Raw genomic sequence first — 56289 nt, 5'->3', positions numbered from 1 at the left:
GCATGATCGCCACCAGACCCACCTGCAGGCCCAGCACGCCCGGCAGCACGCCGCGCGGCCCGCGGGCCATGCTGTGCGTCATCGTGAGCAGGGCGCCCGAACCCGGTGAGATCGAGATCAAAAGGGTGGCCACCAGGTAGGCTGTCCAGACATGCAGTTCCATGGGGCCACTGTAACGGCTGCACACGGCGGGCGCGGGTGCCGGACAATAGCGGCTGCACCGCCCTGCCCTTTCTGCCGCATCCCGCAGTTCTCCAGTTCAGTTCTCCCGCCGTGACCGCTCCCCGCTTCGTGCCCATCGCCACTGGCGCCAGCCCCGCTCCTGACACGGGCCAGCTGCGTGCGGGCCAGCACCTGCGCGTGCTCTCGCTCATCCCGCCGATGACGCAGCTGAACACGCCCTACCCGTCCACGGCCTACCTGACCGGATTCCTGCGTTCGCGCGGCGTGCAGGCGTTCCAGGAAGACCTGGCCCTGGCGCTGGTGCTGCGCCTGCTCTCACGCCAAGGCCTGTGCGAGCTGCTGGAGTGCGCCACCGCCGTGCCCGAGGCCCAGCGCAGCGACACGCTGCACATCTTCATCGAAGAGCACGCGCGCTACGTGGCCACCATCAACCGCGTGATCGCCTTTCTGCAAGGGCGCGACTCCACGCTGGCCCACCGCATCAACACGCGCGCCTACCTGCCCGAAGGCCCGCGCTTCGCCACGCTGGACGCCTACCCCGACGACGACAGCGGCGACCCACTGGCCTGGGCCTTCGGCAGCCTGGGCCTGCAGGACCGAGCCCGGCACCTGGCCACGCTGTACCTCAACGACCTGGCCGACGTGCTGCGCCAGGCTGTGGACGGCCGCTTCGAGTTCGTGCGCTATGCCGAGTCCATCGCCGCCAGCCAGCACAGCTTCGACCCGCTGGCCGAGGCATTGGCCGCACCACCCAACCTGATCGACCAGACCCTGGCCGACCTCACGCGGGATGCCGTGCTTCGCCACCAACCCGACGTGGTACTGCTGTCCGTGCCCTTCCCGGGCAGCGTGTACGCGGCCCTGCGCATCGGCCAGACCATCAAGGCCGAGTACCCGCAGGTGCGCGTGGTGCTGGGGGGCGGCTTCGTCAACACCGAGTTGCGCGAGCTGGCCGAGCCACGCGTGTTCGATGTCGTCGATTTCGTGACGCTGGACGCGGGCGAGCGCCCGCTGCTGGCCCTGCTGGAGCACCTGGGCGGCCACCGCTCTCGCGACGAGCTGGTGCGCACCTTCGTGCGTGATGGCAACGACAACGGCAGCGGCACCGTGCGCTGTGTGCGGCACCCCGAGCCCGACGTGCCCTTCGAGCACGTGGGCACACCCACCTGGGACGGCCTGCCCCTGCACGATTACCTGTCGCTGCTGGACATGCTCAACCCCATGAACCGGCTCTGGTCCGACGGGCGCTGGAACAAGCTGACCATCGCGCATGGCTGCTACTGGAAGAAATGCAGCTTCTGCGATGTGAGCCTGGACTACATCTCACGCTATGAGGCGGCCTCGGCCACGGTGCTGGCCGATCGCATCGAGGCCATCGTGAAAGAGACAGGCCAGACAGGCTTTCACTTCGTGGACGAGGCCGCGCCCCCCAAGGTGCTCAAGGCCCTGGCGCACGAGCTGATCCAGCGCCAGCTGGGCATCTCGTGGTGGGGCAATGTGCGCTTCGAAAAATCATTCACGCCCGAGCTGTGCCAACTGCTGGCCGACAGCGGCTGCATCGCCATCAGCGGCGGGCTGGAGGTGGCCAGCGACCGCCTGCTGCAGTTGATGAAGAAGGGCGTGTCGGTGGAGCAGGTGGCGCGTGTGACCCGTGCCTTCACCGACGCCGGCATCCTGGTGCACGCCTACCTGATGTATGGCTTTCCCACGCAGACGGCGCAGGACACGGTCGATGCGCTCGAGTACGTGCGCCAGCTGTTCGAGAACGGCTGCATCCAGTCGGGGTTCTTCCACCGCTTCGCATGCACGGTGCATTCGCCCGTGGGGATGGATCCTGACGCCTATGGCGTGACGCTGCAGCCTCTGCCCGATGGCGGCTTCGCGCGCAACGACGTGGCCTTCATCGATCCGACCGGCACCGACCATGAGCGCCTGGGCCAGGGCCTGAAGAAGGCCATCTACAACTTCATGCACGGTATCGGGGTGGATTCCGATGTGCGCGGGTGGTTCGATGTGCGCGTGCCCAAGCCCACGGTGGGGCGCAACAAGATCGCAAAGGCCCTGGCGCAGCCCTGATGCCCTGGGCTCAGGCCGATGCGGCTTCGCAGATGCGGCCTGGCGTGGTCCACCACACATCCTGCTGCCCGGCCTGCACGATGTGCGTGAGCGCGCGGCGCAGGTGGCGCAGCCGGTGCGGCTGGCCCACCAGGTAAGGGTGCAGCGCGATGCCCATCACCAAGGGCTGCTGGGTTGACTGTTCCAGCATCTCGTCGAACTGGTCCACGATCATGTCGGCGAAATCCGGCCCCGTCATCTGGCGCGCCACGATCATCGGGATGTCGTTGAGCTCTTGCGGGTAAGGCACGGCGCACAGGTCGCCATGCGCGGTGCGCATCACCGTGGGCTGGTCGTCGTGGCACCAGTTGAGCGTGTAGCGGTAGCCGGCGCGGGCCAACAGATCGGGCGTGGCGGCGCTTTCGGCGATCCAGGGGGATAGCCACCCTGTGGGGCGCTGGCCGGACTCGAGCTCGATGCGGCGTGTGCAGGATTCGATCAGCGCGAACTCATCCTCCGGCGGCATGCCGCCTTGCGATTCGGCGTTGGTGTGGCCATGGCCGATCAGCTCATCGCCACGCTTGGCGAAGGCGGCGACCAGCTCCGGGCAATGGTCGTACAGCGCGGTGTTGAGGATCACGCCGGCGGGCAGCTTGAGCTGCTCGAACAGCTCCAGGCAACGCCAGGCGCCCACGCGGTTGCCGTACTCGCGCCAGGCGTAGTTCAGCACGTCCGGGCCGCCTTGCGCGGCCGGCGCCAGGCGCGCACCCAGGCCCTCGCCAAAAGCGAAGTGCTCCAGGTTGAAGCCCAGGTAGACGGCCAGGCGCCTGCCGCCGGGCCAGGCCTTCAGGGCGCGCTGGTGGATGGGGTCGTAGTCGAAGCGCTGGTGCGAGACGAGGGGGCGGTGCGCGGGCACGGTGTCAATCCTTATCGAACGTAGGCTTGCGTCAGGTAGGCCGGCGCGGTCTGCCGCCCCACCAGCCCACCCACGGCCAGCAGGGCCAGCAGGTAGGGCAGCATGATCAGCAAGGCGCTGGGCACGTGGATGCCAAAGGCCGGCAACTGGAACTGCAGCGCCGTGGCCGCGCCGAACAGCAGGCAGGCGCCCAGCATGCGGCCGATGCGCCAGTTGCCGAAGATCACGGCGGCGATGGCCAGGTAGCCCGCGCCATTGGTCATGCCTTCGGTGAAGGTGTGGATGTCGCCGATGGACAGGAAGCAGCCGGCCAGCGCCGACATCACCCCCGTGAGCATGACCGCACCGTAGCGGATGGCCGTGACCGACAGGCCCGATTTGTCGACCGCCTTGGGTGCGGCGCCGGCCGCGTGCAGGGCCAGGCCCACCGCGGTATGGCGCATCATCCAGGCGATCAAGGCCACGATGACCAGGCCTGCGTACAGCAGCCAGGTCTGGTGGAACACATGCTCGCCCAGCAAGGGGATGTCGGCCAGACCGGGCGGTGCCCATTTGGCCAGGCCCGGGATCTCGGTGCGCGAGCGGCCGCCGAAGATCTCGCGGTAGGCCAGCGTGGTCGCGCCGAGCACCAGGATGTTGATGCCCACGCCCGTGACGATCTGGTTGGCGCGCAAGGTGATGCTCAGCACCGCCTGCAGCAGCGCCACGGGCAGCACGGCCAGCACGCCGATCAGCAGGCCCATCGCGGGCGATCCGGTCGCCCATGAGCCCACCGCGCCCGCGAAGGCGCCCGTGAGCATCATCCCCTCCACGCTCATGTTGAGCACGCCGGCACGTTCGCTGACCAGCTCCCCCGTGGCCGACAGCAGCAGCGGCGCCGCCAGCCGGACCGTGGAGCCGGCGAACACGGCGGCCATCTCCCAGCCCATTCCCGATGCCATGCCGTCGATCATCGTTCGGTCTCCTTGTGGCGGTCCATGGCCAGGGCCGCGCCGGCCAGCACCACGATGATCAGCCCCTGGATCACGACGACCAGGGCCGTGGGCACGCCGGCCACCATCTCCATGTTGATGCCGCCCGAGCGCAGGAAGCCGAACAGCAGAGAGCCCGCGATCACCCCGGTGACCGAGCCGCGCGCCAGCAGCCCCACCACCAGGCCATCGAAGCCAAAGCCCGATGAGAAGCCGGCCTTGAGCGAGTACTGCTCACCCTGCAGCATGCAGGCGCCGGCCAGGCCGCCGAACACGCCGGCCGCGAACAGCGCGCCCACCACCGTGCTGCCCACCGCGATGCCGGCACGGCGCGCGGCCACAGGGTTCAGGCCCACGGCCCGCAGGTGCAGGCCCAGCACCGTCTTGTTCAGCACCAGGGCCACCACCACGGCCAGCACCAGTCCGATGGGCAGGCCCAGGTGCAAGGGCATGCTGTAGTCGCCCGTGAGCAATGGCAGCCTGGTCGCCTCGGGGACCTCCAGCGATTCGGGCAGGGTGTTGGAGTGCGTCATGGGCTGGCGCAGCAGCGCTTCGGATTGCACGCTGCCATAGACCATCCACACCGCGATGAAGGACAGCAGCAAGGTGGCGATCACCTCGTTGGTGCCCGCCTTGGCCTTGAGCACGCCGGCCAATGCGCCCCACAGGCCACCGGCCAGCGCGGCGGCCAGCATGGGCAGCACGAAACCCAGGCCCATCGGCAGATCCTGCACATGGCCGTACAGCGCCACGGCCGTGGCCGCGATGCCGCCCACCGCGATCTGCCCCTCGCCACCCACATTGGTCAGGTTGGCGCGCTGGGCCAGCACGAAGCCGATGCCTACCAGCGCGAACACCAGGCTGCGGTTGACGGAGGCCGCGAAGGCATAGGGGGAGCCCCAGGCGCCATCGGCAAAAGCCAGGGCAGCATCCACGACCGGCACGCCCAGCAGGCGCACCAGCAGCAGGCCCACCAGCAAGGAGCCGATCACGGCCGCCAGCGACACCCACAGCGCAGGCCGGGCGGTCAGCGCCTGCAGCCACCTTGGCTGGCTTGATGGAAGCGTCAATGTGTTCATGCCTCGTGTCCCGCCATCCAGGCACCGATGCGGTCGCGCTGCGCGGGCTCGGCCGGGCATTCGCCCATCACGCGGCCCCGGTACAGCACCACCACGCGGTCGGCCACGCGGATGAGTTCGTCCAGTTCTGAAGAAATCAGCAGCACGCCCACGCCTTTGTCGCAGGCTTGCTGGATGTGACCGTAGACGGCTTGCACCGCGCCCACATCGAGCCCGCGCGTCGGTTGTGCGGCGAGCAGAAAGCGCAGACCATCGAGCGTGAGCTCACGCGCCAGCACGGCCTTCTGCTGGTTGCCGCCGGACAAGCCGCCAAAGCCCACGTCGGGGCTGGCGGCGCGAACGTCGAAGCGTTGCATCAGTTCGAGCGCCTGCTCGCGCATGGCGCGGCGGTCCAGCAGGCCCCACCGCCTGAAGCGCTGCAGGCGGTCCAGGAACAGGTTCTCGGCCACGGGCAGGCCCGTGATGCAGCCCACGGCATGGCGGTCTTCGGGCACGATGCCGGCGCCAGCGCGCGTGATCTCGCGCGGGGCGCGGCCCGTCATCTCCTGGCCGTTGATGAAGAAGCGGCCCTCGGTGGCCGGGCGCATGCCCGACAGCACCGCCGCCAGCTCGCTCTGACCGTTGCCCTCGACGCCAGCCACGGCCACGGTTTCGCCAGGGCGCACGATGAGGGTGAAGCGGTCCAGGCGCTTGACCCCATCCGCATCGACCACGCTCAGGCCATCGGCCATCAGCGCGGGTTCGGGCACGCGGCCGGTGCGGATGGCATCGACGCCGGGCACGCTGGCCATGGGCCTGGCGCTCGCAGCTCGGCTTTCAGGCGTGGCGGACGTGTCGGCCAGATCTCGCTGGATCATCGCGCGCACCAGTTCGTCCAGCTCCTGCCCCGGTTGCTCGGACCTCGCGGCCACACGGCCACCGCGCAGCACCGTGGCCCGCTCGGCCACCTGGCGGATCTCGGCCAGCTTGTGCGTCACCAGCATCACGCCGCAGCCTTCATCCGCCACACGGCGGCACACGCCCAGCAGCGCAGCGATCTCGTCGGGCAGCAGCACGGCGGTGGGCTCGTCCAGCACCAGCAGGCGCGGATCGCGCATCAGGCACTTGACGATCTCCACCCGCTGGCGTTCGCCCACCGACAAATCCTGGATGCGCGCACGCGGATCCAGCGCCAGCCCGAAGCGGCGCGACAGATCCGCGATGCGATCTGCGCACTCGCCGCGCTTGAGCACCCCACGCGACTGGCCCAGCAGCAGGTTGTCCACCACGCTCAGGTCGGGCACCAGGCTGAAGTGCTGGTGCACCATGGCCACGTGGCGTGCCAGCGCATCGGCCGGGCCCGTGGGCTTGTAGGGCTGACCATCGAACGTCATCACGCCTTCGTCAGGCTGGTAGACGCCGAAGATCAGGTTGCACAGCGTGGACTTGCCCGCCCCGTTTTCGCCCAGCAGGCAGTGGATCTCACCGGGCGCGATGGCCAGCGAGACATCGCCCAGCGCCCGGAAGGCGCCGAAGCGCTTGCCCATGCCTTGCAGGCAGAGCAGCGCCCCTGCGCTGGCCGGCGCAGACGAAGGCGTCGCGCTGTCAGGCTCGACGGCGGCAGGCCACACGCTCATGCCGATCAACCTTCCAGCACTTTGATCTTGCCGCTGAGGATGTCCTTCTTGATCTCTTCGAGCTTGGTCTTCTGGGCCGCGGTGCCGCCGCAGATCAGCATGTCCGAAGCCTTGGCGCCCATGGCCAGGCCGAAGGGCTTGTAGCCGGCCTTCCAGCTGCCGCTCACCACTTCCTTGATGGCGTATTCCACCTGGTAGCCCACGCCGGTGATGCTGTAGGCCACGTACAGTGGGTCGCTACCGCAGCGGTCGGTGTAGCTGCCGATGATCTTGGTGCCCTTCTCCTTGGCCGCCTGCTCCATGCCACGCAGGCCCAGGTTCAGGATGTGATAGTGCACATCGGCGCCCTGCGCGATGGCGGCCAGCGTGGCCTCCTTCGACTTGGCCACGTCGTCGAAATCACCCGTGTAGTTCTCGACGTACTTGATCTTGGGGTTGATGTAGGCCGCACCCTTGCCGAACTCCTTGCCGGCGTTGACGATGGAAGGGATCTCCATGCCGCCCACGTAGCTCACCGCGCCGTTCTTGCTGAGCATCGCGGCGGCGGCGCCGGCCACGAAGGCGATCTCGGCCTGCTTGACGTCGTAGCCGGCCACGTTGGGCAGGCTGTCGCCCTTGTTGCCACCCACGATGGAGAACTTGGTCTTGGGAAAGCGCTTGGCGATCTTCATCACCGCGGCCTGCGTCTGCCCGCCCACGCCGATCACCAGCTGGTTCTTGCTGGCCAGGTTGGTCAGCGCCTGTTCCATGTCGGCGTAGTTGATGTTCTCGATCATCTGCACCTTGATCTTGTCGCCGTGCGCCTTCTGCGCGGCCACCAGGCCGTCGTAGCCAGATTCCATCCAGCCCTTGTCCGACTTGGAGCCGGGGATCAGGATGCCGATGCGCGTGGCATCGGCGGCCTGGGCTGGGGTGGCCAGCAGGGTGGCTGCAGAAGACAGCGCGGCGACCACGGCGCAAACCGCGAACGTCCGGCGAGTGAGGGAAGAAGACATTGGCATTCCTTTCGCTTAGATCTGTTCGCCGCGATGTAATTAATCAGTTACTACATTCGGCGACGTCACCGGTTGCAATAACGATGCCACACGCTGTTTCACCCTCGTATCGCCCGCCAGGCCCCATGAAAAGCCGCTTCCCGGCCGATGGTCCCGCTGCGCACCGCGCGATCCGCCGCACCGCCCGATCTGGTGCGGCGCGACCCACGATGAAGCACCAGGCACCGCGAACGTGCACCCGGCCCCGAGTTCTGGTGATGACAGGAGAAGTGCGATGACCGCTGTTCCCAACCCCGAAACGCCCGAAGGCGGCGCCCTGGGCGTGTCCCGGCAATACCACTGGCGCGCCACGCCGGGCACCGTGGACATGGCCATGCCCCCGCCGCCGCCACGCCCCTTGCCACTGCAGGCCGCGCCGCAGAACCTGGTGGTCGACCTGGAGCGCACGGCCATCATCGTGATCGACATGCAGAACGATTTCTGCACGAAGGACGGCTGGGTGGACCACATCGGCGGCGACTACCAGAGCGACCGCACGCCCATCGAGCCCTTGCGCAAGCTCTTGCCGGCGTTGCGCGATGCGAAGGTGCCCGTGATCTGGGTGAACTGGGGCAACCGGCCCGACCTGGCCAACATGCCGCCCAACCAGATCCACCTGTACAAGCCGCAGGGCCATGGCACAGGCCTGGGCGACCCCTTGCCCGGCGGGCGCGGCAATGTGCTCGAGAAGGACTCGTGGGCCGCTGCCGTGGTCGACGAACTCAAGCCCCTGCCCGGCGACATCAGCGTCGACAAGTACCGCATCAGCGGCTTCTGGGACACGCCGCTGGACAGCATCCTGCGCAACCTGGGTGTGCGCACGATCCTGTTCGCGGGCGTGAACACCGACCAGTGCGTGCTGCATTCGCTGACGGACGCCAATTTCCTGGGCTATGGCTGCGTGATGCTGGAGGACTGCTGCGCGACATCGTCACCCGCCTTCTGCACCGAGGCGACGATCTGGAACGTCAAGAAGTGCTTTGGCTTCGTGACCGGCTCAGGCCAGGTGCTGCAAGCCCTGAAGGCAGGCGCATGACCCACAGCGATGCCCTGGGCGCCTTCGTACCCGGCCCGCGCCGGGAGCACCCGCCCACCGGCCGTGGCGTGCTCGATGGCCTGCGCCTGGCCGTGAAGGACCTGATCGATGTGCGGGGCGAGATCACCCGGGGCGGCAATCCTGACTGGGCCGCCGCCCAGACGCCGGCGCTGAGCCACAGCCCGGCCGTGGCCGCCTGCCTGGCCGCGGGTGCCACGCTGGTGGGCAAGACCATCACCGATGAACTGGCCTTCAGCCTGGAAGGCGAGAACGCGCACCACGGCACACCGCTGAACCCGCGTGCGCCCGATCGGCTGCCGGGTGGCTCGTCCAGCGGCTCGGCCTCGGCCGTGGCGGGCGGCCTCGCCGACATCGCGCTGGGCACGGACACCGGCGGATCGGTGCGCATCCCCGCATCCTTCTGCGGCCTGTTCGGCATGCGGCCCACCCATGGGCGCGTGTCACTGGCGGGTGTCGTGCCCTTCGCGCCCTCGTTCGACACGGTGGGATGGCTCACGCGCGACGCGGACACGCTGCGCCGGGCTGGCCAGGTGCTGCTGGGCGGCACGAACGCCTGCGCGCCAGATGCCGCGCCGCTGGTGATGCTCGATGAAGCCTGGGCGCTGGCAGATGCCGAGGTGCGCGACACCTTGCAGCCCATCGCCCGGCGCCTGGGAGCCACGGCACATGCCGATGTCTTCGGGGCCCCGATGGCCGACTGGCTGCGCGCCTACCAGGTGCTGCAGGCCGCAGAGATCCGCACGCACCTGGGGCCCTGGATCAAGACCGCGCAGCCCCGCTTCGGATCGGCCATCGCACCACGCTTTGACAGCATCTTTTCCCTGGGCGATGACGAGATCGCCCGCTGGACCGCCTGGCGCACGCAGCAAGGCCACCGCCTGCACGCCCTGATGGCGCGCACACCGCAGGTGTGGGTGCTGCCGACCTCGCCCATGGCCCCGCTGCGGCGCGGTGCCAGTGATGCACACCGCGGCGATTTCTACCAACGCACCCTGGCGCTGTGCGCCCTGGCCGGGCATGCCGGCCTGCCGCAGATCACCCTGCCCCTGGGCACGCTGGATGACGGAACGCCCCTCGGCCTGTCGCTGATCGGGGCGCCCGGCACCGACCTGCCACTGCTGGACCTGGCATTGCGCCTGACCTCCTCATGAGAAGAACCCGCTGACCATGCCTGCCAAGACAACCAAGCCCGCGCCCAAGCGCCCCGCCAAGCGGGATCCCGAAAAGACCCAGGCCCGCATCCTCCAAGCCGCCACCGCCGAGTTCGCGGCCAAGGGCTTCAGCGGCGCGCGCACCGAGCAGATCGCCAAGCGGGCCAAGTCCAACATCCGCATGCTCTACCACTACCACGGGGGCAAGGATGCGCTGTACACCCGCGTGCTCGAGGATGTGCTGACCCGCCTGCGCGAGCAAGAGCTGCAACTGGATTTCTCCGATGCCACCCCGCTGGACGGCATCCTGCAGCTCTTCGATTTCATCGATGGCCACTTCTCCAGCCACCCCGAGCTGCTGCAACTGCTGGCCTTCGAGAACCTCAACAAGGCCGCCCACCTGCGCAAGTCCTCGCGCATCCCGCAGCAGGCCTCGCCTGTGCTCGACCTGATCAACGCGCTGCTGCAGCGCGGCCAGGCCGACGGCGTGTTCCGCAACGGCATCGACGCCCTGCACCTGTACGTGACCATGGTCAGCCTGGCCTATTACGGCAAGTCGCACGCCCACACGCTGTCGCGCATCTTCAAGCAGGACCTGCTCGCCCCCGACTGGCAGGCCGCGCACCGCGAGCAGAACCACCAGATGCTGGCCGGCTTCCTGAGCCACGGCTCGGTCAGCGCCTTGGGGCACCCCAAGGACACGAAACCAACCCGACGCACCAAACCATGACCCGAGACTTCTCACAACCAGGCCGCTCGGCCCTTTACACCTCGCAGGCTGCGGTGGCCACCTCGCATCCACTGGCCGCACAGACCGCGCTCGATGTGCTGCGCCGTGGCGGCAATGCCGTGGACGCGGGCATCGCGGCCGTGGCGCTGCTGGGCATCGTCGAGCCGCAGATGACGGGCATCGGCGGTGACTGCTTTGCGCTCTACCTGCCGGCTGGCGCCAGCGAGCCCATCGCACTCAACGGCTCAGGCCGCGCGCCCATGGCCGCATCGCTCGATTGGTACCAATCACGCGGGATGACGCAGATCGATCCGTACAGCGCCCATTCGGTGACCACACCGGGCGCCGTGGCAGCCTGGTGCCGCCTGCTGGCCGACCATGGCACACGCGGCCTGGATGAACTGCTGCAGCCCGCCATCGAGGTAGCGGAGCGCGGCCACCCGGTAGCCCCGCGCGTGGCCTTCGACTGGGCCCGCGACGAACACCTGCTGCGCGATCCGGTGGCTGCAGAGCTGTTCCTGCACCATGGCCGCGCGCCCTCGGCCGGCGTGCTGCACCGCCAGCCCCGCATGGCCGAGACGCTGCGCACCATCGCGCGCCATGGCTGGGCCGGCTTCTACGAAGGCTGGGTGGCCGAAGACATCGTGCAGCGCCTGCGCGCAGGCGGCGGCCTGCACACGCTGGACGACCTGGCCGCCACGCAGCCTGAGGTCGTGCGGCCCATCGCCACCGACTACCGGGACCACCGCGTCTACGAGTGCCCGCCCAACGGCCAGGGCCTGGGCGTGCTGATGATGCTCAACGTGCTGTCGGGCCTGGACCTGGACGAGGGCGCGATCAGCGAGGCCGACCGCATCCACCTGCTGGCCGAGGTGAGCAAGCTGGCCTACGCGCACCGCGACGCACTCTTCGCCGACACCAGCCACGCACACGTTCCTGTCGACGAACTGCTGTCCAACGACTGGGCCGCGATGCAGCGCCGCGCCCTGTGCATGGACAGCACACGTCCACCGGTGATCTGGCCGGAGGTGGCGCACAAGGACACCGTCTACGTGTGTGTGGTCGACCGCGACGGCAACGCCTTGTCGCTGATCAACTCCATCTTCCACTCCTTCGGCAGCACGTTGGTGGCGCCGCGCAGCGGCGTGCTGCTGCAGAATCGCGGCGCCGGCTTCAGCCTGCAGAGCGCGCACCCCAATGCCATCGCCCCGGGCAAGCGCCCGCTGCACACCATCATTCCCGGCATGCTGATGAAGAACGGCCGACTGGCCGCGCCCTTCGGCGTGATGGGCGGCCAGTACCAGGCCACCGGCCACGTGGCCCTGCTGAGCAACGTGCTCGACAGGGGCATGGACCCGCAGGCCGCGCTGGATGCACCGCGCAGCTTCGCCTTCGGCGATGAACTGGATCTGGAATTCAGCCAGCCTGCCTGGCTCGATGCCGAGCTGTCCAGGCGCGGACACCGCATCACGCGCAGCGGCCAGCCCATCGGCGGTGGCCAGATGATCGTGGTGGACCAGGACCGAGGCTTGCTGATCAGCGGATCGGATCCGCGAAAGGATGGCTGCGCGCTGGGCTATTGAACCGTGTCAACGGGCGATGTGGTTCAACTCCGACCACCCGGCCCACATGATCTCGATGCCGATGCACAGCAGGATGAAGGCCATCAGCCGCGCCATCACCAGCATGCCGACCTCGCCCAGGCGGTTGAGCAGGCGGGCCGAATTGCGAAAGATGATGTAGAGCACACCAGCCGTCAACGCGGCACCCGCGACCAGCACACCAGCCTCCACCATGTACAGGAAGGGCGAGCGCGGGATGGACGCACCGAGCGCAATGGCGGCAGAGATGGTGCCCGGACCTGTCGTCAGAGGAAAGGTGATCGGAAAGAAGCTGCGCCGCACGATCTCGGCATCGGTCAGGTCGGAGGCCTTCTCGGCCACGGCGGTCATGGCCTGGTCCGCGTCTGTGCGGTTGAGCATGCGCCAACCCGTGGCCGCGACGATCAGGCCGCCACCGATGCGCACGATGGGCAGTGAGATGCCGAAGAACTCCAGCACGTAGGTGCCCACCAGCATGGACACCGCCATCACGTAGAAGCTGTTGAGCGCCACCTGGCGCGCCAGGCGCCGGGCCACGCTGCGGTTCTGCCCCACCGTGGCCACGAACACGGGCGCGGTGCTGAGTGGGTTGATCACCGGCAGCAGCGTGAAGGGGATCAGGAACAGTGTCTTGATGTGTGGAACCAGCAACTCGATCACTGTCGCCTCCTTCTTGGTCTGCGGATGTCAGCCGGGCTTGCCCTCCGGCACGGGTGTCTTGTCACGCTCAGCATAGCGCTTGGCCATCACCGAGCACACGAAGAGTTGCAGCTGGTGGTAGAACATGATGGGCAGCACCAACACCCCCATCGACGGATTGCCGCTGAACAGCAGCTTGGCCATGGGCACCCCCGAGGCCAGCGTCTTCTTCGAACCGCAGAACACCGCCACGATCTCGTCTTCCACCGGGAAGTTGAATGCCCGCGCCACACGCTTGGTCAGCCACAGCAGCGGGAACAGGAAGAGGCACACGCCCACGGCGGTCATCGCCATCAGGCCCAGGCCATGCTTGCTCCAGAGCCCATCGGCCACCGAATCACTGAACGAGCTCAGCACCAGCAGCAGGATCACGGCCCGGTCGACCTTGGTCGTCCAGGGCTTGATCTTCTGGAACCAGTGGCCCACCAGTGGCCTCAGCAACTGGCCCAGCACGAAGGGCAGCAGCAGCATCTTGGCCACCTTGAGCATGGTGGCGCCCACGTCCATGGCCTGGCCATCGGCCGCACCACTGAACACCAGGCTGGCCAGCAGCGGCGTGAGCACCACGCCCAGCAGCGTCGACAAGGTGGCGTTGAGCACCGCTGCCGCCACGTTGCCACGCGCCATGGCCGTCATGGCCACCGACGATGAGACCGTGGACGGCAGCACCGCCAGGTAGAAAAAGCCCAGCAGCAGGTCGTGCGGGATGAAGCGGCCGACCAGCGCGTTGAGCAGCAGCCACCACAGCGGGAACAGCGCGAAGGTGCTGATCTGCACCACCAGGTGCAGCTTCCAGCGCGAGGCACCGTGCTTGAGGCTGTCGGTGCTCAGGCCCATGCCGTGCAAAAAGAAGATCAGGAAGATGCCGATGTCGCCGACCACATCGAGGTGCAGCAGGCCGCCGGTGCGCCCCAGGTTCGGGGCGATGGAGGCCAGCACCACCGCGCCCACCATGCCGATCAGGAACCAGTCGGCCGCGCCGCCCTGGTGCTTGCGGCCAGCCGCACGCCGGTTCGCCAGCCGCGCCATCGTTGTCATCACCTTCGCCACGTCGTTCTCACCCCAGTCACAATGCAAGGCCGCCAGCCTAACGCGCTGGCGGCGTTCCCGATCGCCCCGTTTGGACAGAGCATGCCGAGAAACGGACAAAACGCGCGCGCCCCCGCCCGGCAACCTCGACAGCGCACCCTGCCCGCCTTGAAGGAAGGGCTGCCGCGCCCGGTGCTGGCCCGCGTGGAATCGCTGCCCGCCGGCTCCTGGACGGCCGAGCACAGCCACCCCTGGGCGCAACTGTCGTACGCCGTGGAGGGCGTGCTGCAGGTGCACACCGCCACGGGGCAGTTCATGGCGCCGCCCGAACGCGCCATCTGGGTGCCGCCTGATCTGCCGCATGAAGTGCTCACCGCTGGCCCGGCCGAGATGCGCAGCCTGTATGTGCGGGCCGATGCGCTGGCGGGCTCACCCCTTGGCCTGGCCTGTGCCTGCCGCGTGCTGGACATCTCCATCCTGGCGCGCGAGCTGATCCTGGCGGTCTGCGCCCTGCCGCCCGATTACGACGAACACGGCGCGCCCGGCCGCCTGGTGAGCGTGCTGCTGGACCAGTTGGACCAGTTGCCCACGGCGGCGCTGGACCTGCCCCTGCCCACCGATGCCCGCCTGCTGCGCCTGTGCGAGGCCTTGCAGGCCGACCCGGCCGATCGGCGCACCCTGGCGCAGTGGGGACAGGAGATCGGTCTGACCGAGCGGTCCATGGTGCGGCTGTTCCAGCAGCAGACGGGCCTGTCGGTGGGCGCGTGGCGCCGCCGACTGCGCCTGCTGGCCGCGCTGGGCCCGCTGGAGGCCGGCGCCAAGGTGTCCGGCGTGGCAGCAGGCTGCGGCTACGCCTCGGCCTCTGCGTTCATCGCGGCCTTCTGCGCAGAGTTCGGCGTGACACCGGCGCAGATGTTCGCGCGGGCCTGAGCGCGACGCCCTCCCGGAATCAAAGCCCCAAAAGAAAAGCGGGCCCGAAGGCCCGCTCTGCGCGAAGGCGGATGGACGGAACGTCGATCAGCCGCGGCGGCGACGGGCAGCCATCAGGCCCACCACGCCCAGACCAGCCAGGGTCAGGGCCACGGAACCGGCTTCGGGCACGGGGGCTGCAGCCAGCTGGTAGTTCACGGAGTACACGCCCGAGAAGTTGGTCGTGCCACCCACGTGGAAGCTGTAGTCGGTACCAGCAGCCAGCGTGTAGACGCCATTGACGGCGGACAACAGCGTGGCGCCGTCATACACGGCCAGCGTCAGGCCCGTGATCGGGTTCTGAACGAAGGGGAACAGCGTGAAGGTCACAGCGTTCGCCTGGGCCGTCGAATCGGCGGCCACATCGAAGTTGATGACGTCGCTGAAGGAACCCGAGCCCAGGACGGCGTAGGTCAGGGATTGCGGGATGCCGGAGACCAGAACGCCGGCCTCGTAGGTTGTGGCCATGGCAGAACCTGCCACAGTCAGGGCGGCGGCGGCCACCAGATGCTTGATGAACTGCATTGCTTGCTCCAATTTCAGGGGATAACGAGGACTACTGAGCCCAATTCTCCGGGTTTGCGTCAAACGGCGCCCCCCGCCGACGGGGGTGTCCAAGGTCATTCCCCCCCCGCGAACAGGGGGAAACCACTCCTTACACGCATTACAGACAGAATTTCCAGACAGGGTTTCCCGCCATTCGAAATGTAAGCAGGTCTACCCACAAAGAAATGACGGCCCCGAAGGGCCGCCATCGATGACCGCAAGGCAGGATCAGGCAGCCAGGCGCTGCTCGATCTTGGCCTTGGTGGCGGGCATTTCAGCCGGCAGGTGGAAGGCCAGTTGCTGGAACAGCTCTTCGTGCAGCTTGAGTTCCTGCGTCCAGGCGGCGGTGTCGATGCCGATGACCGACTGGAACTGCTCCTTCGAGAAGTTCAGGCCATTCCAGTTGATGTCTTCGTAGGTGGGGCTCAGGCCGAAGGCGTTGTCCACGCCCTTGGTGGTGCCGGTGATGCGGCCCAGGATCCATTCCAGAACGCGCATGTTCTCGCCATAGCCGGGCCACACGAACTTGCCGTCGGCGCCCTTGCGGAACCAGTTCACGCAGAAGATCTTGGGCAGCTTGGCGCCCTCGCCCTGCAGCTTGGTGCCCAGGTTCAGCCAGTGCTGGAAGTAGTCGCTCATGTTGTAGCCCATGAAGGGCAGCATGGCGAACGGATCGCGGCGCACCACGCCTTGTGCACCGAAGGCGGCAGCCGTGGTTTCGGAGCCCATGGTGGCAGCCATGTAGACGCCTTCCGTCCAGTCCTTGGCCTCGGTCACCAGCGGCACGGTGGTCGAGCGGCGGCCACCGAAGATGAAGGCGTCGATCGCCACACCGGCGGGGTTGTCCCATTCGCTGTCGAGCGCGGGGTTGTTGGTGGCGGCCACGGTGAAGCGGGCGTTCGGGTGGGCGGCCTTGGCACCGGTTTCCTTGGCGATCTGCGGCGTCCAGTCCTTGCCTTGCCAGTCGATCAGGTGGGCGGGGGCCGTGTCGGTCATGCCTTCCCACCACACGTCGCCATCGTCGGTCAGGGCCACGTTCGTGAAGATCACGTCGCGGTCCAGCGAGTGCATGCAGTTCGGGTTGGTCTGCATGTTGGTGCCGGGGGCCACACCAAAGTAGCCGGCCTCGGGATTGATGGCGTACAGACGGCCATCGGCACCGGGCTTGACCCAGGCGATGTCGTCACCGATGGTGGAGACCTTCCAGCCGTTGTAGCCCTCGGGCGGAATCAGCATGGCGAAATTGGTCTTGCCGCAGGCGCTCGGGAAGGCCGCGGCCACGTGGAACTTCTGGCCCTGGGGGTTGGTCACGCCCAGCAGCAGCATGTGCTCGGCCAGCCAACCCTGGTCGCGGCCCATGGTGGAGGCGATGCGCAGCGCGAAGCACTTCTTGCCCAACAGGGCGTTGCCGCCGTAGCCGGAGCCATAGGACCAGATCTCGCGCGTGGCGGGGTAGTGGACGATGTACTTGACGGTGGGGTTGCAAGGCCAGACCGAATCCTTCTGACCAGCCTCGAGCGGCGCGCCCACGGTGTGCACGCAGGGCACGAACTCGCCATCGGTGCCCAGAACGTCGATCACGCCCTTGCCCATGCGGGTCATGAGCTTCATGTTGACGGCCACGTAGGCACTGTCGGACAGCTCGACACCGATGTGGGCGATGTCGGAGCCCAGCGGGCCCATGCTGAAGGGCACCACATACATGGTGCGGCCCTTCATGGCGCCCTTGAACAGGGCGCCTTCACCGGTCTGCAGCTTGGCGCGCATTTCAGCGGGCTCGCACCAGTTGTTGGTGGGGCCGGCATCTTCCTTGCGATCGGAACAGATGAAGGTGCGGTCTTCGACCCGGGCCACGTCGGACGGGTCGGTCACGGCCAGGTAGCTGTTGGGGCGCAGCTCGGGGTTGAGCTTCTTGAAGCTGCCGGCGTTGACCAGCAGGTTGCACAGGCGGTCGTATTCTTCCTGCGAACCATCGCACCAGACGATGTCCTTGGGCTGCACCAGGGCGGCGATCTCGGCCACCCAGGCAATCAGTTTCGCATTCTTGACGTAGGCGGGGGCATTCACCTGCGTCGCTGTAGCTGTGGTCATGACAGAAGCTCCAAAAGTTGAAATCAAAGTCTCGACAGCGCAAACATCAATGAAATCAAAGACTTGTGCGCTCTCGACACCTTGCTTCGGCTGGCCCGCCCGACGAGGCACGGGGCATACAAGCCCCATGCCAGTCCAACAGGCAGCCACCCCGCCGCGCCATCAGTGTTTCATCAAACAGTCATTGGCGACGGCCCCGGGGTCTGTGAACCGAGCCCGCCATTTTAGTTCAGTCCGCATTTTTCAGGCGTCCCCCTGCTTCGAGGGATTGCACGGGGAGGACAAACACCGTGCCAACTAATTCACATGGTGCACTCCCGCACACGGGTGGGGCGTGAGGGCCGCCACAATACGGCAACGCTATGGCAAAAGATTTCACACCGGTCTGAATGACGTCCATTGAACTCGACGCGCTGGCTTTCAGCGCACGCATCGCCTTCGTCACCGTGCTGATCAGCTTTCCCCTGGCAATGCTGGCGGCGTCCTGGACGGGCCGCAGAGGACTCAAAGGACGTTGGGTGCTCGACGCCTTGCTGCTGCTGCCGCTGGGGGTGTCGCCCGCCGTGATCGGCTGGGGCGTGGTGAGCCTGCTCGGCCCGGAGGGCCCGGCGGGCGATTGGCTGTCCAAGGGCCAGGGCTGGCAGGCCGAAATCACACCTCACGGCCTGGTGCTGGTTGCCTTCTGCCTGGTGCTGCCCTTGATGATCCGCACGATGCGCCCGGCCTTCGAAGCGGTCGACTTGCTGCAACTGCAGACCGCGCGAACGCTCGGGGCCACCCGCTGGAGCGCGTGGTGGAGTGTCACCGTCGCTCAGACTGCGCCAATGCTGCTGTCGGCCGCCGCGCTGGGCTTCGCCGCGGCCTGGGGCGAATCCGGCGCCTCCGTGGTGCTGGCAGCGGCGCTGCAGGCCCGGTGGCCGCAGACAGCCCCGGATGCGGCCACCGTGCCGCTGACCCTGCTGAGTGCCATGCAGACCGAACGCGGCCAGGCCATCGCTTTTCGCTTGAGCATGGTCTCGCTGGGCGTGGCGCTGGCGGCCATGCTGCTCAGTGAATGGGCGCGGCAGCGCTGGCGCCGCCGCGCCCTGCCCCTGGATGCGCGAGGGGTGAGCCGGTGAGCCGGGGCACGCCATCGCCCCCCGCCCCCCTGGCGGTCGAGTTGCGCCTTCGCCGTGCCGGGCTGGACATCCAGGCCCAGTTCCGCGTGGCGCCCGGTCACGTCTGCGCGCTGGTGGGGCGCCCAGGATCGGGCAAAACGGCACTGATGCAGTGTGCCGCTGGCCTGATCCCGGCGCAATCCGGCCGGGTGAGCGTGGGCACCGATGTGCTCTACGACAGCCCGACCGGACTCAACAGCCCCCCCGAATCGCGGCGCTTTGCCTGGGTGGACGGGCGCGGCCTGCTGTTCCCGCACATGAACGTGCGACGCAATCTGGAGTACGGCTACAAGCGCGCCGCCGCACCACGCCATCAGATCGACTACGAATCAGTGCTGGACTGGCTGGACCTGAAGTCGCTGCTGGCCCTGTGGCCCCACCAGCTCGCCCCGGCCCAGCGCCAGCGCGTGGCGCTGGCGCGTGCGCTGCTGTCCATGCCCAGTGCGCTGTTCCTGCGCGATCCATTGGGCCAGGTGCCCACCCATGAACAACCGGCACTGCTGGAGCTGCTCGGCGAGATGCGCACGCGCTTTCGCCTGCCCACGGTATTCATGAGCCCCCGCATCGACGAGGCCATCCGCCTGGCCGATGACGTGGTGATCCTGCACGAAGGCCGCGTGGCCAGTGCCGGCCCGCTGGCGCGGGTGCTGTCGGATGTGTCGCTGTCGACCTTCCTGGAGGGCGTGCACGCGGGTTGCGTGCTGGAAGGCCGCGTCAGCCAGCACGACATCGAGTGGCTGCTCACCGAGGTGGACGTGGCCGGCCAGCGCGTCACCATCCCGGCCCTGCTGCAGGCCGAAGGCAAGCGCGTGCGTTTGAAGATCCGCGCCCGCGACATCAACATCCACCGCGAAGCGCTGCCGGATTCCAGCATCAGCAACCAGCTGCGCGGGCGCATCACCCAGGTCATGCTGGCGGGCAACAACGGGGCCTATGGCGCCGTGGCCGTGGAGCTGCACCGCCTGCTGGACCTGCACGACAGCAACCCTCCCCCCGCCGAAGCGGTGGTATGGAGCCTGCTGACGCGCCGCACGATCGAGCAGATGGGCCTGGCACCCGGCCAGGACTGCCATGTGAGCTTCAAGGCCATGGCCGTGACCGTGGCGCCCCGCGCGTGAGCCGGCACCGGGCCCGGGCTTTGCTATCCTGGATCCCATGACCCTGACCTGCCAGCTCCTGTCCGTCAACGTGGCTCAGGCCCGCCACGTCACCATCGACGGCCGCCAGATCCTCACGGCCATCGACAAGCACCCCATCAGTTCGCTGGAAGACCCGCGCCGCATCACCGTGGGCCCACTGGGGCTGGAAGGCGATGAGCAGGCCGATCCCACCGTGCATGGCGGCCAGGCCAAGGCGGTGTACGCCTACCCGCATGAGCACTACGCCTTCTGGCAGACCGTGCGGGCCCAGGCAGGCAAGGCCGGCTGGGATGACACCGCCAACCCCGGACTGCTGGGCGAGAACCTGACGATCACCGGCCTGCTGGAAACCGATGCGTACATCGGTGACGTGCTGCGGTTTCCGGACTGCTCGCTCGCCGTGAGCGAGCCGCGCCACCCCTGCTACAAGTTCGAGGCCAAGCTGTTCCGCCAGGCGTCCAAGATGATGGTCCAGTCGGCCTTCTGCGGCTTCTACCTGGCCGTGCGCCGGGGCGGCACCATCGCCGCGGGCGAGCACTTCGAGATCGTGCCCGGCCCGCGCGAGGTCAGCATCCGCGACCTCTTCCGCGACCAGATGTCGCGCAAGAAGCTCTGAGGCGTCAAAGGTCCTGAGCCCGGCGGCGCAGCACGCCGCCCAGCACGGCCAGGCCACCCAGCAGCATCGCCAGGCTTTGCGGCTCGGGCACGGCGGCGACCGTCAACTGCCCTTGCAGCAAGCCTGAACGATCGATGTTAAGGCGTTGGTCCGCATCGAGCAGCGCCGGCAGGCCTTGCGTCAACTGCTGGTGGGCCGACAGCGTCAGCACCAGCTCGTCGCCGACCACAGCCTCGAAGCTCAGGTGGATCTGCTGGCTGCCACTGGCCGACCACAGGCTGTCATGGCGGGCCAGGCTGTCCGTGCCGCGCGAGATGTCAAGGCTCAGGCCGACCTCGCCCAGGCCTGGCAGGCCGCCGAACAGGGCATCGGCCGAGCCGGTGAAGTCCACGCGCACGCGGGTGCCCGCGGCCTCGCCGGCATCACCCGCAATCAGCAGGCGCAGGCCGCCCAGGGCCAGGTCCTGCGTGAGGTTGAAGCCGGACACCGTGGTCTGGGTCGTGGCGGCCACGTTCCAGTACTGGGAGGCGGACAGCATCACGTCGGCCGTGTCCGGCGCCGTCTGGGTGTCCACCACGATCAGGTGGCTGTGGCCTTGCTCCATGCTGGCAGAGCCCAGGGACTGAGCCCCGCCAGCCAGGCTGTCCGCCAGCAGCACCTGCCCCGGGCCCGACAGATCCTGCAGTGCGCCGATCACGGCCTGCCCCGCGCCCTCACCGCCGACCTGGCCGGACTGGTCCAGCAGGTCGAAGCCCGCGCCCGGTGACAGCAGCGTCCAGTGCGCGGCCTGGGCCGAGGTCTGCGCGGCCAATGCCAGCCCGAAGGCCAGCACCGCGGTGCGCAGGGTGTGGGCCACAGCGGCCCCTTGGGTGGTCTTCATCATCGTGGGTACTCCAGTGACCTGCCCTGTGCTCAAGGCAGCAGGGTGATGCGGTTGCGCGGGCCGGGCGCCACACCGGCCCGGTTGGCGCGCAGGTAGGCTTCGAAGGCATCGGTGTCGACGGCGCCGCCCAGTCGGTTCGTGCCATTGCGCAAGGCATAGAACTGGTCGCCGCCATCGGCCAGGAAGCTGTTGACCGTGATGCGGTAGCTGGCCGCCGGGTCCACCACCACGCCGTTGATGCGCAAGCTGGCCGGATCGACCTTGCTGCACGCCGGGGCACTGGCGCTGTAGGCATAGCGCAGGCTGTGCGAGATCTGCAGGACGCGGGCAAAGGGCTGGCCGGTGGCCGGTGCATCCGCAGGGTAGCCCTGCGTGCAACCCATGAACTGCTGCTCCAGCGCCAGCTTGAGATCGGCGCCGCTCAAGGTCATCGTGACCATCGCGTTGCCGAAGGGCTGCACGGTGAAGGCCTCGCCATAGGTGACCTGGCCATCGCTCTTGCCCGGAGCGCTGTAGGGCATGTCGGCGCGGATGCCGCCAGCATTCATCAAGGCCACCACGGCCTCACCGAAGCCTGCGTCATCGGTGGCATCGAGCTGCGCATCGGCGATCACGTCACCCAGGCTGGACTCACCGGCGGCCTTGGCATCGCGCGACAGCGTGGCCGTGATGCGGCCGATCACGCGGCTGGCGGGCGCCAGGGCCTCGGCCTTGTAGTGGTCGACGATGGCCTTGAGCGAGGCGCTCTCGGCCACGGCGCTGCTGTTGGGGATGCTGACGTTGTTGGCCGTCACGCTGCGCACATCGTGCGTGCGGGTGTCGATCACCAGGTCGATGTCGCTGACCATGCGGCCGTACTGGCCCGCCGAGGTCACGCGCACCGGCACGTTGGCCTTGTTGGGCAGCGCGCAGTTGTAGGCCTGGTGTGTGTGGCCGCTGACCACCAGGTCCACAGCCGGATCCAGCCGCTTGACGATGTCGACGATGGCACCGGACACACCGGTGCAGCCATTGGCGCCACCGGACACGATGGCACCCCCTTCATGCACCAGCACCACCACGGCCTCGATGCCCTGGGCCTTGAGCTGCGGGATCAGCGCGTTGACGGTGTCGGCCTCGTCCTTGAAGGACAGCCCCGCCACGCCGGCGGGCGAGACGATGGTGGGCGTGCTCTCCAGCGTCATGCCGATGAAGGCCACCTTGTGGCCGAGGAAATCCTTGATGCCGACGCCGGGCAGCAGGGTCTGGCCCGTGGCCTTGTCCTGCACGTTGGCGGCCAGGAAGCCGAACTGCGCGCCCTTGAACTGGCCTTCGGCATTGAGGTCGGCGGCCAGGCCCTTGCCGGAATAGAGGTCGGTGGGGTGGTTGCCGCCGTGCTGCATGCGCAGGATCTCGGCCTTGCCTTCGTCGAACTCGTGGTTGCCGACGGCATTGAAGTCGATGCCGACGCGGTTCATGGCCTCGATGGTGGGCTCGTCGTGGAACAGGGCCGACACCAGCGGGCTGGCGCCGATCATGTCGCCGGCCGACACCACGGCATGCAGCGGATTGGCGGCCTTGAGCTCGGCCACCTTGGTGGCGAAGCGCGCCACGCCGGGGTTGCTGCCCGAGGCTTCGACCGAGCCATGAAAGTCGTTGAAGCCGATCAGCTTGACCTTGAGCGTGCTGCCCACGCCGGAGGCCTGCGCGGCCGACAGCAGCTTCACGCGCTCGACCGCCGTGAGCTTGCCGGCCTTCTGCAGATCGAAGGACACGCGCGAGACGTGCGACACGAAGGCTGCCTGGCTGGCCCAGGGCTGCTCATCGGCAAAAGCATCGTCCAGCGTGGCGCAGTCAGCGCCGACCACGCGGTTGGCCAGGCCGGTGTCGTGCGTGCCGAAGGTGACCTGGCTGCTGGCGCCGATGGTGCAGGCCGGGGTGGCCGCATGGGCCGAATGCCAGCCCAGGGCGCCGATGAGGGCGCAGGTCAGGGCCATGGCGGTGGAGTGGTGCTTCTTGTCGATCATGGTCGGGGAAATCCTGGTGTAGTGATGGTCGCAACGACGAGGTCAGCGCGACAAGCGACGGCGGCCCATGAAGCCCAGCAGGCCCAGGCCGGCCAGCACCATCGCGGCGGCATCGGGTTCGGGCACGGGGGTGACAGTGAAAGCCGTGGTGCTGGGCACGACGCTGGCGTAGCCGCCATCGCCACGGTCGGTCCAGTGGGCGGCGTCGGACACCAGGGACTTGTAATCGGCCAGGCTGGCCTTGCCATCTCGGGGGCCGGTGTACTCGGCGTAGTCGCTGCCATTGCCCAGCTTGACGGCACCGGCGCCGATGCTCAGGCCGGTGTTGCTCAAGCTGCCCTGGGCGCTGCTGAAGGCACCCGTGGAGATCGCTGCCAGGAAGCTGGTGGGGGTGCTTGCGTTGGTGCCCTGGTACAGGTAGATGGTTTCGTTTTCTGCGCTCAGGCCGTAGTTGGTGCTGCCGGAGACCGACGCACGGCTGAGGGTGCCCAGCGAAGCGCTCAGGCTGGTGGTGTCGATCCTGGAGAAGCGGATGACGGTGCCGGCGGCGATGGTGCTCGCGCCGGTGGTCCACTGGTGGTGGCTTTCACCGGTGTTGAAGGCCGAACCGTTCCATTCGTTGTCGCTGAAGTAGAACTGGGTGTTGGCGGCCAGGTCGACGAAGGTCACGAGGGACCAGCCGTCTTCATCGGCGTTGTAGGCGGTGAAGGCCAGATCGCCAGCGCTCAGGGCGTTGGCATTGAAGGCGGCGACGGCGGTGGCAATGGCCAGGATCGAGCGCTTGAAACCGGTGGACATGCTGGGTACTCCGTGAAGGTGCGGCCCGGAAGGGGACCGTTCTGGAGGACATGCTAGGGACGGCGTTTGAAGCGCTCATGACGTGGCATGAGCCGTTTGCGGACAGCACGTACCCCTGCCCTGCGTCTGGCGCGAGGCCAGTCACAGCGGTGTCATCAGCGATTGCTGGCCAGTGTCAGTGGCTGGGGTTGCGCACGCCTGCGGCCACATGCCCGGCGGGCACATGCGGTGCAGCGTTCTCGACATGACCGGTCTGGTCGTCGAAGAAGAAATCGGGCTCGAACTCGCGCAGGAAGGCGCCCTTGGGCAGGCCGCCCAGGAACATGGCCTCGTCGACCTCGATGTGCCAATCCATCAGGGTGCGGATGGCGCGCTCGTGCGCGGGGGCGCTGCGGGCGGTGACGAGGGCGGTGCGCAGGCGCATGGGCGAGGGGCCATGGCCTTCGCCGGGCGGTGCGTTGTCGGGCTTGGTGCTGGCCTGCTCCAGCGCGCGCAGGGCGTGCAGGGCCAGCAGCAGCGGCTTGAAGGGCCCGGCCGGCAAGGGCTTGGCGGCCTGCTCGACCTCGTGGCGCTGAAAGGCGTCCAGCCCGCCATCCTGGAAGACCTGCTCGGCCTCGTCGGAGAAAAGCACGGCGTCGCCGTCGAAGGCGATGCGCACTTCGTTGGGGTGGGCCTCGCCGGCACGCGCTGAATGGGGCAGCACGCGGGCGGCAGGCACGCCAGCGGCCAGGGCAGAGCGCACATCGGTGTCGTTGGCCGACAGGAACAGGTGGGCCCCCAGGGGGCGCAGGTATTGCCAGGGCGGGCGGCCCCGCGTGAACACGCCACGCTCGATGGGCAGGCCGTAGTGCTGGGCGGAGCGGAACACGCGCAGGCCGGAGGCCGGGTCGTTGCGCGAGAGGATGACGACCTCGACCCGGGGGGCGCCAGGGGCGTTGAAGGCCAGCAGCTTGCGCACCAGTTGGAAGGCGACGCCAGGACGGGCGGGGGTGTCCAGGCGGTCGAGCTGGAGCTGCATGTAGGCGCGGTCGTCCGCGGCTTCGAAGAGCTTGTTCTCCTCTTCGAAATCGAAGAGGGCTCGGGCGGAGATGGCGACGACCAGTTGGCCTTCTAGCGATGCGGGCATGTTGTGAGTTTAGTGGAGGTCGCTCGGGTGGGTCAGGTATGGGTGGGGTCGGAGGGTGTGGGTGGGGCAGGCTGGCGGCGGTTCACTGTGGCGGTCGGCCCTTCAGGCCGACTGCCCTGCGGTGCTCGGCGCCACAGAGGCCCTTGCCAGCCCGCCCCACCCGCACCCTCCGCCCTGCCCCACCCAGCCCTGCCGCCCTCACTGGGGAGTGAGCAGGGCTGCGCCCCGCTCACCGTCATTGCTCGGCTTCGCCATCGGGTTGGGAGGGAAGGTCGGGTGGCCCTGGGGGTGCGCCTGTGAGGCGCCGAGGAGCGCAGTGGTGAGGTGGGCATGTGCGCAGCACATGCTTCGTTCATCTGACTGGCCGCAGCTGTTTGAGCGAAAGGCCCATAGGGCCTGTAGCGAGTTCTGCGGCCCCACCTCACCGCGAGCACCGCAGGGAAGTCATCGCCAAGGGCGATGACCGCCTCACGTGAAGCACCCCCAGGGCCACCCGACCTTCCCGGAGCGCTCCAAATCCGAGCAAAGGACCTACTGCACAAACCCGATAGAAGCCTTCTTCACAGACCCCACTGGCAGATCCCGAACCGCCAGTGCGTCCCGCCCATCCAGCTTCGCATTCCCGAACGCCGTCATCAAGGCCCGCCTCATCTCACGCGGCGCCAGCGTCGACAAGGCCTCCAGCACCGCCTCAGACAGCTCAGGCACAAACCGCTGCCCCCAGGCGTGATCGGCACGGATGCTGCGGTACAGCTTGCCTGCGATCCTGCGAGCAGCCTCCGCATCCGGCATCTCGATCTCGAACACATTCACCCGGTTGAGGATCGGATCCGGGATCGCTCGCGCCTCGTTGGCCGTGGCCACCCAGATCACCTGGCTCGCATCGATCGGCACCTCGGCGAACTCGTCGGTGAAGTTGTGCGCCGTGTCGTGTTCCAGCAGGCTGTAGAGCGATCCCAGCGGGTCATACGCATGCTCGCCGCCCGCCTTGTCGATCTCGTCGACCACCATCACCGGGTTGGCGTACTGGCCATCGACCAGCGTCTCGAACACCTTGCCCGGCCGCGCGCCCTTCCACTGGCTGGAAGCGCCCGACAGCACCCAGCCCGCCGTCATCGAGCTCATCGAGATGAAGCCCATGCCCGTGCCCAGCAACTGCGCCATCTCGCGTGCGAAGTGCGTCTTGCCCACCCCGGGCGGGCCCAGCAGCAGCATGGGCGTGATCTCCAGTGCATCGTGGCTGTCGGTGCACAGCGCCAGCTGGCGCTTGAGGTCATCGAGCACCTCGTGGAAATTGGGCAGCTCGTCGTAGAGGTGCTCCATCGCAGGCAGACCCGAGGGCTTGACCTGGAAGCGGTCCGGGCCCATCTCAAGCATGCGCTCGTAGGTGGCGCGCAGGCCCTCGTGTTCACGCATGGGCAGCTTGCCCAGTCGCCGCTCGACCTCGTCGAGCCGGTAGACATGCCGCATGTGGGCGATCGGGATCCGTGTGCGCGCACCGGCGTCCTGCACCAGGGCCAACTCCCCACGACACACACCCACATCATCACGATGGTTGCTGCTCGTCTTCATCACTGCGCCTCCACCCGGGCGTGAACACCATGGCCCGGGACATGATCACGACATCATTGCAGCAAAGAATAGCCGAGGTGAGCCCGCGAACAAGGGGGCCCTGCCGGGGGGCAAATACGGCCCACAAACGCGCCTATCCGGCGTAGGATCAGTGGCTGGATACAACTGAGCTGACCGAAAAGGCGACAATCCGGGGTAAGAAATCACACGGAGGCCCATCGCCATGTCCGCCCGCGCTGCACAGGGAGCCCTGTCTCCTGACGCCGCCCTGCCAAGGCTGCCCGCCTGGCACCGCCGCCTGATCGCCCTGCTGGGCTGGATCGGCGCAGCCACCTTCCTGACGCTGCTGGTGTGGTCGGCCCATCCCTGGTTCATCAGCCAGTCGTCCCACCCGGATGTGAGCTTTGCGCAGCAGCGTTTTCGCCTGATGCCCACTGCGGTCAATCCAGGCAGTGAATGGCTGGACGTGACACTGCCCGACACCTGGGCCGAGCGCGGCCAGCCCGGCGGCGGCGTGGGGCGCTACGAGATCACCTTCAACCTGGCACGCGCGCCAAGCGCCTTGGGCGAAGGCCCATGGGCCGTGCGCATCGACCGGCTCAGCTTCCAGCACCGCCTGTGGCTCAATGGCCAGCTCATCCATGCCGCCACAGTGGGCGCCGCCGGCCCCACAGGCCGGCCGCTGGCCTACATGGTGCAGGTGCCGCGCGAGCTGCTGCGCGAAGGCCCCAACCAGCTGGCCGTCGAGGTGCACCACGGCAGCATGGGCGGGATGTCCGTGCCCATCATCGGGCTGGCGGCCGATGTGATGCCCGGCTTCACCGTACAGAGCTTCCTCACCGAGGGCCTGCCCCTGGCGGTGAACGTGGTGTCCGCGGCGTTCGCCGTCTTCCTCACGCTGATCTGGCTGCGGCGCCGCCAGGAGGTGGGCATGGGCATGCTGGGCCTGCTCGCCATGGTGGTGTCCGTGCGCAACAGTGCCTACTACGTGGTCAACGGGCCCACGATCCCGCCCGAGCTCAGCGCCTGGATCTACTTCAGCGCGCAGACCACGGCCACCGTGCTGCTGGGCGCCTTCGCGATGGCGATCGCCGACAAGAACTGGCCGTGGTTCCGCAAGGTGCTGTGGGGCACGCTGATCGGCGCGCCTCTGCTGGGCGCCATCGCGGTGTCGCACGGCGTGCTGCCGCAGGTGCGTGCCGTGGTTTACCCGGCGATGCTGCTGTTGATGCTGCCCACCTTGACCCTGCTGCTGCGCGTACCGGCCAAGTTCGGCGGATGGTCGGGCCGGGGCATGGTGCTGGGCATCGCGATCTCGCTGGTGGCCGGGGTGCACGACTACATGCGCCTGCAGGGCATGGTCTCGGTGATGCACACCTACTGGATGTCGCTGGCCACGCCCATCACGCTGGCCAGCTATGGCGTGGCGCTGATGAACCGCTTCATCGAGGCCGTGGGCGAGGTCGAGCAGCACAATGTTCAGCTCGAACGCAAGGTGGCCGAGCGCACCGAGGACCTGGCTGCGGCCAACGCCGCCAAGGGCCACTTCCTGGCCGCGGCCAGCCACGACCTGCGCCAACCCGTGGCCGCCGTGGGCCTGCTGTCGGGCCTGCTGCGCGAGCGACTGAAAGATTCGCCCCTGAAGGACATGACCGACCGCCTGGCGGACGCCGTGCGTGCGATGGAGAACCTGCTCAGCGGGCTGCTGGACCTGTCGCGACTGGAGGCCAAGGCCATCCGCCCGCACTGGCAGGGGGTGGCGCTGGGCGACCTGCTGCGCCGCATCGCCACGCACGAAGATCCGGCCGCACGGGCGAAGGGCCTGCGCCTGCGCCTGCGCCCCACCCAGGCCGTGGCCGAGAGCGATCCCGTGCTGCTGGAGCAGATGGTGCGCAACCTGGTCGGCAATGCCGTGCGCTACACCCAGCGAGGCGGCGTGCTGGTGGGCGTGCGCCGTCGCGGCCAGAACCTGTCCATCCAGGTGTGGGACACGGGTGGTGGCATCGCGCCTGAAGACCAGCAACGCATCTTCCAGGATTTCGTGCAACTGGCCAACCCGGAGCGCAACCAGGCCAAGGGCTTGGGCCTGGGCTTGTCCATCGTGCAACGCGCCTCGCGCCTGCTGGACCACCCGATCGGGCTGCGCTCACGCGTGGGCCATGGCTCGTGCTTTTCGATCGAGGTCCCGGCACGGCTGGGTGCGCAGGCCGTGGCCCAGGCCGCCGCCACGCCTGAACCGGCACCTCCGGCCGGATCGGAGCACCCGCTGCAAGACCGCCACATCGTTGTCGTGGACGACGACGCCAGCGTGCGCCAGGCCCTGACGGAGCGCCTGCGCGCCTGGGGTGCCTACGTGAGCGCGGTGGATTCGCTGGACGCGCTGGACGAACTGCTGCAGCGCGTGATGTCCATCGACATGCTGATCACCGACCACCGGCTGTGCGATGGCGATGGCCTTCAGGCGATTGGCCTGGCGCGAGGCGCGCACCCGCAACTCGCAGCGCTCGTGATCACGGGGGACACGGCCAGCGAACAGCTGCAATCGCTGATGAACAGCAGCATCCCGGTGCTGCACAAGCCTTTCCAGGCCGAGGCGCTGTTGCGGGTGATCGAGCTGCAGTTGAGCGTACATCCCGACAACCTGGGTGGCACTGCGTCGACCGCGGCCAACGCCTGATCACCAGCGGGTGATCACTTCACCCAGGTGTTCATCTGCATGATGGGCAGCATCACCGACATCACGATCAGCATCACCACCAGGCCCATCACCACGATCAGCAGGGGTTCTAGCACCGTGGCGATGGCCAGGGCCTTGCGCTGCACTTCACCAGAGAGCTGGTTGGCCGCACGCTGGAGCATGAGGGGCAGTTGGCCCGTCTGCTCGCCCAGGCGTGCGAACATCGGCAACAGACCCGGGAAGCGTTTCTTGGCCGCCAGGGCCGAGGCCAGCGGCGCACCTTCGCGCACCTGCACCAGCGCATCGAGCGCATCGGCCCGCATGGCGCGGTTGGACAAGGTTTCTGCGGCGGCCTGCAGGGCCTTGAGGATGGGCACGCCCGAGCCGGCCAGCATGGCCAGCGTGCCGGCGAAGCGCGCTGCGTTGTAGCCGCGCGAGAGCTTGCCGATCAAGGGCAGGCCCAGCCAGAAGGCATCGAACTTCAGGCGGAAGCCCTCATCGCGCCGAGCGAACATCAGGCCCGAGAAACCACCGATCACCACCAGCGCGATCAGCCAGCCCCAGTTGCGCATCAGCGCGCTCAGGCCCAGCATGAACTGGGTGAGGAAGGGCAAGGCCCGCTTGCTGCTGGAGAACACCTGGGCCACCTGTGGCACCACGAACACCAGCAGCGCCACCACGATCACCACGGCGAACAGGGACACAATGGCGGGGTAGAGCGTGGCGCCGATCAGCTTGGATTTCAGCGCCTGCTGCTCTTCCAGGTCGTTGGCCAGCTTGTCGAGCACATTGCCCAGCTGACCGCTCTGCTCGCCAGCCGCCACCACGCCGCGGTACACATCGTCGAACTCGCGCTTGAAGCCGGACAGCGCCTGCGCAAACGGAGCGCCGGCATTGACCTCCGAGCGCATGTGCGCCACCAGCTCGCGCTGGCGGGGGTCTTCGGCCTCGTCGGCCAGGGCCGTGAGCGCGCGCTCCAGCGGCAGGCCCGCCACGACCAGGCCCGAGAGCTGGCGCGTCCATATGGACAGATCCGAGGCACCGAACACGCGCCGCGTGAAGAGGGTCGAGGGCGCCTTGCCGCCGGCCTCCTGGTGCGCCTGCTGCTGCGCCATCACGGCGTCCACCTTCAGGGGCACCAGGTTCTGGCCGCGCAACTGCGCACGGGCCGCCTTGGGGTTGTCGGCATCGACCAGACCGGACACGGTCTTGCCGGCGACATCCAGGGCTTCGAAGCGGAAAGCGGCCATGGGGGGCTCCGGCCTTATTCGCGCGTGACGCGCAGAACCTCTTCAAGCGAGGTGACGCCTTCGTTCACCAGCCGCTCGCCGTCCTCGCGCATGGTCTGCATGCCATCGAGCTGGGCCACCTCGAACAGGCGGGCCTCGGACGCCTGGCTGTGGATCAGGCCGCGGATCTCGTCATCGGCCACCATCAGCTCATACACGCCTGTCCGGCCCTTGTAGCCTGTCATGCCGCATTCGGTGCAGCCCACGGGGTGCCAGCGGTGCTGCTCGTCTTCGCGCTTGCAGTGCGGGCACAGCTTGCGCACCAGGCGCTGGGCCAGCACGCCGATCAGGCTGGAGGACAGCAGGAAGGGCTCGATGCCCATGTCGGTCAGGCGGGTGACCGCGCTGGGCGCGTCGTTGGTGTGCAGCGTGGCCAGCACCAAGTGGCCTGTGAGCGAAGCCTGCACGGCGATCTGCGCGGTCTCGAAATCGCGGATTTCACCGATCATGATCACGTCAGGATCCTGCCGCAGGATGGCGCGCAGGGCCTTGGCGAAGGTCAGCTCGATCTTGGCGTTGACCTGGGTCTGGCCGATGCCGGCCAGCTCGTATTCGACCGGGTCTTCCACGGTGAGCACATTGGTGGTCGAGGCATCGACCGTGCTCAGGCCCGCGTACAGCGTGGTCGTCTTGCCCGAGCCGGTGGGCCCGGTGACCAGCACGATGCCGTGGGGCTGGCGCAGCAGGCGCTTGAAGCGGTCGAGCGAATCGCCGCTCATGCCCAGCGATTCGAGGGTGAACTTGTTGGCATCGCCCTTGTCCAGCAGACGCAGCACGGCGCGCTCGCCGTGGGCTGATGGCAAGGTGGACACGCGCACATCCACCGCGCGGCCGCCGATGCGCAGGCTGATGCGGCCATCCTGCGGCAGGCGCTTTTCAGAGATGTCGAGCTCGGCCATGATCTTGAGGCGCGAGATCAGGGCGGCGTGCAGGGCCTTGTTGGGCGCGACCACCTCGCGCAAGGTGCCGTCGACCCGGAAGCGCACGGCCGAGCTGCGCTCATACGGTTCGATGTGGATGTCGGAGGCGCCATCCTTCGCGGCCTGCGTGAGCAGCGCGTTGAGCATGCGGATGATGGGCGCGTCGTTGCTCGATTCGAGCAGGTCTTCCACGGCGGGCAGGTCCTGCATCATGCGAGACAGATCGACCGCGCTCTCGACCTCGCCGACCACGGCGGCCGCGCTGCCCTCGCCGGCCGCATAGGCCGAAGCGATGCGCTGGCTCAGCGTTTCAGCGGGCTCGCGCTCGATGGCGTTGACCACGTAGTGCCGCATCACCTCCGACAACGCCGACAGGGGCACGCCCTCGCTGGTCCAGAGGGTGACGCGCTCGCCGTCGGTTTCGAGCAGCAGGCCATTGCTGCGCGCGAAGGCGTATGGCAGGGGGTGGCGGGCGCCCATGGTTGTGCTCCGGCTCAGTTCGACGGGAAGGCCGGCGCGACCGGGGGCAAGGGCTGCGTGGGCACCACCGGCTGCGGAGACACGGGCACGGCCGTTGACGGTGCCAGGCGCGGGGCATAACCCGAATTGGGCGGCATCACCACCGTGGGCTCCGGCGCGCCGGGCATGTCCAGCGGCTGGCGTACCGAGGGCGGGGATAGATCGTTGCTCAGCTTGAGTGGGTCAAGCATCGGTGCCGAGTTGATCGGCAGTGCCCAGGGTATGGGCTGTCCTGCCAATTGACGCTGGCGCATGTAGTCGTAGCGGTCCAGGGTGACAGCATTGGTGGCCTCTTCACCGCGCATCACCACCGGGCGCAGGAACACCATCAGGTTGCTCTTCTTGCGCTCACGCGAACGCGATTTGAAGAGATTGCCCAGGTAGGGGATGTCGCCCAGCAAGGGCACCTGGGAATCGGAGTTGCTGTATTCGTCCTTGAGCAGGCCAGCCAGCACCAGGGTGGAGCCGTCGTCGATCACCACCGTGGTCTCGATCGAACTCTTGTTGGTGGTCGGCCCATTGGCGGCGTTGACGGTGGCCGCTTCGACGGATGAGTTCTCCTGGAACACCGTCATGCGCACCACGCCGCCCTCGCCCACCTGCGGACGCACCCGCAGGGTCAGGCCCACGTCCTTGCGTTCCACCGTGGTGTACGGGCTGACGGTCGAGCCGCCGCTAGAGGTCGAGTAAGAGCCCGTCACGAAGGGCACGTTCTGGCCGACCACGATCTTGGCTTCCTCGTTGTCCAGCGTGATCATGTTCGGCTTGGACAGCACGTTGCCGTCGGCCTTGGTCTCCAGGAAGTTGGCCAGTGCGCCCAGGCTGTACGTGCCATTGCTGTTCTTCTTCACCACCCCGATGTTCAGGCCCTTGGCGTTCGCGAGCGTGGTTTCCGGGCTGACGGCCGCGGCAAGCAGGCCGGGGATGCCACCCACGGGCAGGTTGGTGCCAAGCCCGGCGGTGCTGCCCAAGGCACTCACCCACTGGATGCCGACCTCGTTGAGCTTGTTCTCGGACACCTCGACGACCATGGCCTCGATGTAGATCTGCGCACGACGGCCATCGAGTTGGTCGATCACGGCCCGCAACTGGCGGTACAGCGCATCCGGCGCGGTGATGATCAGCGAATTGCTGGCGGGGTCGGCCTGGATGAAACCGCCCGTGGAGGGCTGAGCCGAGGCGCCCACTGGGGCAGTGGCCTGGGTCGATGCGCCTGACGAAGAGGATGAGCCCGAGGAAAGTGAACTGGAACTGTTGCTGGTGGTGCTCGCAGTCGGTGTGGTGCTGGTCGGCATGGACGAAGTGCCGCTGCTGCCGCCGGACGATGAGGACGACCCGCCGCCCGTCGGGAAGGCCGCGCGCAGGATCTGCGCCAGCTTCACGGCATCGGCGTTCTTGAGGTAGACCACGTTGATGCCGCTGCCAGCCAGACCATTGCTGCCGGGCCGGTCCAGCCGCTGGATCAGGCCCTTGAGCATGACCAGGCGTGCCGGGTTGGCTGCGCGCACCAGCAGGGTGTTGGTGCGCGGCTCGGCCATCACCGTGGTGGACTGGGTACCGGCAGCAGCGCCCGGCACGGCCGTGCCGCCACCATCGGCAAAACGCTGCACCATGGGCGCCAGATCGGACGCGATGGCGTACTGCAGCGGGATCGCCTCCATCTCGGTGGCGTTGGGCACATCCATGGCCGCGATGATCTGGCCGATGCGGCGCAGGTTGTCGGCGTAGTCCGTGATCACCAGCGTGTTGGTGGTCGGGTTGGCGTTGATGGTGTTGTTGGGGCTGATCAGTGGGCGCAGCACCGTGACCATGCTGTTGGCCGTTTCGTACTGCAGCCTGAAGATCTGCGTGAGCACCTGGTCGCCCGAGCGCTTGACGGCATTGCCGACATCGACGGTGCCGGTCTGCAACTTGGCCTCGGCCTCGGGCACCACCTTGAGCAGGCCTGCGACCTCTACCAGCGCAAAACCCTGCCCGCGCAGGGCCGACAGGAAGTTCAGGTAGGCCTCGCGCGGCGTGAGCGGCTGCTCGCTGTACAGCGTGATCGTGCCCTTCACCCGCGGATCGACCATGATCTGGCGATCGATGATGGCGGCCATGGCGCGGGCCACGCCGTCGATCTCGGCGTTGACGAAGTTGACGGTGACCGTGGCCCCCTCCTTCTTGACAGGAGCGGCCAGGGCCTGACCGGCCGACAGCAGGGACACCAGGGGCAGCACGCCGCCAGGTCCGAAGACCAGCGCCAGGGTGGTGGCCAGCGCAACCGCGCGGGGACGTGAAACCAGAGGATGGGTCAGCATGACTTATCCGATCGAAATGACAGAACGGTCGCCTTCGCGGCGGCCGATGATGTTCAACAAATTGCTCAAGGCGCCGCGCTCGGCCTCTGCGGCCGAGGCCTCGCCCCGGAAGCGCACACCGCCCGGCCCGGCCGAGCCCGCACCACTGAGTTGCAAGGCGCCACTTTCAGTGGCCAGGCCCAGCATGACCTGTCCTTGCCCGCCATCCAGCGACAGCCGGTAGGTGCCCAGGCGATCCAGCGTGGTCACGCGCGAGGCCACGTCCTGGAACACGAAGTCGGCACGGCCCTCCACCATCAACTGGCCCTGGGCCCACTCCATGCGCAGACCTTGCGTGCGCAGGCGCAGGGTACCGGTCAGCTCCAGGGTGTTCCAGGGGGCCCCCAGGCCAGACAGCCAGCCGGCGGGCCACTGCGCGTTCACGCCGGCATCGTATCCACCGGGCGCGCCCGCCGGGGCCTGCGCCTGGCGGCCGTTGATCAGTTCAGCCTGCACACGCCCCCAGCGCGGGCGCACGATCAGCGCCACAGGCTCTGGCAGGCAGCAGTCCTGGGTGAGCTCCAGCCGCAGGCCCAGGCCATGCAGGCGCAAGTGCCAGCCCAGCCGCCCCGGCAAGGCCCGTGCATCGCGGCTGCCCGGTCCGCCGGTGAGCACCGCCACCGCATCACCCGACCACACCGTGCCCTGGGCCTCGGCCAGGACCAGGCGCCCATTGGTACGGGCGGTCACTGTGTTGGCCAGCCAGGAAGCCGGCGCGAAAGCCAGCAGGCCCAGCAGAGCACCCAGCGCCGCCCCCCAGGCGCCCCAGCGGCGGCCCGCCTGGCGCATCTTTTCCCACTTGACGGTTTCCAGGGTGGATTCCAGCCAGCGCGAGGTGGCCTCGAAGCTCTTGGGCTTCCAGCCGGCCACACCGCGCTTGAAGGAAGGGAGCCAGGACATCGGCAATGCTCCTCAGCGCCCCGTCGGCGCGGCGCCGGGCAGCACCACGCTGACGGTGCCGGAATACACACCGGGCTCGATCTGCGCAAAATTGGCCTCCACGGGCCGCGCACGTGCGTTGGCCCGCGCCTCGGCCAGCCACTGGGCCAGGTCGGCCCCCGCCACCTTGGTGAGCGTCACCACGGTGCGATCAGGCAGCACGCGGATCTTGGCGCCTTCGCCCAGGCGCTCGGTGGCGCTGCGCAGCGCAGCCTCGGCCTGGGCCGGCGGCACCACAGGCATCTGCCTCAGCGTCTTGACCTCCGCCGCCTGGCGCTGCATGTCTTCGAGCACGGTGTTGACTTCGCGCAATTGCACTGGCGTCTGCTGCAGTGTCTTCCAGGCCGGGCGCACGCCCAGCAGGAACACCAGCGTGATGCCCAGAAGCCAGGCCATCACGGTGATCATGCGGCGCTCCCGGGGCGCCATGGCGGCCCAGCGCGTCTTGAGCTGGACGCGCAGGTCGTTGAGCGAGGAAGCGGTTGCGGATTGTTCGGCCATGGTGTCTCTTGATCAGCCCCGTCCCGCGCGACGCACGGTGACCTGGCCGTTGCCCTGCTGCTCGACCGAAAAGCCGATCGCCTGGAGCGCTTCACTGAACTGCATCACCTGAGGCTGCCCCCATTGTTCAGGCAGGGCCACGGACAGGCTGGCGCCATCGTAGGCCAGGCCTCGCGAGGGCACATCGCCCTGCCACGCTCCTGCCACGGCCTGCATCAGGGTCTCCAGGTCGGCATCTCCGGGCTGGCCGGCCAGGGCGCGCAGGTTGTCGGTCTCGCGGCGCATCTGCACGGGGGCGTCCAGCACCACCTGCACCTGGGGGTGCGTCTGCTTGAGCACGGTCGTGATGGCATCGCGGCGGGCCTTGACCTCGCGCTGCTGGTGCCAGGCCCACAGGTTCAGGCCGACCACCTGCACCAGCACCAGGGCCAGCAGGCCCGCCCGCACCGGGCGCCACTGCGGGCTCAGGAACTGGCGCCACTGGTCGGCCACCACCTGCAGGCCCTTGGTGTTGGGCGTGAGTTCGAACTGCAGCAGGTTCCACATCGAGCGGGCTGCCTGGAGCAGGTGCTCGGTCTGGGTTTGCGCATGCACCGCGTGGCCCAGCCAGCGTTCGGCCGGCGCGGCCGCCGCCGGCGTGGCAAAGCACCGGGCGCCATCGGGCAGCGGCTCGGGCAGCAGGGCCCGCGCCAGGGTGCCGCCCAGGGGCCAGGTGGCCACGCCGTCGGGCGTGGACCAGGTCACCATGAGTTCGGCGCCATCCTCGCGGCTGCTGCCGGGAGTGTCGTGCACCTCGTGGAAGTAGGCGGTCTCCGGGGCGTCAGGCCACACGGCAGGCACCACGCGGGTGACACGCACCTTGGCCTTTTCGAGGGCCATCAGCTGGCCGGTCAGCCAAGTGTGGTCGCACACAGCGATCCAGGTGGGCTCGCCGGCCTTGGCCTGCGGGGCCACGGCCAGGTGCAGGTCTTCCGGGTCGTCCAGCAGTTGTTCTTCGAGCAGGCTGCCCAGGGCCTGCCGCAGGCGGGCCGACGGGGCGCGGGGCAGGACCAGGCGCTGCCAGCTCACATCGGTGAAGGCGGTCACGGCCACCACGGTGTCGGCCTTGGGCAACTGCCCGGCCGGGGCCACGCCCTGGCGGGCCACGGTCTGCCCATTGACCGTGAGCACATAGACATACTCGCCAGGCCCTGCGGACACGCCGGACGCCGACGCCGCCTGCGCGGGGTCGGAAGACAGGCGACGATGCGCCGGCAGCTGGATGATGAGTGTGCTCATGCCCTGGGGGACAGCTCGTGTGAAAGGGTCCGACCACACAGGGTAGTCAACCTGTCGATTGTAGAAGGCCGAAAACAGCGGCCATTTAAGGATTCATACCCGTTTTGCAACATCAGGGGGCCCCGGACGCAGCCTGCATGTCCTTGCCGGACACCGAGCTTTCAAACAGTACACGGATGTCCTGTCCATTGCGCTTGACCAGGTACCGCTTCTGCATGACGCTGTCTTCCAGCCGCAGACGGCCGGTGATCTCGAAATAACTGGAGACCACGGCGGCACCGTTGCCGGTCAGGGCCGGCGTGCTGCCCAGCACATTGGTGATGTCGTTCACGTCCTTGAACGGGTTGCGCTGGCGGTACTGCACCAGGCGGTCTGCGCGACTCACATCCACATTCAGCACGGCGGCAAGCACCTCGCGAGGGGCGGTGTTGAGGTTGATCGGCGATTGGGGTACCGGCCCCCCCTGGTCGTCCACGATCAAGGCCACGTAAGGCCTCAACCGCTCGGCCACGCCCGCGTCCACCCCCAGCCAGGTGATCTGGTCCACCGTCTGAGGCATCACCGGGGCCTGCGCGCGGCCCGCGTCGCCTCCCAGCTTGGCGAGCATCACGGGATCGGCACTGTGCAACGCGAGCCAAGAGCGCCGCAGAGACTGCGCCATCACATCTGCCACGCTCGTCGACAGGGACAGGTACTCGCACAGACGCTGCAGCACCTCCAGCTGGCTCTGATCGATATCCCCCTGGGCGTCGATCAGTCCCCACAGGTTGAAGCGGGCAGCGACATCGTAGATCTGGCCGGACAGGAAGGCTTCCGGCCCGTCCTCCGTGGCGGCGTTGTTGTTCTGGTCGGCCGCCAGGAAACTGGAAATGCGGGCCTCGGCCAACGGCACCGCCCAGGGTTCGCCCAGGTGATCCTGGGCCCGGTCGTCCGTGCGCAGAATCAGGCGCCCCCAGTCCAGCGCGCCGCGCAGGATCCACTGCGATTGCGACACCGCGCGTTCGGACGACTCTACCTGTACGGCCCGCCACTGCTGCCAGACCATGGACGAGGCGATGGTGACGACGATGGTGACGATCACCATGGCGGCCAACAACGCCGCCCCTCGCTGGCGGCGGGGGCCGGCGGCCGATTGAACAAGCTGTGAATGACGCGCCATGTGACCGCTCAGTTCTGGTTGGGCTGGTAGGCCAGCGCCACATCACGGATGATGGACCCCTCAAAGCCGCTGTCGGGGCCCATGGTCAACACACAGCGAATCCCACGCGGCAAGCTCGATCGGTTATTGCTGAGCGCCTGCCCCAGCGTCTGACCAGGGCGCTGGGAAGACCCTGCACTGGACTGCGCGTTGGTCCACACGCCTCCTCGGCTGAAGTACACCTGCCACTGGTCGATGCTGGGCAGCGCCTCCAGGGAGCCGGCTTCGCCGCCCTGGAAGGACATCGACCTGGTCCATTGCTCCTGCAGATCACCCACCGTGGTCACCGGCGGGCCAGCCCAGCGCACCCAATGTCCGCTGCGCAGCGCCCACACCACCACCTGCATGCCGCCACCAGGGGCACGCCGCGTCAGGCGCAGCGCCGCACCATCGAACAGGAGCGGCTCCACAGTCTGTGTGTCCAGCACGGACCCCAGGTCGACCCGCCACTGAGTCATCACCGACTGCAAGCGCAGCGTGCGCTGCACGCTCCCATCGGCCACCTCACGGGCCTTGCTGATGCCATCCACGCCCTGCCAGGCCATCAATGCCATCACGGAGAGGATGAGCAGCGACACCATCACCTCAATGAGCGTGAAGCCAGCCTCGGTCATGCGCAAACGCCGGGGCACCCGGGAGCCGGTGGCGAAAGGCTCAGGCTTGGTTGCCATCAATCTGGATACCTCGACACCACGGTGGAGATGCTCACCACGGACTGCCCTTGTTCGTCCAGCACCTGCGTATCCACCCGGCGGAAATTGGGGTTGGGTGTGGTCTTGACGCGCTGCAGGCCTTTGAGCTGGCGCCCCAGCTGCTGGCATTGGAACTCGCCCTCGCCTGGATCCGGGTAGACGCGGGCCAGGCGCAGGTTGGTGAGCTGGTTCTCGGCACACCACTGCGCCACGGTCAGATCGGCCAGGCGCTGCGCATTCACCGTGAGCCCGCCCGCCGCCTTGAAGCCGGCGGCCAGCGTGATGGCCACCACGGACAGGGCCACCAGCACCTCGATCAGGGTCATGCCGCGCGGTCTGGCATGGACTTCAGCGCGCATTGGCTGCCCCTGGTATGCCCGGCTGGGCATCTTCGCCCAAAACCGGCGCGAAGGGCGACAGGCCATCGGTGCTGACCACCAGTTGCCGCTCCCCCAGGCGCAGGATCACGCTTTGCGCCCCAATGACAGGCTCAGGTCCCAGCACGATGCTGCTGGAGCCCACCACCTCTGCACGCACATCACGCTCCATCCATTGCAGCCCAGGCACCAGGGCCGGAGGCAGCCCCAGGAACTGATAGTCCGCACCGGATTCGTTCCCGCGAGGGATCCACAGCACGGTCATGCCACCGGATCGGGCCTGTGCGCGCGCCGACTCCAGCAAGGCCACCAAGCGGGCGGCCTCACGCTCCAGCCTGGAAGTGGACGGATCGGGAATCGCGAAGGAGACCACCGCCGCGGTGATGGCGATGATCGCCACCACGACCATGAGCTCCAGCAGCGTAAAGCCGCGGTGCTTATTGCCAGGAGCCGATGTCGGCATCCTTGCCTTCGCCACCGCTCTGGCCGTCGGCGCCAAAGCTGAACACGTCCACGCTGGCAGCATTCTTCACACCTGGGTTGACGTACTGGTAATCATTGCCCCAGGGATCCTTGGGCAGTTTTTCCAGGTAGGGCTTCCAGTTGGCCGGGATCGGGCCGGCGCTGGGCTTGACGGACAGGGCCTGCAAGCCCTGCTCAGCCGTCGGGAAACGCTGGTTGTCCAGCTTGTACAGCTTGAGCGCCTGCATCAGGTTGGACACGTCCGTGCGGGCCGCCGTGAGGCGGGCATCATCGGCGCGGTCGAGCACGTTGGGCACGATCAGCGCGGCCAGCAGGCCAATGATGACCAGCACGACCATCAGCTCGATCAGGGTGAAACCACGTGCGACCCGCTTGAGGGCCCGGGCGGTGAGACGAGAAGGCTTGTTCATACAGGAACGCTCGGAAAACACGTCATTCATGACAAAAACGGTGTGCCGTCAGGCATCGCGTGGGCTTGGCGTACAAGGGGGGCCAGCATGCCGCACTTTGACAGGCCGACACTGCAGGATCTACCCGCGGTGTTCGGGACATCTCTCAGGCCGAAGTTCCCCGGCAGCCATGATAATGTGCCGCACCATGGTATCTCGCATCCTCGCTCTGCTCGTGTGGGCAGCCGTCGCCGCCAGCCTGGCCTTCTGGGGCCTGCGCTGGATGGCACGCCCTGCCGCCGTGCCCCCAGGCACCAGCTCGGTCGCCCTGTCGGGGGCCGTGCCGCGCGCGGATGTCACACGCCTGCTGTCGCCCCCCGCCACCGCGGCGGACGAGCCCAGCGCGCCCTCCCAGCAGGCCATGCTGGCGTCCCGCCTGCAACTGGTGGGGGTCGTGGCGCCGCGCCGACAGGGCGATGGCGGGATCGCTCTGCTGGTGGTCGATGGCAAGCCGGCACGCGCCTACAAGACGGGGCACGCGATCGACGGTGATCTTGTTTTGCAATCCGTGACCCAGCAAGGCGTGCAGATCGGCCCGGCCGGCGGCGCCGCTGCGGTCAACCTGAACCTGCCGCTGCTGCCTGCCGCCGCCACGGGCATGCTGCCCAGCGCGAACGGCGTGGGCGGTGCGCCAGCCGGCATGCCGCCTGAAGGGCGTGCAGGAGGCTACAACCCGTCTCGCCCGGTGCCCATGCCGTCGCGCCCGGGGGGGGGCATGGCAGACACCCCCGTAGAAGGGGCAGAGCCAGCTCCCGCCGGAGGACCAGGTGCCGCCATCATGCCCGGAGACACTCCCCAACAGGTGCCCTCCCGGCTGGCCGCAGCCGCCCCATCGACTCACGCCACCAGCTCGGCTCGGCAGCGCTGGATGATGCGCCGCGGTGCCGCACAGCAGGCCTCGTCGCCAGCCGACAACACCCTTTGAGATCTGCAAACGGCCAGCAACGCTGACCGCCGTAGCCAGACCTCAGCGCAGGAACAGGCGGTACACCGGGTTGCGGCTCTCGTCCGTATACCGGTAGCCCAGGCCATCCAGCACCTTCGGCACACGTTTGGCATCCCTGGCAGGCACCTGCAGGCCGACCAGGATGCGGCCATAGTCGGCGCCCTGGTTGCGGTAGTGGAACAGGCTGATGTTCCAGTCGGGCGGCATGCTGGACAGGAAGCGCATCAGGGCGCCCGGCCGCTCCGGAAACTCAAAGCTGAACAGGCGCTCGCCTTCTGCCAGGGCCGAGCGGCCGCCCACCATGTGGCGCACGTGTGTCTTGGCCACCTCGTCGTGGGTCAGATCGACCGTGGCGAAGCCCTGCGCATCGAAGCTCTTGGCGATCTGGGTGGACTCGCCCTTGCGCTGCGTGCTCAGCCCCACGAACACATGGGCCTGGCGCTCGTCAGAGATGCGGTAGTTGAACTCGGTCACGCTGCGCGGGCCGATCATTTCGCAGAACCGGCGGAACGAGCCGCGCTCTTCCGGGATCGTGACGGCGAACAGGGCCTCGCGCTCCTCACCCACCTCGGCACGCTCGGCCACGAAGCGCAGCCGGTCGAAGTTCATGTTGGCGCCGCAGTTGATGGCGATGTAGGTCTTGCCCTGGCCGCCATGACGGGCGGCGTACTGCTTCATCGCGGCCACGCCCATCGCACCCGAGGGTTCGACGATGGAACGCGTGTCCTGGTAGATGTCCTTGATGGCCGCGCACACCGCATCGGTGTTGACGATCACGAAGTCATCGACGTACTTGCGCACCAGACGCAGCGTCTCCTCGCCCACCAGCTTGACGGCCGTGCCATCTGCGAACAGGCCGACATCGGCCAGCGTCACGCGCTTGCCGGCCTTGGCCGAGCGGGCCATGGCATCTGAATCATCGGTCTGCACGCCGATCACCTTGATCTCCGGGCGCACGGCCTTGATGTAGGCCGCCACGCCGCTGATCAGCCCACCGCCTCCGATGGCCACGAAGACCGCATCGATCGGGCCGGAGTGCTGGCGCAGGATCTCCATGGCCACCGTGCCCTGCCCCGCGATCACGTCCGGATCGTCGAAGGGGTGCACGAAGGTCATGCCCTTTTTCTGCTCCAGCACGCGCGCATGCAGCGCAGCATCGGAATAGCTCTCGCCGTGCAGCACGATCTGCACGTTGTCGCCACCGAAGGCGGCCACGGCATCGACCTTCACCTGCGGCGTGGTCACCGGCATCACGATGGTGGCCTTGCAGCCCAGGCGGCGCGCGCCCAGCGCCACGCCCTGCGCGTGGTTGCCGGCCGAGGCGCAGATCACGCCCTTGGCCAGCGCCTTGGCACTGAGCTGGGCCATCTTGTTGTAAGCGCCGCGCAGCTTGAAGCTGAACACCGGCTGGGTGTCCTCGCGCTTGATGTAGACCTCATGGCCCAGCCGGCGCGACAGGTTGTTGGCCCGCACCAGCTCGCTCTCGATGGCCACGTCGTACACGCGCGTAGTAAGGATCTTCTGCAGGTAGTCGGCCAGAACCAGCGGCTTCGCCTTGACGGGCTTGGCGATCGTCTTGATGGCAGGCTTGGTCGCCTTCTTGGCGGGCTTGGCCTGGCTGGACACAGCAGCGGCCTTCTTGCGGACGACGGCGGGGGCGGCTTGGGAGGGCATGGCGGGCTCCGGGCAAGGGGCAGGCGGGAGGATCACAACCGCCTTCGATCAAGCAGATCCTGAAAACGACAAAGGCCCGCGGCAACGAGTGCTGCGGGCCTGCGGGGCGTGTGTCCGGCGGCGCTCAAGGCCGGCGGACAACAGCGGTGAGTGCGACGATCACTTCCTGCGCAGGCGCCGGATCGCGGCAATCTGCGCGGCCATGATGGTCAGCTCGCTCTGGGCTTTGGCCAGGTCCAGCTCGCCCTTGGCGTTCTGAACGGCTTCCTGGGCCACGCGCTGGGCTTCCAGCGCCTTGGCCTCGTCCAGGTCCTTGCCGCGGATGGCGGTGTCGGCCAGGACGGTGACGCAGTGCGGCTGCACTTCCACGATGCCGCCAGCAACGAAGACGAACTCTTCCTGCTTGTTGTCGGCGCGCTGGATGCGCACGGCACCCGGCTTGATGCGCGTGATCAGCGGCGCGTGGCGCGGCAGGATGCCGAGCTCGCCCACTTCACCCGGCACGGACACCAGGGTGGCCTCGCCCGAGAAGAGAGACTCCTCAGCCGAAACAACATCAACGTGAATGGTGGACATATGCGCTTCCTAAAAAACCAATTTAGCGTGCAAAACGGTGTGAGTGGCAAGCCATGCGTGTCCTGACAAGGCGCCGCGCGCAGACATAGCGGAAGCTATGGCGAGCACGGCAACGCGGTCAGGGCGCGCAGGGCGCCGCCAATCACATTGTTTTGGCTTTTTCGAAGGCTTCGTCGATGGTTCCGACCATGTAGAACGCTTGCTCAGGCAGGCTGTCGCATTCGCCGTTCACGATCATCTTGAAGCCACGGATGGTTTCCTTCAGGGGCACGTACTTGCCGGGCGAGCCGGTGAACACTTCGGCCACGTGGAAAGGCTGCGACAGGAAGCGCTGGATCTTGCGAGCGCGGGCCACCAGCAGCTTGTCTTCAGGGGCCAGTTCGTCCATGCCCAGAATGGCGATGATGTCGCGCAGTTCCTTGTAGCGCTGCAGCGTGCCCTGCACGGCGCGGGCCACGGAGTAGTGCTCTTCACCGACCACGTTCGGGTCCAGCTGACGCGAGGTCGAGTCCAGCGGGTCCACGGCGGGGTAGATGCCCAGCGAGGCGATGTCACGCGACAGCACCACGGTGGAGTCCAAGTGGGCGAAGGTCGTGGCAGGCGACGGGTCGGTCAAGTCATCCGCAGGGACGTACACGGCCTGGATCGAGGTGATCGAACCGATCTTGGTCGAGGTGATGCGCTCTTGCAGGCGGCCCATTTCTTCGGCCAGGGTGGGCTGGTAGCCCACGGCGGAAGGCATGCGGCCCAGCAGTGCGGACACTTCGGTGCCGGCCAGGGTGTAGCGGTAGATGTTGTCCACGAAGAACAGCACGTCCTTGCCTTCGTCGCGGAACGACTCGGCGATGGTCAGGCCGGTCAGGGCCACGCGCAGACGGTTGCCCGGGGGTTCGTTCATCTGGCCGTAGACCATGGCGACCTTGGACTCGCCCAGGTTCTCCAGGTTCACGACGCCGGAATCGGCCATCTCGTGATAGAAGTCGTTGCCCTCACGGGTACGCTCGCCCACACCAGCGAACACCGACAGACCGCTGTGGGCCTTGGCGATGTTGTTGATGAGTTCCATCATGTTCACGGTCTTGCCCACGCCGGCGCCACCGAACAGACCCACCTTGCCGCCCTTGGCGAACGGGCAGACCAGGTCGATCACCTTGATGCCGGTTTCCAGCAGCTCTTGCGAAGGCGACAGCTCGTCGTACGCAGGGGCCTTGCGGTGGATGGGGGCGGTTTGAGCCGAATCCACGGGACCACGTTCGTCGATGGGCGCGCCCAGCACGTCCATGATGCGACCCAGGGTGGCCGGGCCCACGGGCACGGTGATCTGGGCGTTGGTGTTGTACACCTGGTTGCCGCGGCGCAGGCCGTCGGAAGAGCCCAGCGCGATGGTGCGGACAATGCCGTCACCCAGCTGCTGCTGCACTTCCAGGGTCAGGGCCGAGCCGTCCATCTTCAGAGCGTCGTACACCTTGGGCATCTGGTTGCGCGGGAACTCCACGTCCACCACGGCGCCGATGCACTGAACGATCTTGCCCACAGCTTGAGCTTGTGTGTCAGCCATTTTTCGTTCCTTCAATGATTAAATCTGGGGTCAGACCGCAGCCGCACCGGCGACGATCTCGGACAATTCCTTGGTGATCGCGGCCTGGCGGGTCTTGTTGTAGACCAGCTTGAGCTCACCGATCACGGAGCCTGCGTTGTCGGTCGCGGCCTTCATGGCCACCATGCGTGCCGACTGCTCGGACGCCATGTTCTCGGCCACGGCCTGGTAGACCAACGCCTCGACGTAGCGCACCAACAGGTCATCGATCACGGCCTGCGCATCAGGCTCGTAGATGTAGTCCCACTGGTGGTTCTCGTCGGCCTGCAGATCGCCGGCCTTCAGCGGCAGCAGCTGCTCGACCATCGGCTCCTGCTTCATCGTGTTGATGAAGCGGGTGAAGCACAGGTAGACCGCGCTCAGCTCGCCGGCCGCGTAAGCGTCCAGCACCACCTTGGTCGGCCCGATCAGCTTGTCGAGGTGGGGCGTGTCGCCCATGCCCGTGACATGCGAGACCACCTTGGCACCGATGCGGTTGAAAAAGCCGAACGCCTTGTTGCCGATCGCGACCACTTCCGACTTGATGCCTTCGCCTTCAAGCTCGCGTAGCTTGTTGGTCACGGCACGCAGCACGTTGGTGTTGAGGCCACCGCACAGGCCCTTGTCCGTGCTCACCACGATGAAGCCCACCTTCTTGGCGCCAACGTTGGCGACCATGAAGGGGTGGACGTACTCGGGGTTTGCCTTGGACAGGTTGGCTGCGATGTTGCGCACCTTTTCAGCGTAAGGCCGGGCCGCGCGCATGCGATCCTGCGCCTTGCGCATCTTAGAAGCCGCGACCATTTCCATGGCCTTGGTGATCTTCTTGGTGTTCTCGACGCTCTTGATCTTGCCGCGTATTTCCTTGCCTGCCGCCATGGCGTGCTCCTTAGGCGAAGGTCTTCTTGAAGGCAGCGATGGCTGCTTCAAGTTCGCCTTCGGCTGCCTTGTCCAGAGCCTTGGAGGCTTCCAGCTTGCTCAGCAGATCGGCGTGGCTGGTCTTGAGGAACTGGTGCAGACCGGATTCGAAGGCCAGGACCTTCTTCACGTCCACATCGTCCATGAAGCCCTTGTTCACGGCGTACAGCGTCGCGCCCATCAGCGAGATCGGCAGCGGCGAGTACTGAGCCTGCTTGAGCAGTTCGGTCACGCGGGCACCACGGTCCAGCTGCTTGCGGGTGGCTTCGTCCAGGTCGGAGGCGAACTGCGCGAACGCGGCCAGTTCACGGTACTGCGCCAGGTCGGTACGGATACCGCCGGACAGGCCTTTGATCAGCTTGGTCTGGGCAGCGCCACCCACGCGCGACACCGAGATACCGGCGTTGATGGCGGGACGGATACCGGCGTTGAACAGGCTGGTTTCCAGGAAGATCTGGCCGTCGGTGATCGAGATCACGTTGGTCGGAACGAAGGCGGACACGTCACCGGCTTGCGTTTCGATGATGGGCAGTGCCGTCAGCGAACCCGTCTTGCCCTTGACTTCACCCTTGGTGAAGGCTTCGACGTAGTCGGCGTTCACGCGGGCTGCACGCTCCAGCAGACGCGAGTGGATGTAGAACACGTCACCAGGGAAGGCTTCGCGGCCGGGAGGACGGCGCAGCAGCAGCGACACTTGGCGGTAGGCCACGGCCTGCTTGGACAGGTCGTCATAGACGATCAGCGCGTCTTCGCCGCGGTCGCGGAAGTACTCGCCCATCGCGCAGCCGGAGTAGGCCGACACGAACTGCATGGCAGCAGAGTCAGAGGCCGACGCGGCCACGACGATGGTGTAGGCCATCGCGCCGGCTTGTTCCAGCGCGCGCACCACGTTCTTGATCGACGAAGCCTTCTGGCCGATGGCGACGTAGATGCACGTCACGCCCTGGCCCTTCTGGTTGATGATCGCGTCGATGGCGACGGCGGTCTTGCCGGTCTGGCGGTCGCCGATGATCAGCTCACGCTGGCCACGGCCGACGGGCACCATCGAGTCGATCGACTTCAGGCCGGTCTGCAGGGGTTGCGACACCGACTCACGGGCGATCACGCCGGGAGCGATCTTCTCGATGGGAGAAGACAGCTTGGCGTTGATCGGGCCCTTGCCATCGATGGGCTGGCCCAGGGCGTTGACCACGCGGCCAACCAGCTCGGGGCCCACGGGCACTTCCAGGATGCGGCCGGTGGTCTTGACCACGTCGCCTTCGGAGATGTGCTCGTAGCCGCCCAGGATCACGGCGCCAACGGAGTCGCGCTCGAGGTTCAGGGCCAGGCCGTAGGTGGGCACGCCGCTGGCATCAGCGGGGAACTCCAGCATTTCGCCCTGCATGGCATCGGACAGGCCGTGCACGCGGACGATACCGTCGGTCACGGAGATGACCGTGCCTTGGTTGCGGATGTCGGCAGCCGCGCCGAGACCTTCGATGCGGCTCTTGATCAGTTCGGAAATTTCTGCGGGATTCAGTTGCATTGCTTTGCTCCCAGTCTGGTCAAGGGCTGCACAGGGCAGACCTCGTTGACAACGACCGGCTGGATTTCAGGGTTCACTTGACAGCCCTGAAGGCCAGCCAGTGGGGGGTGGGCGACCATGTGTGCACCAGTCTTGGACAGGCAGCTCTCCGGGGTCAGGCCAGGAGGGCCGTCTTCATGCGCTCCAGGCGGGCCTTGACGGAGGTGTCGAGCACCTCGTCGCCCACCACCACGCGCACGCCACCGATCAGCGTCGGGTCCAGCTGGACCGTGGGCTGCAGCTTGCGGCCGAAGCGCTTCTCCAGGGCACCCTGGATGTCGGCCAGTTGGGCGGCATCGACAGGGAAGGCACTGTAGACAGTGGCTTCGGACACACCCTGACGGGCATGCACGAGGGATTGGAACTGCTCGGCCATCAGCGGCAGGGCCGCCAGACGACCGTTGTCAAGAACGGTACGCAAGAAGTTGGCCACGGCCGGCGCCAGCGCCACCTTGGCGGCACCCGACATCACTTCGAAGACTTGCTCCTTGGTGACGACGGGGTTGTCCGCCAGGGACCGCAGCTGCGGGTCGCGGGCCACCGTGGCCAGGGCCTCGACCTGACCGAGCCAGGCAGCCTGGTCGGCATCGGACGCGGCCTTGAACAAGGCGTCGGCGTAAGGGCGGGCGATGGTGGCAAGCTCGGCCATGATCACAGCTCCGTTTTGAGGCGGCTCAGCAGGTCGGCGTGGACCTGGGGCGAGACTTCGCGCTGCAGAATCTGCTCGGCGCCCTTGACCGCCAGCGTGGCGACCTGCTCGCGCAGGGCCTCACGGGCACGCACGACCAGCTGGTCGGCTTCGGCCTTGGCGTCGGCGACGATCTTGGCGGCCTCGGCCGCTGCGCGGCTTTTGGCATCCTCGACCAGCGTGTTGCCGCGCTTTTCAGCGTCGGCAATGCGCTTGGCGATGTCTTCGCGGGACTGAGCGAGTTCCTGCTGCACGCGCTGGTTGGCGGAGGCCAGTTCGGACTTCGCCTTGTCAGCGGCAGCCAGACCGTCCGCGATCTTGGTGGCGCGCTCGTCGAGAGCCTTCGTGATCGGGGGCCACACGAACTTCATCGTGAACCACCACAGGATCATGAAGACCACGATCTGCGCAATCAGCGTTGCGTTCAGATTCACGGCTCGGACCTTTCTCGGTTAATTGAAAAACTCAGTCGAGAAAGACCGATTACTTCGGCAGGTTCGCGATGAACGGGTTGGCGAACGCGAACAGCATGGCGATACCGACACCGATCAGGAAGGCGGCGTCGATCAGACCGGCCAGCAGGAACATCTTGGTCTGCAGTTCGTTCATCAGCTCAGGCTGACGAGCGGTCGCTTCGAAGTACTTGCCACCCATCAGGGAGATACCGATACAAGCACCCAGGGCGCCCAGACCGATGATCAGACCACAAGCCAGCGCGACATTGCCCAACACGAGTTCCATGATTGCTCCTAAAGAAAAAAGTGAGGTTGGTAAGGAAAGAGAGGAAACGGGAGAGAGAGGATCAGTGACCTTCGTGGGCCTGACCGATGTACACCAGGGTCAGCATCATGAAGATGAAGGCCTGCAAGGTGATGATCAGGATGTGGAAGATGGCCCAGGCAGTGCCTGCGATCACATGGCCGATCCACAGGCCGATGCCACCCAGCGAGGCGAACCCCACGGCGCCCATCAGCGCGATCAGCATGAACACCAGCTCGCCGGCGTACATGTTGCCCCACAGCCGCATGCCGTGGGAGATGGTCTTGGCGCCGAACTCGATCAGGTTCAGACCAAAGTTGGCCGGCGCCAGCAGGATGATGCCGACAGGGCCGTGCGCATGGAACGGAGCCGTGAACAGCTCCTTGAGCCAGCCGAACAGGCCCTTGATCTTGACGTTGTAGTACAGGCAGATCAGCAGCACGCTGACGGACATGCCCAGGGTGATGGACAGGTCGGCCGAGGCCACGACACGCATATAGGCGTGGTGGGGATCATGCCCCTGCGCCTCATAGGCCTTGGCCCACAGGCTGGGCAGCAGGTCCAGCGGCAGCAGATCCATCGCGTTCATGAAGAAAATCCACACGAACACCGTCAAGGCCACCGGGGCCACAGCCTTGCGGGACGTGGCATTGTGGATGATGCCCTTGGCTTGCGAATCGACCATCTCGACGATCAGCTCGACCGCGGCCTGGAAACGCCCCGGCACACCCGATGTTGCCCGACTGGCGGCGCGCCACAGCAGGAACACGGCCAGCAGGCCCAGCGACACCGACCAGAAGATCGAGTCGTAGTTGATGTACGAGAAGTCCGCGATGGCCTGCGGCTCCGCGTGGTTCTGCCAGTGGCGCAGGTGGTGATTGATGTATTCACCGGCCGTTGGCGCGTGGTGGGCCACGGCTCCGGCCGCGGTATCGTGTGCATCAGCAGACATCAGCAACTCTCGTCAGACTCTAGATTTCTTGGAGCCCTGCCACAGCAGGACCAGCCCATTGACCTTCAGGCACAACACCAGGGTGACCAGCAGCGCAACCCAATCCAGCGAGGGCACCCACTTGGGCGCCAACGCGAGCAGGGCCACCACCAGTGCCAGCTTGACGACCTCCCAGAACAGGAGCCCACCCAAACTGCGCCTTGCCCCGCGTCCGAACACCCCACGCACCATGAGCGCGCCGGGCACCACCACCACCGCTGCACCATAAAGTGCAGAGATGAGCGATGGCAGGTTGCGAGAAAGGCCTCCCCAGATCACCGCCACGACCACCCCGATCAGCGCTTGCAGCGCGATCACCCGCCAAGGCGAGAGGGAGGGGCTTTTCGCGATCAGGGCCTGCGCCTCTTCTCGCGTGAGCGGTTGCACCGGGGGATCAGGCTCTTGCTGCGGCCAGAATGAATCCTGCCACCCTGCAGTTGCAGGTGCTTTCGCTGGAGCCCCTGGCGCCACCGCAGGGGAGGATGGCATGGGCTTTTCCATGAAAGAACACTAGCAACCACGTTGGCCACCGCGCCGGCACACCCCGTTAAAGGCAAGCCCGCACTGGCAGCGCACAATGAACCCGACCTGATGTCGGCAAAACCCAAAGATTATACGTGCTTACCCCCACGCAAACCAAGCCCCCTGCACATCGCGCATCGCGGGCAAGTGCTGATGCCCCCGTGAATGGATGATTAATCGCAGCGCACCAGTCGCGTGCGCACGACAGAAAACGGTGCATCACAGAGGGAGGACGCACCTCAAGGAGGAGCGCAAGAGACACCACCAGAACCGCCGGCGTGACGCGACAAATCTAACGCGTCATCCCTCGATTGGGGGGAGCCCCCGGGCAAGCCCCATCCTGTTCAGAAGGGTCCGACTGGCATGCTCTCGAACAATCGTTCACTGAAACACTTTGTTTCCGGCCTTCTCTCCATGCGGCATGCATGGAGCGCTTCGCGAGGGCCACCAACGGAGCAACACCATGGCCAGTCCCGCGCACAAGGAAAAGACCCGGACCTTCTTCCGTCCCATCTCGTCGGTCACTGTGTCGCACATCAAGCAGATGTACGAGCTGTACTCGCAGTACTACGAGAACACCTCGCTGGACATCTTCCTGAGCGACCTCAGCAAGAAGTCGGGCGTGATCCTGGTCGAGCGCAAGGCCGACGACCGCCTGGTAGGGTTCTCGACACAGACCTTCTTCGATCTGAAGATCGAGAACAAGCGCGTGCGGGGCATCTTCAGCGGCGACACCATCATCGAGAAGGAGTACTGGGGCAACAACGACCTGGCCAACACCTTCTACCGCCGCCTGATCATCGAGCGCATCAAGCGCCCCTTCGTGCCGTTCTACTGGTTCCTGATCTCCAAGGGGTACAAGACCTACCTCTTGATGACCAACAACTTCTACAACTACTACCCGAAGGTCGATGGCAACCGCGCCGGCCGCGACGACCACTACCGCGCCATCACCGAGGCCTATTGCCAGCAGCTGTTCCCCGATGCGTTCGATCGCAAGAACATGGTGCTCGACTTCGGTGAAGACTACGTGCGCCTGAAGGGCGAAGTGGCCGACATCACCAACGAGCTCAAGGCCAGCAACCCGCACATCGCCTTCTTCGAGAAGGTGAACCCCGGCTGGCGCCGCGGCACCGAAGTGCCCTGCCTGGCAGCGTGCGATTACGAAAGCCTGTTCCGCTCCATCGTGGACGTGCCCTGGAAGTGGGTGAAGAAGCACATCCTCGGCACCCACAAGCCTGAAGGTCTGGCTGTGGCACGCAAGATGGACAACGAGCAGCGCGCCACCGCGTCGACAGCCTGGCTGGACACCGATGTCCAGGACGGACTGGAGAGCGGCAAGGCTTCCTGAGCATGGGCGCAGGAACCTCATTCGGCCACCAACTCCTCAAGCTGCTGGTCACCCCCGGGTGCCGGCGTTTCGAACGGCACCTCGGCGAGCTGGAGGCCATCCAGCGCGGCCGGCTGTCGCGTTGGCTGGCCGCCGTGGCCGCATCGCCCGAGGGGCAGCGCCGCGGCGTGCGCGCGGACTGGACCTGGGAGCAGTTCGCCCAGCACATGCCGCTGACCACCTACGGCGACTACGCAGAGGCCCTGGAGCGCCAGCGTGCGTCGCGCGGACGCGAGATGGTCGATTCACCGGTGATGCGCTACCAGCCCACCAGCGGCTCCACCTCCGCTGTCAAATGGATCCCGTACAGCAAGCTGTTCCTGGAAGAGCTCGACGAGGTCATCAGCGCCTGGGTGGGTGACCTGTATCGCCAGTTCCCAAAGCAGGGGCGCGGCACGCACTACTGGTCGCTGTCGTGGATCCCCACCGACATGCGCGGCCAGACCGCCGGCGACATCAACGACGACATGAAGATGCTGTCGTGGGGCAAGCGGCTGCTGGCTTATCTGACGCAGTCGGTGCCGCAGGACGTGGCCCTGGCCGAAACCTCGGACGACTCGCTGTTCGCCACCGTGGCCTACCTGGTGGCCGACGAGACACTGGGCTTCATCTCGGTGTGGAGCCCCACGTTCGCGCTGGGCGCCCTGGAGCAGCTCTCGCACTGGCGCGAAGAGTTGGCACAGGTGATGGACACCGGCGACTGGGGCGCACGCGCGGCCCGCATGCCCGGCGTGGCCTGCCCGCGCTCAGCCCGCGCCGCGCAACTGCTGCGCGCCTGGGACGGCCAGCTCGATCCCGCCTTCTTCGCCAAGCTGTGGCCCGGCCTGGCCGTGGTCAGCTCATGGGACACGGCTGCGGCCGCCCCCTGGGCCGACAAGTTGCGCGCCCTGCTGCCGCATGCCAATTTCCAGGGCAAGGGCCTGTGGGCCACCGAGGGCGTGGTGACCTTCCCTTTCCAGGGTCGCTTCCCGCTGGCCTACCTCAGCCACTTCTACGAGTTCGAGGACACGGCCACCGGCCAGGTGCTGGCGCCGTGGCAGGTGCGTGAAGGCATGGAGGTGATCCCCATCCTGACCACCGGCTCCGGCTTTGCCCGCTACAAAATGAGCGATGTGGTACGCGTGGACGGCTTCCTGGGCCAAGTGCCCTGCCTGACCTTCCTGGGCCGCAACGACGGCGTCGACCTGGTGGGCGAGAAGACCAGCGCCACATTGGCCCAGCAGATCCAGGACGGCATGTCGCTGCAGGGCAGCCTGCCCGTGACCCTGCTGGCCCTGGACCAGAGCACCCGCCTGTCGCCCGGCTACGTGCTGCTGGTGGAATGCGCCGAGGGCACCGACCGCGGCGCGCTGGAAAGCTCGCTGGGCCGCCAGCTGGAGCAGGCCCTGCTGAACAACTTCCACTACAAGCTGGCGCGCGAACTGGGCCAGCTGCAACCCGCGGCCTGCGTGGCTTTGCCGCACATGCGGGATTTGTACCTTGACCAATGCCGCCTGCGTGGCATGGTCGAGGGCAACATCAAGATCGAGCCGCTGCGGCACTGGAAGGGGCAGATCCCCGATGTGCTGAGGCAGGCCCTGGACGAACCGGCCGTGGCCGCCTGACGTCACCGACGTTCCGGCCTCAGCAGTACCCACCACGCCGCACCACCCAACGCATTCGACGAGGACTCCATGACCATCACCGTGCGTCTCGGCACGCCCGCCGACAATCCCAAGATCCATGATCTGATCAGCAAGATCACGATGCCGGGGCCGGCCGAAATGTGCTTTCAGCGCCAGCCGGATTTCTTCATCGGCGCCAAGGTGATCGGCGACGAGTTCGTGCTGGCCGTGGCCGACGACTCCGAGCGCCCCGAGGTGCTGGCCGGCCTGACGGTGATCTCCGGCCGCGACCTGTACATCAGTGGCCAGCGCCGCCGCGTGTACTACTCGGGCGACACGCGCGTGGACCCGTACTACCGCCGCCGCGGCATCGCCTCGCAGATGTTCGTGGCCCAGAAGGAATACCGCAGCACCACCGATCTGCTGCAGGGCATCGTGATCAAGGACAACGTGGCCCCGCTCGAGGCCGCCAAGAACGCGGCCGATGGCGTGCTGTTCGACTACTGGGTCAGCCACACGATCGAGACGAGCTTCATCTTCACGCGCAAGATCAAGCCGCGCATCCCGGCCGGCGTGGAGATCCGCGCGGCCACGGCCGCCGACGTCCCCGCCATGCAGGCCTTCTTTGACCGCGAGGCCCCGCGCCGCAACGGCTACCCCTGCTACGAGTTCGCGAAGGTGCTGGCCAACGACCCGTACTACGCGGGCATCTCGATCGGCGACTACGCCCTCGCGTTCAAGGCCGGCCAGATCATCGGCATCCTGGGCAGCTGGAACCAGAAGGCCTACAAGCAGACCCGCGTGATGGGCTTCAAACCGCCCATCGGCCTGATCCGCCCGCTGTACAACCTCTACGCCTCGATCGCCGGGGGCTTTCGCCTGCCGCCGGTGGGCGGGGTGCTGAACTACCTGACCCTGCACACCACGCTGGTCGCGAACGACGACAAGGATGTGTTCCGTGCGCTGATCGACTGGATCATGGCCCACCAGGGCCAGAAGTACGATGCGCTGGCCTGCGGCATCACGCACGGCGACCCGCTGGTCGAGGTGCCGCGCGGCTACAAGCGCCAGAAGCTGTTCTCCAGCCACTTCTGGCTGAGCTACGGTGAGGACCCCCGCCCCGGCATCGACAACCGTCCCTTGTTCGTCGAACTGGGGCGCCTGTGATCTCGTGACCATGGCAGGCCATCGCCAAGCCTGCCTCCATGACCTTTGTTGAGTGAAGTTCCCATGAAACGCCTGTCGTTCAACCCCTCGTCCGCCCCGATCCGCCCCGCCCTGGCCCGGCCTGCGCTGTGTGCCAGCCTGCTGCTGGCAGCCGCCGGCCTGAGCGGCTGTCTGGAAGGTGATGCCCGATCCCAGTTGCCTGGCTACATCGAGGCCGACATCACCGCGGTGGCCACGCCGGTGGCCGGCACGCTGTTCCAGATGGGCGTGAAGGAAGGCCAGGTCGTCAAGAGCGGCGAGAAGCTCTACACGCTGGAATCCAACCGCGAGCAGGCGCAACTGGCGGAGGCCCAGGCGCGCAAACTGCAGGCCGAATCGCAGCAACAGAACCTGAGCAAGGGCGCCCGCAAGGACGAGCTGGAGCAGGTGCGCGCCAAGCTGCGCTACGCCAAGGCCCAACTGGCCCAGATGCAGACCAACCTGAAGAAGAGCGAGACCCTGGTCAAGAAGGGCTTCATCGCCGAGGCGCAGGTGGACGCAGACCGCACCAATGTGGCACTGGCCCAGGCCCAGGTCGAAGAAGCCCGCGCCGCGCTGCGCCAGGCCAAGGAAGGCGGCCGCGACGACGAGAAGCGCGCGGCCGCGGCCCAGGCGTCGGCCGCCGTGGCCGGGGTGGCGCAGGTGGAATGGCTGCTGCAGCAAAAGCAGGTCACGGCCCCCGTCGATGGCGTGGTGCAGGAGATCTTCGTGCGCCAGGGCGAGTTCGCGCAGACCGGTGCCTCGGTGCTGTCCATCCTGCAGAAGGACAGCCTGCGCGTGCGCTTCTTCGTGCCCAACGACCTGCGCCCGCGCTTTTTGCCCGGCTCGCAGTTCCAGGTGAAGGTGTCGGGCTGCGACGAAACCCTGACGGCCCGCACCACCCGCGTGAGCGCCCGCCCCGAGTACACCAACCCGCTGATGTTCGGCCCCGAGCTGCGTGACCGCCTGAGCTTCCTGACCGAAGGCCGCATCGAAGGTGCCAGCAAGTGCTCCGTGCCCCCCGGCACCCCGGTGGGCGTGGTCCTGGCCCAGACACAAGGCTGACCGCAGACACGACGAAAGCGAAAGGCCCGACGTGTCTTCAGCGACCACCCTCATCGAGGTCAAGAACCTCACCAAGACCTTTGGCACGCACACGGTCGTCGATCAGCTCGACATGACGATCGAGCCAGGGCAGCTCTATGCCTTCC

The 56289-nt window shown here is 67.1% G+C and carries 52 protein-coding genes (2 of these 52 cut by a window edge); 16 read left to right on the top strand and 36 right to left on the bottom strand.

What is annotated here, in order from left to right:
- On the bottom strand, positions 1–163 hold the beginning of the coding sequence (locus EIP75_RS01150; RefSeq protein WP_125241370.1) for a LysE family transporter. Its footprint begins 521 nt before the window's first position; the window shows 163 of its 684 coding nt (coding positions 1–163); it begins with the start codon at positions 161–163; its stop codon lies beyond the left edge, outside the window.
- A gap of 218 nt (positions 164–381) precedes the next feature.
- Between EIP75_RS01150 and EIP75_RS01145 the strand changes: the two genes are divergently transcribed.
- Positions 382–2259: a B12-binding domain-containing radical SAM protein gene (locus tag EIP75_RS01145; protein WP_125241587.1), complete on the top strand. Its 1878-nt coding sequence runs from the start codon at positions 382–384 to the stop codon at positions 2257–2259.
- Positions 2260–2269: 10 nt separating this feature from the next.
- Here the strand turns inward: EIP75_RS01145 and EIP75_RS01140 are convergent, their stop codons facing one another.
- The 5 genes from EIP75_RS01140 to EIP75_RS01120 are packed head-to-tail and all read right to left on the bottom strand — an operon-like array spanning position 2270 to position 7815.
- Entirely contained in the window at positions 2270–3154 is an 885-nt protein-coding gene (locus EIP75_RS01140; RefSeq protein WP_233584617.1) for a polysaccharide deacetylase family protein, read from the bottom strand.
- 11 nt (positions 3155–3165) lie between these two features.
- Positions 3166–4083: an ABC transporter permease gene (locus tag EIP75_RS01135; protein ID WP_125241585.1), complete on the bottom strand. Its 918-nt coding sequence runs from the start codon at positions 4081–4083 to the stop codon at positions 3166–3168.
- A gap of 20 nt (positions 4084–4103) precedes the next feature.
- Positions 4104–5204 carry an ABC transporter permease gene (locus EIP75_RS01130; RefSeq protein WP_125241369.1) on the bottom strand — a complete coding sequence of 367 codons (1101 nt, stop codon included), beginning with the start codon at positions 5202–5204 and terminating at the stop codon, positions 4104–4106.
- Positions 5201–6820 carry an ABC transporter ATP-binding protein gene (locus EIP75_RS01125; protein ID WP_125241368.1) on the bottom strand — a complete coding sequence of 540 codons (1620 nt, stop codon included), beginning with the start codon at positions 6818–6820 and terminating at the stop codon, positions 5201–5203. Before EIP75_RS01125 ends, EIP75_RS01130 begins: the two co-directional genes overlap by 4 nt.
- A 5-nt stretch (positions 6821–6825) precedes the next feature.
- On the bottom strand, positions 6826–7815 hold the full coding sequence (locus EIP75_RS01120; RefSeq protein WP_125241367.1) for a BMP family protein: 990 nt from the start codon (positions 7813–7815) through the stop codon (positions 6826–6828).
- Positions 7816–8089: 274 nt separating this feature from the next.
- Between EIP75_RS01120 and EIP75_RS01115 the strand changes: the two genes are divergently transcribed.
- The 4 genes from EIP75_RS01115 to EIP75_RS01100 are packed head-to-tail and all read left to right on the top strand — an operon-like array spanning position 8090 to position 12375.
- A complete protein-coding gene (locus EIP75_RS01115) occupies positions 8090–8890 on the top strand; it encodes a cysteine hydrolase family protein (RefSeq protein WP_125241366.1) in 801 nt (266 codons plus the stop codon).
- Complete coding sequence (locus EIP75_RS01110) at positions 8887–10062, top strand: amidase (protein WP_125241365.1); 1176 nt, start codon at positions 8887–8889, stop codon at positions 10060–10062. The genes EIP75_RS01115 and EIP75_RS01110 overlap by 4 nt, the downstream gene beginning before the upstream one ends.
- Positions 10063–10078: 16 nt before the next feature.
- Complete coding sequence (locus tag EIP75_RS01105; RefSeq protein ID WP_125241364.1) at positions 10079–10792, top strand: TetR/AcrR family transcriptional regulator; 714 nt, start codon at positions 10079–10081, stop codon at positions 10790–10792.
- Positions 10789–12375, top strand: coding sequence for a gamma-glutamyltransferase family protein (locus EIP75_RS01100; RefSeq protein ID WP_125241363.1), 1587 nt, complete (start codon positions 10789–10791; stop codon positions 12373–12375). Before EIP75_RS01105 ends, EIP75_RS01100 begins: the two co-directional genes overlap by 4 nt.
- Before the next feature lie 6 nt (positions 12376–12381).
- On the opposite strand, the gene EIP75_RS01095 is transcribed toward EIP75_RS01100, so the two are convergent.
- Complete coding sequence (locus EIP75_RS01095; protein ID WP_233584616.1) at positions 12382–13053, bottom strand: MarC family protein; 672 nt, start codon at positions 13051–13053, stop codon at positions 12382–12384.
- A gap of 27 nt (positions 13054–13080) precedes the next feature.
- Positions 13081–14121 carry a bile acid:sodium symporter family protein gene (locus EIP75_RS01090; RefSeq protein ID WP_125241583.1) on the bottom strand — a complete coding sequence of 347 codons (1041 nt, stop codon included), beginning with the start codon at positions 14119–14121 and terminating at the stop codon, positions 13081–13083.
- Between the two features lie 102 nt (positions 14122–14223).
- Here EIP75_RS01090 and EIP75_RS01085 point away from each other — a divergent pair, with 102 nt between their 5' ends.
- Positions 14224–15051 (top strand): AraC family transcriptional regulator, encoded by an 828-nt coding sequence (locus EIP75_RS01085; RefSeq protein WP_125241362.1) that lies wholly within the window; start codon positions 14224–14226, stop codon positions 15049–15051.
- A gap of 87 nt (positions 15052–15138) precedes the next feature.
- Here the strand turns inward: EIP75_RS01085 and EIP75_RS01080 are convergent, their stop codons facing one another.
- Both EIP75_RS01080 and EIP75_RS01075 read right to left on the bottom strand, forming a co-directional pair.
- Positions 15139–15615, bottom strand: a complete 477-nt coding sequence (locus EIP75_RS01080) for an FxDxF family PEP-CTERM protein (protein ID WP_158622700.1) — start codon at positions 15613–15615, stop codon at positions 15139–15141.
- 249 nt (positions 15616–15864) lie between these two features.
- Positions 15865–17727, bottom strand: coding sequence for a phosphoenolpyruvate carboxykinase (GTP) (locus tag EIP75_RS01075; RefSeq protein ID WP_125241360.1), 1863 nt, complete (start codon positions 17725–17727; stop codon positions 15865–15867).
- A gap of 389 nt (positions 17728–18116) precedes the next feature.
- On the opposite strand from EIP75_RS01075, the gene EIP75_RS01070 reads away from it, so the two are divergent.
- Genes EIP75_RS01070 through EIP75_RS01060 form a run of 3 tightly spaced genes read left to right on the top strand, consistent with a single transcriptional unit; the run spans position 18117 to position 20639 of the window.
- On the top strand, positions 18117–18845 hold the full coding sequence (locus EIP75_RS01070; RefSeq protein WP_125241359.1) for an ABC transporter permease subunit: 729 nt from the start codon (positions 18117–18119) through the stop codon (positions 18843–18845).
- Positions 18842–20002: a molybdenum ABC transporter ATP-binding protein gene (locus EIP75_RS01065; RefSeq protein ID WP_158622699.1), complete on the top strand. Its 1161-nt coding sequence runs from the start codon at positions 18842–18844 to the stop codon at positions 20000–20002. The genes EIP75_RS01070 and EIP75_RS01065 overlap by 4 nt, the downstream gene beginning before the upstream one ends.
- A gap of 37 nt (positions 20003–20039) precedes the next feature.
- Complete coding sequence (locus tag EIP75_RS01060; protein ID WP_125241357.1) at positions 20040–20639, top strand: MOSC domain-containing protein; 600 nt, start codon at positions 20040–20042, stop codon at positions 20637–20639.
- Between the two features lie 4 nt (positions 20640–20643).
- Here EIP75_RS01060 and EIP75_RS01055 read toward each other — a convergent pair whose 3' ends face one another.
- The 5 genes from EIP75_RS01055 to EIP75_RS01035 form a co-directional block, all read right to left on the bottom strand.
- Positions 20644–21522 (bottom strand): PEP-CTERM sorting domain-containing protein, encoded by an 879-nt coding sequence (locus tag EIP75_RS01055; RefSeq protein WP_125241356.1) that lies wholly within the window; start codon positions 21520–21522, stop codon positions 20644–20646.
- 29 nt (positions 21523–21551) lie between these two features.
- The gene (locus EIP75_RS01050) at positions 21552–23528 is read right to left on the bottom strand and encodes a bifunctional metallophosphatase/5'-nucleotidase (RefSeq protein ID WP_233584615.1); all 1977 of its coding nucleotides are present in this window, start codon (positions 23526–23528) and stop codon (positions 21552–21554) included.
- Between the two features lie 42 nt (positions 23529–23570).
- Positions 23571–24326, bottom strand: a complete 756-nt coding sequence (locus tag EIP75_RS01045; RefSeq protein WP_125241355.1) for a PEP-CTERM sorting domain-containing protein — start codon at positions 24324–24326, stop codon at positions 23571–23573.
- 175 nt (positions 24327–24501) lie between these two features.
- Positions 24502–25452, bottom strand: a complete 951-nt coding sequence (locus tag EIP75_RS01040) for a 5'-nucleotidase (protein ID WP_125241354.1) — start codon at positions 25450–25452, stop codon at positions 24502–24504.
- Positions 25453–25983: 531 nt separating this feature from the next.
- Positions 25984–26922, bottom strand: coding sequence for an AAA family ATPase (locus EIP75_RS01035; protein ID WP_233584636.1), 939 nt, complete (start codon positions 26920–26922; stop codon positions 25984–25986).
- 325 nt (positions 26923–27247) lie between these two features.
- On the opposite strand from EIP75_RS01035, the gene EIP75_RS01030 reads away from it, so the two are divergent.
- Positions 27248–29701, top strand: coding sequence for an ATP-binding response regulator (locus tag EIP75_RS01030; RefSeq protein WP_125241352.1), 2454 nt, complete (start codon positions 27248–27250; stop codon positions 29699–29701).
- Positions 29702–29715: 14 nt separating this feature from the next.
- On the opposite strand, the gene gspF is transcribed toward EIP75_RS01030, so the two are convergent.
- The 11 genes from gspF to gspG form a co-directional block, all read right to left on the bottom strand.
- On the bottom strand, positions 29716–30951 hold the full coding sequence (gene gspF, locus EIP75_RS01025) for a type II secretion system inner membrane protein GspF (RefSeq protein WP_125241351.1): 1236 nt from the start codon (positions 30949–30951) through the stop codon (positions 29716–29718).
- Between the two features lie 14 nt (positions 30952–30965).
- Positions 30966–32390: a type II secretion system ATPase GspE gene (gspE, locus tag EIP75_RS01020; RefSeq protein ID WP_125241350.1), complete on the bottom strand. Its 1425-nt coding sequence runs from the start codon at positions 32388–32390 to the stop codon at positions 30966–30968.
- A gap of 14 nt (positions 32391–32404) precedes the next feature.
- Positions 32405–34729 (bottom strand): type II secretion system secretin GspD, encoded by a 2325-nt coding sequence (gene gspD / locus EIP75_RS01015; protein ID WP_125241349.1) that lies wholly within the window; start codon positions 34727–34729, stop codon positions 32405–32407.
- Between the two features lie 3 nt (positions 34730–34732).
- Positions 34733–35668 carry a type II secretion system protein N gene (gspN, locus tag EIP75_RS01010; RefSeq protein ID WP_233584614.1) on the bottom strand — a complete coding sequence of 312 codons (936 nt, stop codon included), beginning with the start codon at positions 35666–35668 and terminating at the stop codon, positions 34733–34735.
- Positions 35669–35680: 12 nt separating this feature from the next.
- Positions 35681–36208, bottom strand: coding sequence for a type II secretion system protein M (locus EIP75_RS01005; protein WP_125241348.1), 528 nt, complete (start codon positions 36206–36208; stop codon positions 35681–35683).
- 12 nt (positions 36209–36220) lie between these two features.
- Positions 36221–37486 carry a type II secretion system protein GspL gene (gspL, locus tag EIP75_RS01000; RefSeq protein WP_125241347.1) on the bottom strand — a complete coding sequence of 422 codons (1266 nt, stop codon included), beginning with the start codon at positions 37484–37486 and terminating at the stop codon, positions 36221–36223.
- Between the two features lie 112 nt (positions 37487–37598).
- Positions 37599–38645: a type II secretion system minor pseudopilin GspK gene (gene gspK, locus EIP75_RS00995; protein WP_125241346.1), complete on the bottom strand. Its 1047-nt coding sequence runs from the start codon at positions 38643–38645 to the stop codon at positions 37599–37601.
- A gap of 8 nt (positions 38646–38653) precedes the next feature.
- A complete protein-coding gene (locus EIP75_RS00990; protein ID WP_125241345.1) occupies positions 38654–39355 on the bottom strand; it encodes a PulJ/GspJ family protein in 702 nt (233 codons plus the stop codon).
- Complete coding sequence (gene gspI / locus EIP75_RS00985; RefSeq protein ID WP_125241344.1) at positions 39355–39735, bottom strand: type II secretion system minor pseudopilin GspI; 381 nt, start codon at positions 39733–39735, stop codon at positions 39355–39357. The genes EIP75_RS00990 and gspI overlap by 1 nt, the downstream gene beginning before the upstream one ends.
- Positions 39725–40216, bottom strand: a complete 492-nt coding sequence (locus EIP75_RS00980) for a pilus assembly FimT family protein (protein ID WP_125241343.1) — start codon at positions 40214–40216, stop codon at positions 39725–39727. The genes gspI and EIP75_RS00980 overlap by 11 nt, the downstream gene beginning before the upstream one ends.
- Positions 40191–40646, bottom strand: coding sequence for a type II secretion system major pseudopilin GspG (gene gspG / locus EIP75_RS00975; RefSeq protein WP_125241342.1), 456 nt, complete (start codon positions 40644–40646; stop codon positions 40191–40193). Before gspG ends, EIP75_RS00980 begins: the two co-directional genes overlap by 26 nt.
- 187 nt (positions 40647–40833) lie before the next feature.
- On the opposite strand from gspG, the gene EIP75_RS00970 reads away from it, so the two are divergent.
- Positions 40834–41610 (top strand): hypothetical protein, encoded by a 777-nt coding sequence (locus EIP75_RS00970; protein ID WP_125241341.1) that lies wholly within the window; start codon positions 40834–40836, stop codon positions 41608–41610.
- A gap of 42 nt (positions 41611–41652) precedes the next feature.
- On the opposite strand, the gene ilvA is transcribed toward EIP75_RS00970, so the two are convergent.
- The 10 genes from ilvA to EIP75_RS00920 all read right to left on the bottom strand — a co-directional run bounded on the left by ilvA (position 41653) and on the right by EIP75_RS00920 (position 50764).
- Positions 41653–43305 (bottom strand): threonine ammonia-lyase, biosynthetic, encoded by a 1653-nt coding sequence (ilvA, locus tag EIP75_RS00965; protein ID WP_125241340.1) that lies wholly within the window; start codon positions 43303–43305, stop codon positions 41653–41655.
- Between the two features lie 159 nt (positions 43306–43464).
- On the bottom strand, positions 43465–43881 hold the full coding sequence (locus EIP75_RS00960; protein ID WP_125241339.1) for a F0F1 ATP synthase subunit epsilon: 417 nt from the start codon (positions 43879–43881) through the stop codon (positions 43465–43467).
- Positions 43882–44023: 142 nt separating this feature from the next.
- Positions 44024–45439 carry a F0F1 ATP synthase subunit beta gene (gene atpD, locus EIP75_RS00955; protein WP_125241338.1) on the bottom strand — a complete coding sequence of 472 codons (1416 nt, stop codon included), beginning with the start codon at positions 45437–45439 and terminating at the stop codon, positions 44024–44026.
- Between the two features lie 30 nt (positions 45440–45469).
- Positions 45470–46336 (bottom strand): F0F1 ATP synthase subunit gamma, encoded by an 867-nt coding sequence (gene atpG, locus EIP75_RS00950; protein ID WP_125241337.1) that lies wholly within the window; start codon positions 46334–46336, stop codon positions 45470–45472.
- A gap of 10 nt (positions 46337–46346) precedes the next feature.
- Positions 46347–47900, bottom strand: coding sequence for a F0F1 ATP synthase subunit alpha (gene atpA / locus EIP75_RS00945; protein WP_125241336.1), 1554 nt, complete (start codon positions 47898–47900; stop codon positions 46347–46349).
- 154 nt (positions 47901–48054) lie between these two features.
- Positions 48055–48588, bottom strand: coding sequence for a F0F1 ATP synthase subunit delta (locus EIP75_RS00940; protein WP_125241335.1), 534 nt, complete (start codon positions 48586–48588; stop codon positions 48055–48057).
- A gap of 2 nt (positions 48589–48590) precedes the next feature.
- Positions 48591–49061: a F0F1 ATP synthase subunit B gene (locus EIP75_RS00935; RefSeq protein ID WP_125241334.1), complete on the bottom strand. Its 471-nt coding sequence runs from the start codon at positions 49059–49061 to the stop codon at positions 48591–48593.
- A gap of 49 nt (positions 49062–49110) precedes the next feature.
- Positions 49111–49368, bottom strand: a complete 258-nt coding sequence (gene atpE / locus EIP75_RS00930; RefSeq protein ID WP_125241333.1) for a F0F1 ATP synthase subunit C — start codon at positions 49366–49368, stop codon at positions 49111–49113.
- 61 nt (positions 49369–49429) lie between these two features.
- Complete coding sequence (gene atpB, locus EIP75_RS00925) at positions 49430–50338, bottom strand: F0F1 ATP synthase subunit A (protein WP_125241332.1); 909 nt, start codon at positions 50336–50338, stop codon at positions 49430–49432.
- A 12-nt stretch (positions 50339–50350) separates the two neighbouring features.
- Complete coding sequence (locus tag EIP75_RS00920; protein WP_233584613.1) at positions 50351–50764, bottom strand: ATP synthase subunit I; 414 nt, start codon at positions 50762–50764, stop codon at positions 50351–50353.
- A 598-nt stretch (positions 50765–51362) separates the two neighbouring features.
- On the opposite strand from EIP75_RS00920, the gene EIP75_RS00915 reads away from it, so the two are divergent.
- From EIP75_RS00915 to EIP75_RS00895, 5 genes are all read left to right on the top strand, one after another.
- A complete protein-coding gene (locus EIP75_RS00915; RefSeq protein ID WP_199758456.1) occupies positions 51363–52250 on the top strand; it encodes a hypothetical protein in 888 nt (295 codons plus the stop codon).
- Between the two features lie 2 nt (positions 52251–52252).
- Positions 52253–53893 carry a GH3 family acyl-acid amido synthetase gene (locus tag EIP75_RS00910; RefSeq protein ID WP_125241330.1) on the top strand — a complete coding sequence of 547 codons (1641 nt, stop codon included), beginning with the start codon at positions 52253–52255 and terminating at the stop codon, positions 53891–53893.
- A gap of 69 nt (positions 53894–53962) precedes the next feature.
- Positions 53963–55060: a GNAT family N-acetyltransferase gene (locus EIP75_RS00905; RefSeq protein WP_125241329.1), complete on the top strand. Its 1098-nt coding sequence runs from the start codon at positions 53963–53965 to the stop codon at positions 55058–55060.
- 63 nt (positions 55061–55123) lie between these two features.
- Complete coding sequence (locus EIP75_RS00900; protein ID WP_125241328.1) at positions 55124–56143, top strand: HlyD family secretion protein; 1020 nt, start codon at positions 55124–55126, stop codon at positions 56141–56143.
- A gap of 31 nt (positions 56144–56174) precedes the next feature.
- A protein-coding gene (locus EIP75_RS00895; protein ID WP_233584612.1) for an ABC transporter ATP-binding protein crosses the window boundary here: on the top strand, positions 56175–56289 show its start. The gene runs 821 nt beyond the window's last position; only the first 115 of its 936 coding nucleotides appear in the window; its start codon is at positions 56175–56177; the stop codon falls past the right edge of the window.

The sequence above is a fragment of the Aquabacterium soli genome (genome assembly GCF_003933735.1).
GTDB lineage: Bacteria > Pseudomonadota > Gammaproteobacteria > Burkholderiales > Burkholderiaceae_C > Aquabacterium > Aquabacterium soli.
The sequence above is the reverse complement of the archived record's forward strand: the minus strand, read 5'-3'. Positions and strand labels throughout refer to the sequence as shown.

Coding starts and splice junctions, on each gene's coding strand:
- EIP75_RS01145 (WP_125241587.1), top strand. CDS start 382: ATGACGCAGCTGAACACGCCCTACCCGTCCACGGCCTACCTGACCGGA.
- EIP75_RS01135 (WP_125241585.1), bottom strand. CDS start 4,083: ATGGGCTGGGAGATGGCCGCCGTGTTCGCCGGCTCCACGGTCCGGCTG.
- EIP75_RS01130 (WP_125241369.1), bottom strand. CDS start 5,204: ATGAACACATTGACGCTTCCATCAAGCCAGCCAAGGTGGCTGCAGGCG.
- EIP75_RS01125 (WP_125241368.1), bottom strand. CDS start 6,820: ATGAGCGTGTGGCCTGCCGCCGTCGAGCCTGACAGCGCGACGCCTTCG.
- EIP75_RS01120 (WP_125241367.1), bottom strand. CDS start 7,815: ATGTCTTCTTCCCTCACTCGCCGGACGTTCGCGGTTTGCGCCGTGGTC.
- EIP75_RS01115 (WP_125241366.1), top strand. CDS start 8,090: ATGACCGCTGTTCCCAACCCCGAAACGCCCGAAGGCGGCGCCCTGGGC.
- EIP75_RS01110 (WP_125241365.1), top strand. CDS start 8,887: ATGACCCACAGCGATGCCCTGGGCGCCTTCGTACCCGGCCCGCGCCGG.
- EIP75_RS01105 (WP_125241364.1), top strand. CDS start 10,079: ATGCCTGCCAAGACAACCAAGCCCGCGCCCAAGCGCCCCGCCAAGCGG.
- EIP75_RS01100 (WP_125241363.1), top strand. CDS start 10,789: ATGACCCGAGACTTCTCACAACCAGGCCGCTCGGCCCTTTACACCTCG.
- EIP75_RS01090 (WP_125241583.1), bottom strand. CDS start 14,121: ATGGCGCGGCTGGCGAACCGGCGTGCGGCTGGCCGCAAGCACCAGGGC.
- EIP75_RS01085 (WP_125241362.1), top strand. CDS start 14,224: ATGCCGAGAAACGGACAAAACGCGCGCGCCCCCGCCCGGCAACCTCGA.
- EIP75_RS01080 (WP_158622700.1), bottom strand. CDS start 15,615: ATGCAGTTCATCAAGCATCTGGTGGCCGCCGCCGCCCTGACTGTGGCA.
- EIP75_RS01075 (WP_125241360.1), bottom strand. CDS start 17,727: ATGACCACAGCTACAGCGACGCAGGTGAATGCCCCCGCCTACGTCAAG.
- EIP75_RS01070 (WP_125241359.1), top strand. CDS start 18,117: ATGACGTCCATTGAACTCGACGCGCTGGCTTTCAGCGCACGCATCGCC.
- EIP75_RS01060 (WP_125241357.1), top strand. CDS start 20,040: ATGACCCTGACCTGCCAGCTCCTGTCCGTCAACGTGGCTCAGGCCCGC.
- EIP75_RS01055 (WP_125241356.1), bottom strand. CDS start 21,522: ATGATGAAGACCACCCAAGGGGCCGCTGTGGCCCACACCCTGCGCACC.
- EIP75_RS01050 (WP_233584615.1), bottom strand. CDS start 23,528: ATGATCGACAAGAAGCACCACTCCACCGCCATGGCCCTGACCTGCGCC.
- EIP75_RS01045 (WP_125241355.1), bottom strand. CDS start 24,326: ATGTCCACCGGTTTCAAGCGCTCGATCCTGGCCATTGCCACCGCCGTC.
- EIP75_RS01040 (WP_125241354.1), bottom strand. CDS start 25,452: ATGCCCGCATCGCTAGAAGGCCAACTGGTCGTCGCCATCTCCGCCCGA.
- EIP75_RS01035 (WP_233584636.1), bottom strand. CDS start 26,922: ATGCGGCATGTCTACCGGCTCGACGAGGTCGAGCGGCGACTGGGCAAG.
- EIP75_RS01030 (WP_125241352.1), top strand. CDS start 27,248: ATGTCCGCCCGCGCTGCACAGGGAGCCCTGTCTCCTGACGCCGCCCTG.
- gspF (WP_125241351.1), bottom strand. CDS start 30,951: ATGGCCGCTTTCCGCTTCGAAGCCCTGGATGTCGCCGGCAAGACCGTG.
- gspE (WP_125241350.1), bottom strand. CDS start 32,390: ATGGGCGCCCGCCACCCCCTGCCATACGCCTTCGCGCGCAGCAATGGC.
- gspD (WP_125241349.1), bottom strand. CDS start 34,729: ATGCTGACCCATCCTCTGGTTTCACGTCCCCGCGCGGTTGCGCTGGCC.
- gspN (WP_233584614.1), bottom strand. CDS start 35,668: ATGTCCTGGCTCCCTTCCTTCAAGCGCGGTGTGGCCGGCTGGAAGCCC.
- EIP75_RS01005 (WP_125241348.1), bottom strand. CDS start 36,208: ATGGCCGAACAATCCGCAACCGCTTCCTCGCTCAACGACCTGCGCGTC.
- gspL (WP_125241347.1), bottom strand. CDS start 37,486: ATGAGCACACTCATCATCCAGCTGCCGGCGCATCGTCGCCTGTCTTCC.
- gspK (WP_125241346.1), bottom strand. CDS start 38,645: ATGGCGCGTCATTCACAGCTTGTTCAATCGGCCGCCGGCCCCCGCCGC.
- EIP75_RS00990 (WP_125241345.1), bottom strand. CDS start 39,355: ATGGCAACCAAGCCTGAGCCTTTCGCCACCGGCTCCCGGGTGCCCCGG.
- gspI (WP_125241344.1), bottom strand. CDS start 39,735: ATGCGCGCTGAAGTCCATGCCAGACCGCGCGGCATGACCCTGATCGAG.
- EIP75_RS00980 (WP_125241343.1), bottom strand. CDS start 40,216: ATGCCGACATCGGCTCCTGGCAATAAGCACCGCGGCTTTACGCTGCTG.
- gspG (WP_125241342.1), bottom strand. CDS start 40,646: ATGAACAAGCCTTCTCGTCTCACCGCCCGGGCCCTCAAGCGGGTCGCA.
- EIP75_RS00970 (WP_125241341.1), top strand. CDS start 40,834: ATGGTATCTCGCATCCTCGCTCTGCTCGTGTGGGCAGCCGTCGCCGCC.
- ilvA (WP_125241340.1), bottom strand. CDS start 43,305: ATGCCCTCCCAAGCCGCCCCCGCCGTCGTCCGCAAGAAGGCCGCTGCT.
- EIP75_RS00960 (WP_125241339.1), bottom strand. CDS start 43,881: ATGTCCACCATTCACGTTGATGTTGTTTCGGCTGAGGAGTCTCTCTTC.
- atpD (WP_125241338.1), bottom strand. CDS start 45,439: ATGGCTGACACACAAGCTCAAGCTGTGGGCAAGATCGTTCAGTGCATC.
- atpG (WP_125241337.1), bottom strand. CDS start 46,336: ATGGCGGCAGGCAAGGAAATACGCGGCAAGATCAAGAGCGTCGAGAAC.
- atpA (WP_125241336.1), bottom strand. CDS start 47,900: ATGCAACTGAATCCCGCAGAAATTTCCGAACTGATCAAGAGCCGCATC.
- EIP75_RS00940 (WP_125241335.1), bottom strand. CDS start 48,588: ATGGCCGAGCTTGCCACCATCGCCCGCCCTTACGCCGACGCCTTGTTC.
- atpE (WP_125241333.1), bottom strand. CDS start 49,368: ATGGAACTCGTGTTGGGCAATGTCGCGCTGGCTTGTGGTCTGATCATC.
- atpB (WP_125241332.1), bottom strand. CDS start 50,338: ATGTCTGCTGATGCACACGATACCGCGGCCGGAGCCGTGGCCCACCAC.
- EIP75_RS00915 (WP_199758456.1), top strand. CDS start 51,363: ATGGCCAGTCCCGCGCACAAGGAAAAGACCCGGACCTTCTTCCGTCCC.
- EIP75_RS00910 (WP_125241330.1), top strand. CDS start 52,253: ATGGGCGCAGGAACCTCATTCGGCCACCAACTCCTCAAGCTGCTGGTC.
- EIP75_RS00905 (WP_125241329.1), top strand. CDS start 53,963: ATGACCATCACCGTGCGTCTCGGCACGCCCGCCGACAATCCCAAGATC.
- EIP75_RS00900 (WP_125241328.1), top strand. CDS start 55,124: ATGAAACGCCTGTCGTTCAACCCCTCGTCCGCCCCGATCCGCCCCGCC.